The organism is Stieleria magnilauensis (genome assembly GCA_007753675.1).
In the GTDB taxonomy this organism is placed as follows: domain Bacteria; phylum Planctomycetota; class Planctomycetia; order Pirellulales; family Pirellulaceae; genus Stieleria; species Stieleria magnilauensis.
Genome location: CP036432.1, coordinates 6,933,247 through 6,990,728 on the forward strand (window position 1 = coordinate 6,933,247; position 57,482 = coordinate 6,990,728).

Genomic DNA, 57,482 nt, shown 5'->3' on the forward strand with positions numbered 1-57,482 from the left:
ACGACATTCGGCCCCGGCCGTTCTAACGACTGGTTGCCCGTCACGGGTGATTGGGATGGCGATGGGTTCGATACCATCGGTTTGTATCACAGCCGGACCGGAGAGTTCCATTTGAAGAACTCGGTCGCCCCAGGGGATGCGGATCACGTCTTCGCCTTCGGCCCAGCCGGCAAGGCGGGTTGGATCCCGCTTTCGGGCGATTGGGATGGTGACGGCGTGGACACCGTGGGTCTTTATCAGCCGGGCGAGTCACGCTTTCATTTGATTGATTCGTTGCGCGGCGGTGCGGCGGACCACTTTTTTTCCTTCGGACCCAGTGGTGAAACGGGCTGGAAACCACTCGCCGGCGATTGGAACGGCGATGCCATCGATACCGTCGGATTGTTCCAGCAAGACGGCTCTCAATTCCATCTCAAGAACGATCTCTCCGGTGGCGCCGCTGACCACTATTTCACCTTCGGCCCTGCGAATTCCGATTGGCAGCCCCTGGTCGGCGATTGGTACAAAACGGGAATCGACAAGATCGGGTTGTACCAGCCCGATGCGTCCTTGTTTCACTTGAAAGGTTCATTTTCCGGTGGAGCCGCTGACCACTACGTCCAGTACGGCCAGCCGAGTCACTACGGCGAATGGATCCCGCTCTCGGGAGAGTGGAATGGGCGTCATAACTCCGGTTCGCGCTATCCCCTCATCTGCTTTTGCGTCACGACCGGTCCGATTCAAACTCCCAACATCATACTCATTTATGATGGGGCTCCCTTCATCCAGGAGACGACGCCCGCAACCGTCCATCCGCCGAGCGGCAATTCCGATGTGATGTCGTCTCAAACGTTCGGCAGCGATCACACGTCGCCATCGGCGCGGGCCGAGTTTTGGGAAACGGAATCGACTGTCCGTGCCGAAGCTGAGCAAGATAGCCTCGGACACGAAGGGGTGGTGGATCGACTTCTCACGGAGTGGGATCCAAGCCCTTAGCGACGAAAGGTCGATGACCGGCTCATCTTGCGTAGCTGCCGTCACCAGACGGCGGTCTCGGCGCATCTTGCGTAGCGGCCGGAACATCATTCTGCCCCGGATCGATCTGCCACTTCAAAATCCTTTGCTGCTCAATCTGACAGTGCGATGACCCAGGCGATCGACACGATCACGATCGTGGCCACTCCGGCCAACCATTGGACTTTTTCGTCGGCCAGCCAGTGCGTCGGCAGGCGACTGCTGATGGCACCGATCAGCAATCCGGATAGGAAACCGGTCACGTGAGCGGTGACATCGGTCCGCTCGCCCCCGACGCCGACCAAGCCGAGTAGCATCAGGCCGCCGACCAACGGTCGCCAGCGACGCAGCAAACTTTCGTGGCTGGACACTCTCGGCCGCAAGGCATTGGCCACCAGCAATCCGAGCGCGGCGAAGACGGCGGTCGAAGCGCCCACCGAAGTGTGTTCGGGTTGCTGGACGAGCGCGTTGAGCAGATTGCCAAGGGCTCCCGCCGACACGATCGTGAGCCAGGCGATGCCGCCACCGACGGCACGGCCGGCGAGGATTCCGAACAGGATCCCGAACAGCAGGTTCGACGCAACGTGTCCCTCGTCGACGTGCAGGGTCAGCGCCGTCACCGTCCGCCATCCGTCTCCCGCCAGCACCTTCCCGGCCTGCATTTCACCCGGCGTGAAAAGATCCAGCCCCAACCCCCAAGGCAGCGTCGCCAGGGCGATCAGCGTGACCAACGCCGCATACGCGATCACTCCCGCGGTCGCGCCGTCATAGACCGGCGCCACCGGGATCGCTGCCGTGGACCGCGACTCGTTTTCACGGCGGTACGCGTCCAGTTCCGCTTCCGCCTCGGCCAGATCCCCAGCCCCGACGATCAGCAACCATTGCCCGTGCTGTACCTCCACTCGGGCCGCTATTCCCGCGGCCTCGAGCACGAATCGCAGTTCCATGCACTCGGCGCGATCCGCCGATTGGAACACCACCCTCGGGTCTCGATGTAATCCATTCACGCTATTGTCGGCATCCCGTTCCAGTCGACCATCGGCTTGTCATTTCTGCTTCATTTCGTAGGTCAAGACGAAGGACTTCACCCAATCATTCGTCTGGTCATCCTTCTTGTACATCGTCATCGTCGAGGGCTCGCCAGGAGCATCCGAGATAACAGACTTCATCTTTTCCGGCTTGTTGGTTTGCGGGTCGATGTCATCGAAGAACATCGTCAATTCGTGCTTCGCTTCATCGTACGTTCCCTCCATCACCGCCAGATAGGGCGACATGTTGTTCGCCCACGTTCCAATGTATTTTTTCTTGAGGGGATCGTACCCATTCATCCCATGTCCTTTGTATGGCCCCGCCTGAAATTCGGTTTCCACCCAGTTGCCACCGAGAACCACGGTGTTGGTTTCGCTGAACGGGAATTCCATCGCGTCGCTGGTAGGCCCCTGCGGCCAAACTTTCATCGTGCCGCTTCGTGTGCCGGCAATTTTCGCCAAGTAAGCGTGCTCCTTCGAGGGAGTCGGCGCCTCATCCTGGGCCTGCACTGTCGGGCTCACCACACAAATCAATACCATCAAAAAAAGAGTTCTCATCACTCGCTCCGGGGCTGGTTGAGGGGGGCAATCACGTACCTGATCGATCTGTGTTATCACAAAATGTTCCGCAGATCGATCACGACGAGGCAAAAATTTGGAAAAGTCCGAATGGGATCCCAAAAATGCCGTTCGCCGATCCGGCTAGTTTCTTGGCATCGTCTCGGTTGTCGCTCATGAAAACACCAAGGATTGACAGCGTCCATCGAATCCCCGATCAATACGATTTCCCCGCCCCGGGAACGGTCATCACCCGCGGCGTTCTTTCCCCCGCATGCCAGAACGGTTCAGCTTGATTGCCTTCCTGCAGGATCACAAGGTTGCGATGGCCTGGATCGCCTCGGTCTCTGCCGTGCTATTCTTCGGCTGCTTGCTGATTGCACCGTGGCTGGTTTTAAAAATCCCCGCGGACTACTTCGTCGGTGACCACCGGCCACGAACGCTTTTTGCCGATCGGCATCCCGTCTTGCGTTGGACGGGATTGCTGGCCAAGAACCTGATCGGTGGGATCCTGATTTTCGCGGGGCTGCTGATGCTGGTCCTTCCCGGGCAGGGACTATTGACCATTCTGGTCGGCATCTTGATGCTCAACTTTCCCGGCAAGCATCATCTGGAAAAAAAACTGGCCGGCTTCCCCCCCGTTTTCAAATCGATCAACTGGATCCGACGTCGCTGGAACGTTGCCCCAATCAAATTGACGCGACACCCGCCGGACGCTGAAACATCCCGTGATTGATGAGGGTTTCAAGTTTCAAGTTTGCTGACTCTCACGTTTTCGATGTATCGCATTTTGCCGGATAGGCGAAGTCCTTCAGGCCCGGAGGGCCGACAGAGTGGATGGCGGTGGCGTGACAGCCTGTCGATTTAGTGAGCCGACGGCGCTAGCCCAATGCAACTTACTTTGGCACTGAGGGAGGTAGCGGAACGGCGCGAGCGGCCTGTCGATTTAGTTCCTGGGGACGGTTGATTCGATTTTGGTTCCGGACGAGGCTTTTATGGTGCTATGCGGGGCATCCAGAGTCGTTGGTAAGCGTGTTGACGGGATCGTGGCGTTCGCTTGTGGCGGATTTCGTTCGAAATGCCCCCTATCTCCCCTAGTTTGCTGTTCCGAGCGATTGTGTCGCCGCGGCGGCGCGCAGCTTCGCCAAGTAACTCATGATTTTCTTCAGATTGAATCCGGTCGCCGCCCAGCGCCATTCTTGATTCACACCTGCGATACCTCGAAGCAGGAATCGCCGCATATCAAGCGTGCTCTTGATCACGGCGAAAGGCGTTTCACCGAAATGCTGACGACGAGAGTAAGCCTCTTTGGCTGCAGGCGTTTCCATTCGCGCACGCTGCCGACGTCGCGCTCCTTCATGCTCATCATGCATCGTCTCGCGACCACGTGGCGGGCCAGGCTTGCGACCACGTCGCTTGCCCGCTCGCTTGTCCGACGAGGTCGCTTCGCTGGACTCCTGGGACGATGCCTCGCTGCTGCTTGCCTCGTCTTTTGGCTTCACGTTCTTGCGACAACGCCCAGCCAGCGTGCAGCCCTCGCATTCAAAACAGGTGTAAACCTTTCGCTGCACCGGAGAGCCGTCGCCATGCGTCGTGTTCTCGGTCGTCCGATGTGAAAGCACTTTGCCTGCCGGGCAGTAATAGCAGTCGTTCGCTTCGTCGTACACAAACGCTGCTTTGTCAAATCGTTTGGTTTGTGGATTAACCGGCAACTGATCAATCTGATCGGCGGCAACGGGCTCAGTCAAATCCGAACGCTCGGCAGGGTTGTTCTCGCGATTGGTTTCGGCAAGCGGGCCAATCAGTTCGATCTGTTTTTCCTCAGCCGCAGTGAGGTTTTTGCCCGTCGTGTAAGCCGAGTCAGCCATGACTCGCTTAATGTCAATTCCAAAGTCGTTGGCCACACAGTCGACGATGGTGGCAAATTCGTGGTGTTCGACGTTGCCGATCAAGACGTCCGCCGCAACGATCAGGCCGCTCTGCGTTTCGGTCGTCGCCATCGGAGTAAAGTTGGCTGCGTAACCACCCTCCTTATTGGGAAGAATGCGACTGTCCGTGTCAGTCTTGGGTAACTGGGCGGGGCCCTTCGTCCCATTTTTCCTGCGGACTTCGTCCATCGCATTGACCGTCTCCAGATGAGCGGCCAGTTGTGAGCGGCGTGACTTCAAGTTGGCGACGGCGGCGGGGAGGCGGTCCGCCGAAACGTCCTGGCCGATGAGATCTTCGTCGCATGCGTCGTTGACTTCGAAGGTTTCCAGGGCCTCATCAATTTGCGCGTCAAGTTCTTCGAGTGCTTTGGCTAATCGTTTGGCCGTCCAAGTCTTGTATTTGTTGGCGTCAGCCAGGATGCGTGTGCCGTCGATGCACAGTTCCGAGAGATTGGCGATCCCCAGGTTGATCGCCAGCTTGACCATTTGTTTGAAGATGCCTTTGACTGCATCACTATTGTTTCGGCGGAAGTCGCTGATCGTGCTGTGATCGATGCGGCGACCGCTGCTAAGCCAGATAAAATCGATCGAATGCTTGAGTTCGTATTCAATGTTCCGGCTGGATCGGATTCGCCGAATCATGGCAAACAGCAGGATCTTTGCCATTACGCTGGGATGGATCGGCGGCTGACCGAATCCGCCGTTGTAGGCCGCCTCCCAATCAGTCCAGTCCATCTGATCGAGAATCTCGTCGACCAAGCGAACGGGATGATCCTGAGGGATGAGTTCCTCCAGGGCGGTGGGAATGAGGACCAGTTGCCCGCGTGGTGTAGGAGCTTCCTGCCAATAGCTGGTCTTGGGTTGTCTCTGGCTCACTGGGCAAGCCTCCCTGCGTGAGAAGTGAATCGCGACGACGATCCGCCAAGAATAGCAAACATCGTGACGATGCCTACTAAGCCACCTCCCCTCGTTTTGTGGATACACTAAACCGACAGGCCGCGAGCCGTCCGGTTTGACCTTGAAAGACCGGAGGGCTCGCGCCCTGCCGCTAACAAAAGCCCCCGTTTGACGCCAAAGTAAGTGGCATGGGACGCTAGCCGCGGGCTTAGTGGTGACGGCGTTTCCCTTGGAGGCCCGTGGCTGGCGCCATCGGCTCACCATTGTTTCGGTCGCGATCAAATCAACAGGCCTGGCAGGAGGGTCGAGCGAGGGGAGGGCTTTCCGCCGTCGATGATCCACCGCTGCCTCCCAATTTGCACCGCCAAAATCCCATCCCCCTGCTGCAGGCAAACTCAGTTCGTTTCCAGTTCTTGCAATCCGTTGCCGTGAACGAGAACTTTGGTGCAATCCCCTTCCTGCCGCACCGCTTCGCCGGCCAGCCCAGAGAACAGGTTGCCGGAAATTACCACGGCCGTGCAGTCCTCCAACAGAATGCCCGCCGCTTCGTTCGGGTTTGGTTCCGTCTTGCTGGGCACGGGATCGCGTTTCCTGAGCGGCTTGCCGTTCTCATCGTTGCCGACCCAAGTGTCGCTGAAATTGTTGGCGCTGATCGTGATGCTGCCGGATTCCTTGCGAACCGCCACGCCCACCTGTTTGACAATGGTGAAGGTGTTGGCCGAGATCGCGCACCCGTGTGCGTCACGCAAATCGATTCCGCCGGTGAACTCGTGCGCGATCACGTTGGCGGACAGGGTGATTCCGTAACAATCTCGGTCCAGTACGATTGCCCAACCCTGGCACTCTTCGATCATGTTGCTGGCGACGACGGAACCGTAGGTGTTTTCAATCACGACTCCGTCCCCGAGATGGTCGTCCAGGTTGTTGCCGCTCATCGTCAAATTGAATGAATCGATGCAATGCAAACCGTCTTGGTTCTCTTCGAATTGATTGGCCGAGACGATGATGTCGTGGCAACCTTCGATCGACACACCGCAACGTTTGTTGTAGGTAAACAGACAATCGCTGACGCGCGGGTCCTCGTAACAGAAGTGCAACCGCAATCCGTCGCCGCCGTGATAACTGCTGCTGACACCCTGCACCAAAATCTCTTCGATGTAACGGGCCTCGATTCCGGCACCGCTGTGTTCGTTTCCGGTCACCCGAAAATTGGCCAGGTTGACCCGCCACAGCCGATCTGCAGAAGGGACTTTTTTCCCGACCCAATCCGGATGTTCGATCAAGATCGCCGGTTTCCCCTCCTCGTTCTTGTTGACCAGATGGGTCGCCGTCCCGGAACCCTCGATGCGAGTGTCTCCGGTTTTGATGTGAAGCGGTTCACTGAGTTCATACGTCCCGGGCGGAATTTTCAGCACGCCCCCGGATTGCGGAATCGCGTCGGCGGCCTGCTGCAGCGTCGCAAACGCGGCGGCATCGATGATCGCGTCTCCGCCGCGGGTTTGCTCAATGGCACCCAGCCAGCAAGAAAGCAGGATAGTTAGAAAACAGGTGCGTCGAATCATGGCGGCGTGGTTGTCGTGGAAGGAAGATGCGACGGCCGGTGGGCCACTCACCGAGCCTGGTCGTGATTGCCCTCGGGCAAGGCATCATGATAACTCCAACGGAGCCCCCGACAAACTGCGCGAGTGGCATCGTCTCGCAAACGCGACGCACCTGACGTGATCGCGTTGAATTTGGAAGATCGATGAAATCGACAGGCCGTTTAAGCGTCGGCAGCCAGAGTTTGTCGACTCGGCGTTTTCGCGACCAACCCTTGTAGTTCGCTCATGGTAATCGGCTTGGTCATGCAGCCGTCCATGCCGGCGGCAAGGCAGGCGTCCTGCTCTTCGAGCATCGCGTTGCCGGTTAACGCCATCACCGGCCAGCGAGGCCATCCCTTCGCTGCTTCCCGCTGACGCAATGGAGCTGTCGTCTTCAAGCCGTCCAGCACCGGCACCTGGACGTCCATCAGGATCAAGTCAAAGGCGGTCGGGTCGGTTAACAAGTCCAGTGCGACTTGCCCATTTTCAGCAATCGTGACCTCGTGGCCTTCGTTGGTCAAAAACGAGCGGCAGGGCGCAAGCCCTCCGGTCCCTCATCGTTCCCGAAACACCGGAGGGCTCGCGCCCTACCGCTAAAAAATGCTTCACAGCGTTGGCTGTCAGGGACGTTCGTCGGGCGGGGCGCCTTCGTCGCACTTCTTGCAGTTGAGTTCATCGCCGATGTGTGATCGTCTGCCGCCTTCAGTCGTGACCCACGTTCGGTGCATCCACGGCGGGTCGTGGCGAACGTGCTGGTTGTGGCCGCACGCGAGCTGGGCAACCCAATGGCCTTCGTCGTCGAGATGGTAGCCGGTGATAGGCCGTTTCATCTGGCTCACTCGTCGAGGGGTGGCGGTCGATGGCTTTCCGCTTGGGCAACACCGGTCCGGGCTCAACGCGCCGATTCCGCGGTCTGGGGAAGCACCTCTCCTGCTCGGTTTTCTTTGTGACGTTTTTCCGCAACGCCGGCTGCAAATCGTCGTCGGTGGCGCCGCACATGGGAAATTGCGGGGCGTCCGCATGGACGCGGGTGAAACCCTGGACGCCTTCTACCATGAAATTTGGCTGGACAACAACCTACACGTTGACGTGAACCCTCCACCATATACCCTTTGGTGTAGGTTTAGAGATTCGCAGCTTCCTGCCCCAATTCCCTGTGGAAATCAACGACATGCTGAGCGAAAAGACCGTCCGAATCGTCAAGGAAAACACGCCTTTGGTCGCCGCAAAACACAGCCTGTCCGATCGAGTCGGCGAGCCGCACTTCCGCATCCGCGTCAAACGCGAAGGAAAACTTGCCGAAGATGCACCCGAAGGTTTGATATCGAGTCACTTGCACGATGCAGTTGAAGAAGGGCATCACGTGCAGGTCGGACCGCCCTGTGGCGAGTTCACGATCAACCCTGAAAACGCCGACGGCCGACCAGTTGTCTTATGCCGGCGGGATCGGAGTGACGCCGCTGCCGCTCGACGGCGATGTCGAAAACAAGAGGTGTGACGACGTCGGGTTTGTCACCACCGAGTTGCTTCGCCGGTGGACTCCGTTTGCGGACGCAGAGTTTTACTTCTGTGGCCCCAAAGAAGAATTACAACCGGCATAGAACCATGATTGCACCCAAATCCTTCGCCACGCGACCTTCGCCTCAACGGCTGCGTCAGTCGTTTGACCACAGCCCGATGCTGGGCTTCTACAAATTGACTCAGGCCTGTGAACTGGTCTGTTTGCACTGCTGAATGACGACAACAGTGTCGACGCCGACGCGATGAGCCTGACGGAGCTGGCCGATCACATCGAAACCACGCACCACGCGTACTTGAGGGAAGAGTTGCCGCGTTTGGACTTCATGACCGAGAAAGTCGCCCGCGTTCACGGCGACAAGGAGCCACGGCTGCTGAAGACTCGCGAAGCCGTTGTGGCTCTCAAGGCGGAACTCGAACCGCACATGATGAAGGAGGAGAAGATCCTGTTTCCGATGGTGCGTCAGTTAGAAGCAGCCACCGAACGTCCGGAATCTCACTGCGGCAGCGTCGGCAATCCCATCCGACAAATGGAACACGAGCACGATCAAGCCGGAAACGCGTTGGCGATCCTCAATGATTCCACCGACGGTTACACGCCGCCCGAGTGGGCCTGCAACACCTACCGCGCCATGCTCGATTCACTGGCGCAACTTGAACGAGACATGCACCAACACATTCACAAAGAGAACAACGTGCTGTTCCCCAAAGCCATTCAGCTCGAACAACGCGCTTAGGAAGCTGTTTTGCTGCATGTCATCGTCCGAGGAAAAAAAGGAAAAACGGCAGACCCGACCAATTGCAACTGCGCATCGTCGGCGCAAAAAATGATTGCGTTGAACCGGTCTACGGCACTCGCGATTTGGTGGACTTGGCTACAATCGTAGCTTTGGGTTTGCCATTTTTGCTGGCCGGCTCTTACGCTTCGCCGTCGTAGGTTCGCCAGGCAATTGAATCGGGGGCGACGGTCGTGCAAGTCGTTCTAAAACAACAGCCGAGTGAAACATGATCCCGGATAACCTTGACCCAGTGACGGCCAGCTACCATCGCTGTATGCACGGTGGCGAGTTCGTGGATTCGTTTTACGAAACGTTCATGGCGAGTTCGCCGGAAGTGGCATCCAAATTTCGTCATACGGATTTTCCGCATCAGAAGTTGATGCTGCGTGAATCCTTGCTGGTCATGATCATGTTCAGCCAAGGTCAATCGCGAGTTCGTGAGGAAGTTGAACAATTAGCCGTTCGTCATGATCGTGATCATTTAGACATCCCGCCCCCGATGTACGAACTGTGGATCGACGCACTGTGTAGTGCCGTCGAGCAGCATGATCCAAAATTCACCCCGGAAGTTGAGCAACAATGGCGGGATGCGATGCAGCCGGGAATCGACTTGATGAAGTCGCACTATTAAAAAGGGGTCAGGCCTCTTTGATGTCCCGGGCAGATCCCGCAACAAAGAGGCCTGACCCCTTTGTTTTACTTGACCCCTTTGTTTTACTGCGGGTCTTCGTTTGAGTTGTAGAGCCAACTGACCGGCATGCGTGTGACCTGAAGCGAATTCAGTCCGGGAAATTCACAGTGGGCCAGCAGCACATGGTCGTCGACAAACTCGATCGCGGTGTAGCAGTACCAGCCCTGCGGATCGGTACCGATGTTTTGAACATGCCGCCAAGTGGCCCCTTCATCTTTGGAAATGGCAACGCTGAACGGACGACGGCCGACCGGCTTGATGGCTGCCAGCGGGTCGTTGCCGTTGTTCCACACAAGCAGCAAATCTCCCGTCTCAGGAATTCGCTCGATCGAAGCGGGCGACGTAGTGGGCTGGGCGATCGTGGATCGCGTTAGCGGCGACCACGTGTCGCCGCCATCTTCGCTGTGTGCGACCAACTGACAATCGCGACTGCGGCAAAACATCAGTAGCTTTCCGTCGGTCAATTCCACCACGCCCGGTTCCTGAGCCAGCAAGTCTGATTTCAGCGTGCTGGTGCTGGCCCGCCACGACTTGCCTTGATCATCGGACAAATAGCAAACCATGTCAGCGGAACTTTGAAACCCCGGCCAACCCGGCAGATAGTGAACGGCAAGCGGCACGACCAAACGACCGCTCTTGAGTTGAATCACGCGGTCGTTGTTCAGCACGCGATAGCCAGGCTGGTTTTCCGGCACGACGTACGTCGGTTCGGACCAGGTCTGACCTTCGTCGGTGCTGGTCCGCATTAGGATCTGATCGAGATACGGATACTTCGAGCCATCCGGGCTGTCGTACTTTCGAACGTAGAACAGTGCAATTCGGCCATCGGCTAATCGCAGCAGCGAGACGGACATCAGATTCGCGTCTCGATCGGTGCGAGCGATGATCGGTACATCATCGCTACTCCATGTCTTGCCGCCGTCGGACGAGTATCGCCCCACGAGTTCGGCGGGCGCGTGGTCGCCGGTACCGATGAATTTCGAGTACACCAACAGAAGACGTCCGTCCTTGAGCTGGATGAAATCGCCTTCGCTGTTGCGGCCGTTGCCAGGCCGAGGAGCGATCAGGAGTGGCTTTTCGATTCCGGGCGTGACGCCTTGCGGTGGCCTCTGTTCAGTCACGGCCACAGTGGACACTTCCACAAGTCCTCGGTTCGCATCCGGACGCGCCAGATGCAGCGACCCCAAGTGGCGGCCGGCGGCATTCCGTGGGCCTTTGGCAAACATCAACCGGCCTGGACCGACTCCGATGATTCCCAGCGAGCAATTGAACTCGTGGCGTCCGATTAAATTAAAGTCGGCATCGGTCGTCAACAGAATCGCCGGTGATCCGTAGCAACCGAACCACCAGGTTCCGTCGTGAAACGTGGCGGTTTGGATGCCCAGGTGTGTCCACTTACTTTGGATGGTGTGCTTTTTCACAAACTGAAATTGAGCGTCGTATTCGTAGACGTAGTTTTCCTCAACACCGTCGGGCAGTCCACCCACCACATAGAAGTGGCCATTCGTCGTGCCGATCCCGCCCGCACCGTGAAACACTTCCTGTGTTTCGTGCTTGGCCACGAGATCCAGCGAATCGGCATCGTAGACATACACCCACGAGTCCGCGTTGCCTTTGGGATCGTTGAATCGTCCGAGATTCACCGCGACATAAATCTTTCCATCCTTGAAACACAGGTCGCCATGGTGGTTCGCGACAGGGATTGATTTTTGGACTCGGCCCTGTCGATCGGTCTTCACCAGTTCGGTGGTGAAGGACCAGAAGACCGCCGCCGCGTCGTCGGTACAAACGCCTTGTAAATGATGTTGATAGTCACCGTCGCATTTCACCGCATTCAATCCGAGTTCCCCGCCTCCGCCATCCTGAGACAACGCGGGTGAAACCGAGAGCGAAAGCGTCAATCCGAATACGAGTGACGTGACGAAGTAGCATCGATGGAACATGAAGCGAAAGACCTATGATGATGTTGAAGTCTAAGCGGTGGGCCACTGGCTCGTGGCCGACTCTGTTTCAATTCGAACGTAAAACGGGCAAGGCTAACTCGACAACACGAAGCGGTACAGCAGCGCTGCCAACACCGCTCCCAGCAATGGCCCCATCACGGGGACCCACGCATAGCCCCAATCGCTATTGCGTTTGTCCTTGATGGGTAGCAGGGCGTGCACCAGACGCGGCCCCAGGTCACGAGCCGGGTTGATCGCATAGCCGGTGGTTCCGCCGAGCGACAAACCGATTCCGAAAACGAGCAGCCCAACGGGCAGCAATCCGAGTGAACCAAGCCCCAACACCGGGTCGGAATCGGACGGTGCTTCGCCTTGAATCAGACTCGGTTTCGCCATCAGAAAAATGGGCAGGATCAATGCGAAAGTGCCGACAACTTCGCAAAAGAACGCTTGTCCTGACTTGCGAATGTTCGGGGCGGTACAAAAGCACGCCAGTTTCGAATCAGCGTCTTCGGTGACGTTAAAGTGTTCGCGATAGAACAAATAGACCAGTGCCGCTCCCAGCATCGCACCAATGAACTGAGCCACGACGTAATAACCAGCGTCAACAATGCTCAGTTTTCCGGCTGCGGCCATCGCGACACTCACTGCCGGGTTGAGGTGTGCCCCGCTGAACTCACTGGCACAGAATGCCCCGATGAACACAGCGATGCCCCAACCGGCGGCAATCACAATCCAGCCGCCATCGTTACCCTTGGTGCGGGCGAGCACAACGTTCGCCACCACGCCGTTGCCGAACAGGATCAGCATCATGGTTCCAATCACTTCGGCAGTATAGGCAGACATCAGAAGACTCCATATTGAGGCGGGCAGTGCGCGGTCACCGGTTCAAAACTCGCGTGTTGTTCTCGACACCAGGATGCATTCTGGACCGACCCACACGTAGCGGACTGTATATTGCGACCACAATCGCTACTTCAAACTGGTTCGCCCCAACGCATGGATTGGATTCGTCGTTGATTCGTGCGACTAACATAACCCACATCGAAGACGACAACAGCATTTAGGACAAAAGGTGTCAGGACAAAAGGTGTCAGGACTCTTTTTTTCGGTCATTCAGATCTGTTAGGCTATCGCAATGGGACGACCAAAACGTGCTGACGAAGCCGGTGGCATTTATCACGCGCTGAACCGCGGGAACGCTCGCGCGGATATTTTTCATAAACCAGAGGACTACGACGCCTTTGAGCGGATCCTTGCCGACGGGCTGAGTCTTTACCCCTGTCAAATCCTTGCCTACCAATTGATGCCAAACCATTGGCACTTTGTGCTCAGCCCGACCCAGGATGGCGGAATGAGCAACTTCTTGCGGTGGGTTTCTCTGACACACACCATGCGCCTGCATGCGCATTATGGCAGTGCCGGTGAAGGACATATCTACCAGGGAAGATTCAAGAGCTTTCCGATGCAAGATGACGAACATTTCTTCACAGTCTGCAGGTATGTGGAGCGAAATGCTCTACGGGCGAACTTGGTCGATCGAGCAGAGGATTGGAAATGGGGATCACTCGCCCGTTGGCTCGCCAAGCGTGAGCCCGAACCAAAACTTCTGTCGCCCTGGCCGATTGCACGTTTGCCAAATTGGTCACAACGGGTCAACGAACCACTCACCGAGGACGAACTGAAAGCGATTCGGTGGAGCGTCAGACGCGGAAGCCCCTACGGCGATGAAACGTGGGTCGAGTCAATCGCGAGACGTCTTGACCTGGAGTCCACGCTGCGCCCCCGAGGACGGCCCCGGAAAAAGCAGCTAGCTAAGCAAAAGGCAGAAAAAGAGTCCTGACACCTTTGTTGCCTACACGATGGTTGTGTCGAACGCTCCGACCGATTGGTCGTTATCACAATCGTCCGGTCGATCAATTCGGCAAACGATGACTGAGATATTGTCCTCGCCTCCTGCACGGTTGGCCTCGTCGATCAAACGGCCAACGGCCTGCTCGCTGTTGTCAGCCGATGAAATGATCAGACGAATCGTTTCGTCATTCAACATCCCTGTCAGGCCATCGCTGCACAAAACCAGCACGTCATCGTGTTGCAGGCGGCATCGAACCGCTTCCGGACGAACCTGTTTTTCACTCCCGCCAACGCAATTCCAAAGCACATGTCGCCAGTTCTTGACAGCCTCATCGTCGGGTGACATGCCGCCGGAATCAATCAACTGTTGGGCGATGGTATGGTCCGTTGTCAGCTGTTGAAACTGACCATTGCGGAGCAGATAGCACCGACTGTCACCGGCATGAACGACGAACATCCGCGGCCACAACAGATAGGCCATCGTCACGGTGGTCCCCATGCGTCGCCCGCCGGGTCCACCCGCGGACCAAATTTTCTTTTGCACCGACTTCAAACAATCCGACAATTCGTCGAGAAACTCTTGCTCGTCGTCGGCCGAGAGTTTCAGGAACCAATGCATCATATCGAGCACGTATTTTGCCGATGCTTCGATTGCCGTATGGCTCGCTTGTTCGCCGCTCTGATGCCCCCCCATGCCGTCGGCGACGACCATGATGCTTCCTTGCTGACACCCGAACAGTTCCGCGTTTTGCTTTTCCGGAATGTCCGTTTGCCGAACGGTAAGCTGACGCCGTAAATCGGCAACCATGAAATGATCTTGATTTTCCTCACGTTTTTTGCCGATGTCGCTGGCACCGAAAATATCAAACCCATCCGTTCTCATCGGACATCCCTCGTTCACTTACGTTCGCTTAAATCGTTTCCCTGACTGCTTGCCTTCACATTTCGCGGCAACGTCTTCATGTCGCGCGACTCCAAATGCGGCCGCCGCTGAATGATCGCCGTTTTCACCCGATCCCAAGGATCCTCGGACCACGTCGGTTCGGCTGACTGTTTTTCAACCACGGTGACACTGTTTTCAAGTTTCACGGTGGCACTCCTATGCTCATTTTTTTCGATAAGCCGCGTCTGCCAGGGGTGGCGGATCGATTCGCTTCATCGATGCGAGGCTCATACGCAAACGATGTGCCATTGACAAACCTGACGCGACAATCCGAGGGGAATCAGGAGACGCGAGATTTGCAACGTTTGATGGAGCTGCGTTTTCGCATGAACAGATGGCGGTCATTGCCGTGCGGATTGAAGCCAAAATACAACATCGAGCAGTCCATTGACAACGTATCTAAGCAAGACGACGTCGAAATGAAGGGAAGAGAGAACACGACGAACGAAGCAACGTGCGACGGGGACGTGCGACGCGGACACGGCCCCGGTCGACACGCATCTTGTGCGGTCCATCGAGACACCGGACGTCGAGAAGCTAATCTCCCGCAGTCGGTGCCGGAAGCACTGATACCAAGACTGCCGTGTCAGAAGCCTCGCCAGAGTAAAAGGCGAGGTAGTGGGTGTCCCCGATCGCGGTGGCGTTCACGTTACCCGCGTCGAAGGTGATCCGGCTGCCCGTGGCGACGGCTTCCGAATCGGGCCATTTGAGCGGATTGTCGAACACGTCGTCTGGATCGACGACTCGACGACGAAGGATCCCTCGCCCACGCTGGTAGTAGTAGTTGCTCAGCAAACCGGTTTCGGCGTCGAGGATCAGGCTGGGCGTCGAAGCGAGGACCTCGCCGATGTTTGTTTGCGTCCGCGTCCACGTGGCACCAAAATCAGTCGAGACCATTTGGAATTGAGATCGCGCCGTCGAAATGCCTCCCTGTTCGGTCCGTGCAACTGCCAGAATCCTTCCGTCGCCAAGATAGACAGCAGAGGGCTCGGTCGGCCACTGCGGTTTGGTCAGCCCGGATTCGATGGTGGTCTGTGCCCAAGTTGCGCCATCGTCTCTGCTGGTCAGCGTGCCCCACGAGTGACTCGGGCCATTATCACCGTAATTCCCTGCAAACCACAGTGCCATGAGCCCGACGGTGGGGACGTTGAAGATGTCGGTGATCTGGATGGGCATCACGTCGAGCTTCGGGGTTGCCACGAGCGAGAACGTCACGCCATCGGTGCTGCGGTAAAGGTCGTGGTTCCACTCCGATCCGATTCGACGCACCCAGAGGAACATCGCCCCTGTGGAATCCAGGCCCTTCCCGATGGCGACCTCGCCGCCGTTGGGCGTGTCGGCGACAACTGTTTCCGCCGTCCACGTTTTTCCGTTGTCCATGGACGTGCGGGCGTAAACAGCGCGCGCATCTTCGGCGATCGTATGCCCCGAGCCTCGGCTATACACGCAGACCAGCTTCTCTCCGATGGCCTGAATCATCGGCCATGAGTTATAGCCGCTGACGTCCTGCACGACCCGCGGCTTTGGCAGAGCGTTCAGCGGCGTCACCTTGACCATTGCCAGGCCAGTGGGGTGGGTGAACGAGTCGGCGGGATCGCCCGGCTCCCGCTGAATGCGCACCCACAGGGGCGCGTTCGGATCCACCGGATAGTAGGACTCCAAGACGATCGTCCGCGTGTACAGCGGTGCGGACGGCAGTGCCGTTCGCACGGGCGTTCCCAGCACATACCGGGACGTGAAGGCGGCATCCTCCACCATCTGCGAGAGGTGGCATCGATAGACATCACCATGGATCGGGCTCGTCGACTCATCCGTCGTGGTCACAACGATCTCAACCTTCACGGCGGCGCAACCGCTCGGTAAGCCCGACACGAGTCCGGCGACCGACTGCCCCACCGTGGAACCCGACAATGACCATACCGGGATGTGCGTGGAGCCGCTCGACATGAGCACTTGCGAAGGTTGGCCCGTGGCGATCGACAGGTCGGTTGCGCTCAGGCAGATCGGAGGCCCCGCTGAGCCGCCGGGTAATCGCTGTTCACTCCCTCGCCCACCATCCCCGGCAAACGCTTGTTCTTTTTCACCGGGAGATTTGGCCGGATTGTCCACCCCGACGCTGGTGGCAGTCGAGGCGAGTATCGCCATGGACAGGAGGATCATTCGCATGACAGGCTGAGCGGAAACGGAGTAGGAGTTGGCCAATACGGCATCGAAAAGTTGTAACCGGACAGGCTGGGGGAACGGCACGGTGTGGTTCTCGATATTTGGTGGGTAAGTTTTGGTGTTCATTGTCAGAGGTAAATGGTCGCATGTACTGAGTCCTCATTCGGCGTTGTACGAATGCCGCGAGAACGAAGTCACGTCATTTGAAGAAATTGTAACCCGACGCGAGTCGCGACAGCGGATGTGCGACGACTCGGGGCGGAGTATGATGAAGCGCCGAAGTCTTTTCGAATACACTTGCATTTTGCCGAAGCGATTTAGGTCTCATTTCTGAGACCACGCCTCAAGGGAATCTGAATATGAAACTGCTCGCCGTCGCCACCTGCCTTTTACTCAGCATCACAGTCGCACAAGCTCAGGAGACTGAGGAGAAACACAAGGCTCCCGTCACCGAGATGCGCCAGTCCGCGGTTGCCTTTCTCGAAGGGCTCAGTCCGGAACTGCGAAAGCAGGCCATGTTCCCGCTCGACGATAAAGAACGTCGAGCATGGAGCAATCTCCCGGCAACTTCGTTTAAACGGGAAGGGGTCAGCTTCAAGGAGATGTCACCGGAACAACGGACGCTCGCACATCAATTGCTGCAAAGCACCCTCAGTAGTCAGGGCTATCTGAAAACAACAGGGATCATGCATCTTGATGAGATCCTCAAGAGCCTGGCTGAGCAGCGTCGCCCCAACAATACACCGATGTTTGGGCATGACCTTTACTGGATCGGCATCTTCGGCGATCCCGCGAAGGACGATTCGTGGGGGTGGCAACTCGACGGGCATCACCTCGCGCTCAACATCACGGTCGTTGGCGATGAGGTTTCAGTCCGACCGGCATTCATGGGCTCGGATCCTGCCAGGCTGCCCGAGGGCACGTACTCGGGCTGGATGGTTCAAAACGCGGAAGACGAGAAAGGGAAACGGCTTTTCGAGTCGCTGACCGAAAAACAGCGAGCCAAAGCAATCATTGACACTGTGGCCCCCCGTGACGTGATCACCGGCCCGACCCGCGGGGATCAGTTAAAGACGCCAACGGGTTTGCCGGCGTCGGAGCTGAATGCCGCCCAGCGACGCCTGTTGATGTCTCTGATTGACGAATACGTTCATAACTACGAGCACAACATCGCTCATCTCCAATTGGATCGAATCTTGAAATCCGGCTTGGACAAGATTCATTTTGCTTGGGCCGGCACGGCCGAGGGCAAGCCCTATTACTACCGAATCCACGGCCCCACGGTGATCATCGAGTTTGACAACCACTATCCTCCAGGACGCAACTCCGGCCCCGTCAACCACATTCACACCGTGTTTCGCGAACCAGGCAACGACTACGGTGACGATCTGTTGAAGAAGCACTTACTGGAAAGCCCGCACCACCAGAACGAACGGTAACTCGCCGCACCAAGCTGGTGCGCTATGACGACGACTGGACCGAGACAGGCGAGTGGTCGTTCAGCGAATCGGTGATTCAACGTTTTCTGCCCAATAGCAATTCCGGTGGCGCGTTCGGCCCAGATGGACGACTGTTCGTGACCGGACATGACCACGCGGAACTCTACGTCCTGGACGTGCCGGCCGACGATCGCGAACTCAAACATGTCGCGACGGTTCCAGCACCGATTGCGGGCCAGGGGATCGCCTGGGACCACGATGATTCGGGTATCTTGTTGGGAATCGTTCGTGCCCGTCATGAAGTCGTCTTCATGCGAGTTTTACATTCAAACCGAAGTATCCCATGAATCACCGAGCGTTTGTTGCCTTGCTGGCAGTCGCTTGCCTTTCGGGGGCATCTCATCGATGCCGAGCCGATGAACCGCTGGTCGTTGTCGCCGATTTCGAAGGAGCTTCGGTTCGTGACGTCGAAATCGACGAACGAGAGCGAAGTGTAAGTTTCGCGCCGGGGGGAGATCCCGAACGGGGTTGGCCCTGTTGGTGGTATTTCCGGATTGACGGGATCGAAGTCGACGAAGAGATCACGTTGCGGTTGCGCGGATCGAGTGCTGCGATCGCAAAGCAAAAACCGTTGGCAGCTTCGTGGGCGATGCCGGCTCAGGCGACCTATTCGATCGATGGGGAGTCTTGGCAACACACGGCCCCGGGCGAACGTCAGGGCGAGTGGATGATCTACACGCTCAAACCGAATGCGGCGTCACTGTATGTCGCCTGGGGTCCGCCCTACACACCCAAGACCGCCGAGAAGTTCGTGCGAGACGTCGGCGAACGTTCATCTCATGCAACTGCCACGGTGCTCTGTCGTTCCCGCGCCGGACGCCCGGTTCCAATGCTTCATGTGCGAGAGGGCCAGCGGGAGTCGAAAGATCGGTTCGGCGTCTGGGTCCAGGCTCGTCAACATGCCTGGGAGAGCGGTTCAAGCTGGGTGGCTCAGGGGTTCGCAGAATGGATCACCGGTGACGATCAGAATGCAGCATGGCTCCGGCAGCATGCCGACATCTATGTCATCCCCATCATGGACGTGGACAACACCGCGACCGGCAACGGCGGCAAGAACGCACTTCCGCACGACCACAATCGCGACTGGTCACCCAAGCCACATTGGAACGAGACCCGGGCGGCGCAGCGAATGGTCACGGACTTGATTGCAGAAGACCGCATGGATGTCTTTCTAGACCTGCACAATCCCGCTCCCGGCGACCCCAGTTTTTTCTACATCCTGCCGCGAGAGCTCATCGACGAACCGATGATCCGTCTACGCGACCGGTTCATTGATCTTGCCTATGCAAAGATTAGCAAGATCAAGCCCATGATCCCGATGAGTCGTCACCCCAAAGTGACCGGCTCGAGTTATCACCCGCTTTGGCGACAGATCAGCGCCAATTGGGTCAGCATGAATGGAAACGCGGACACCGTGAGTTTGTGCTTGGAAACGATTTGGAACTCACCGAAGAGCACGACAACGGGTTACCGGGCGGTCGGTGCGAGCCTTGCCGCCGCGGTGCAGGAGTATCTCGCCGAGCGAACGGTGTCACCACCAAAGTTACCACAGCGGTAAGCGGGCGAACGATCAAAAACAATACCCACCGATGGCAGCGCGAACCCACGGATGACAGGGTGCCAAAAATCCGTGGATTCGCGCTGCCATCGGTGGGCTCACTGGTCAATTCATCGCTCCGTCAGTCACAACCTGTCCCGCTTCTTCGCGGCTTCCTCAATCTGAGAGTTGAGGGAGCACTAGATCCAGGTTGGTTCCCAGCCTTTTCGATAAGGCTTGGTGACCCACTCTTGCGCCTGAGCATGGTTGGTGATCGTGAGAGCGTCGGCATCCCACGCAAGCTCTTGCCCCGGGAATCGAATGCCGATGGTTCCCAACAACACGGTCTCGGTCAGCGGTCCGGCGTAGTCGAAGTGGGAGGTCGTTTTCCCGTTGCCCATGCAGGCATCGGCCCACTGCGTGTAGTGGTCGACTCCATCGATGACAGGTAATTCCTTCGCAGGAAATTTCTCTTCGGGAAAAATCGTGGGCATCGCCACGTGCGGAATGACCAACGAACCTTTTTCGCCGACAAGAACCGAGCCTGCCTTGGGGAGCTGATAGTTCGCGGGGACATCCCCCAGCTTCTCTCGCGGCGGCAACACACCCGCCGCGTCGTACCACGTGACGCGCAGCGTGGGTTCGGCCGTATACTCGGTGCCTGGGAACTCGTAATAAACCGTCGCGCGATCGGTCCATGACTCTGCAAGCAGTGTCGGCGCCTCCACCGTGAGCTTGGTGGGTGACGTCAGCTTGAGCGATTTGAAAACGGGATCCAAAATGTGGCATCCGAAATCGCCGAGTTGTCCGGTCCCGTAAGCTTGCCAACCACGCCAATTGAACGGGTGATACATTTCAAGCTTGAAGGGACGCTCTGATGCAACACCCTGCCAAAGGTCCCAGCGGACATGCTCGGGTACGGGATCGCTGCCCTTTGGTCTGGGGATGTTCCTGGGCCAGGACGGTTGCCCTCCTTGCCACGAATGGACTTCCTTGACCTTTCCGATCATACCCGTGTGCACCATGTGCACCGCCGTGCGATACGCGGAATGGGATTGAATCTGATTGCACATTTGCGTCGTGACGTTGAACTTCGCGGCGGCCTTTCGCATCTGCCTCGCTTCGTGGACGGTGTGCGTCAGAGGTTTCTGGCAGAATACGTGTTTTCCGAGGTGCATGGCGGCCAACGAAATCGGCGCATGCATGAAATCGGGTGTCGACACCAGCACACCGTGGATGTCACTTGAATCATCAAGAAGCTTTCGCCAGTCGTCGTATTGTCGTGCGGATCGGTACTTCTGTGCCGCTTGGCCAAGATGCTTGGCGGAGCTGTCGATGTCGCACAGCGCGATGACGTCGACATCAGGACTAGCGGCCACACCGTTCAAGTCGCTCCAGCCCTTGCCGCCGGTTCCGACACTGGCGATCCCCAGTCGTCGGTTCGCACCGTAGACACGCGAATAGTGAAGGGCGTTCAAGCCGATTGCTGTGCTACCTGCGGCAGCTGACTTCAGGAACGAGCGGCGGGTGGGAAAGGAGGGCATGGCCATTTTCCGAGGTGGGTTGGATGGGGAGGGGATTACCTGGCGAAGGTGGGAGGCAGCACGTCTTCAGCACACCGCTTTGCAGAGGCACTTCAGTCGCGCAGCCCACATCCTACCTTGCCCACGCACGCGTCACAACAAAATGGACGCTTTCTTGGTGGGTGCAACAACGGAGGTATGCGCGTTTCGCTTTCAATCCCGCCGACCGACGCCAGTCGCGCCGTGAGAAACTCATTCGTGCTATTCGTGGACAAATTCTTCTCCGCTGGTTCCGTGAATGTCCAGCGACTGAAAACCCTGCTGCGATGGATGTGCTCAATGGACGCCCTCTGCTGGAATTTCTATTTACGGTCCACTGGGTTCAACAACCTCGGCATCAAACGGCACTTCGGGCAACATCCAAAACTTGGCCAAGAATAGCAAAGTGGTGATGATGCCCCAACTGAGCCCGATAATGACACCGAAATCCAAAATGCCTCGCCAGGGCTGTGGAATAAACTGAAAGCAGACAACGATTGACGCAATCAGAATCAACAGCACGAAGACCGTGATCCTGCGTTTGCGTGGTGCGTGAAAGAAACCCATGCAGAACAACGGTGCCAGCAGCAACCGCGACAGGGTCGAACGCCGGCGCAAATACAAGGCGCGGGCCGCGACACGCGGTGAATAGCCCCGTTGAAAACCCCGATAACCTTCGCTGTATGCCATGAACACGGCCCACGAGACCAGCACCAAATAGTGCCAAAGACTCCATGGGGTCATGAATGCGTCTCTCGTATGCCCAACCATTCGGACCACCGCGTACGCCAAGATCGCGATGGCACCACCGGCTCCCCAGATTGCAGCAATCGTGCCCAATATTCGATTTAAATGCATCGGAGTCGCTTGTGTGTCTGGCGGCCAGCTAACAAAATTTCAGTCCTGTGAGTGAGAGGGCTAGACGTCCGTCGATTTTAGTGATGGCGAGCCACGACACAATGCAGGGGCGGTCCCGGTCACGTCGTGCTTGAGGGTGCCGATCAACCACCTGCCACCGGCTACGACTTGATCGCCTTGACCGCGTGTCGGCGCGGTGACAAAGCGGCGGCAGGCGGTCTGGTCCGTACGCCTGCTTGAAGCGGACCGTCAACGCAGGAACAAACGATAGACCGGATTCTGGGTTTCTTCGGCGCAGCGGTAACCGAGGTTGCTGATGAAGTCTTTGAACGCATCGCGGTCGTTCTTGGGAACCTGGATGCCGACCAGAATGCGGCCGTAATCAGCGCCTTGATTGCGATAGTGAAAAAGGCTGATATTCCAATTGGGGTGCATGTGGGACAGAAATCGCATCAGCGCACCGGGGCGCTCAGGGAATTCGAATCGGTACAACTGCTCGTCTTCGCTGTGGTGACTCCGCCCGCCGACCATATAACGGACGTGCTGCTTGGCAAGTTCATCGTCGACCAAATTGATGGATGCGAATCCTTGGTCGGTGAGATCCGAGCGGATCGCTTCGGCTTCTTTCCGGTCGGTGGTTGCCAGCCCCACCAGCACGTGAGCTTGTTCTGCATTGTCCATGCGGTAACTGAATTCCGTCACGCTGCGATGTCCGATCACTTCGCACAGTCGTTTGAAGCTGCCGCGTTCTTCCGGGATCGTGACGACAAACAGAGCTTCCCGTTCTTCACCGACCTCCGCTCGCTCGGCGACGAACCGCAAACGATCAAAGTTCATGTTTGCACCACAGGTGATGGCGACAACCGTTTCGTCGGTCAATTGATGCTGAGCGACGTACTTTTTCATGCCGGCAATTCCCATCGCCCCGGCGGGCTCCAAGATGCTGCGTGTATCCTCAAACGCGTCCTTGATCGCCGCACAGACCGAATCGCTATCGACGGTGACAAAGTCATCGACCAACTCTCGGGTCAGCCGAAACGTTTCTTCACCGACGTGCTTCACCGCGGTGCCGTCGGAAAACAGTCCGACGTCGTCCAGCTTGATTCGCTTGCCCTCGCGAACCGAGCGAATCATCGCATCGGAGTCCTCCATTTGAACGCCGACGACGTTGATTTCGGGCCGAACGGCTTTGATGTACGCCGCGACACCCGAAATCAGTCCGCCACCCCCGATGGCAACAAACACCGAGTGGATCGGATGTTGATGCTGACGCAAAATCTCCATCCCGATCGTTCCCTGCCCGGCGATCACGTCGGGATCGTCGAACGGATGAACGAACACCAATTGCTGACTCTCGGCCAATTCGAGTGCGTGGTCATGGGCATCAGAATAGCTCTCTCCGTACAGCACCACGTTGCCGCCGAGTGCTCTCACCGCATCCGATTTCAGCTTCGGTGTCGTGACAGGCATCACGATCACAGTGCGGCACCCGAGTCGCCGGGCGCTGAACGCGACGCCTTGTGCGTGGTTGCCTGCGGAGGCACACACGACGCCTCGTTCTAGCTCCTCGGACGACAGGCGTGCCATTTTGTTGTAGGCGCCGCGCAGCTTGAAACTGAACACAGGCTGCGTGTCCTCTCGTTTCAGCCAGACGTGGTTGGACAGCCGCGCGGACAGTTTTGCGGCACGCTCGAGCGGCGACTCCACCGCCACATCATAAACACGGGCGTTGAGAATACGTTGCAAGTAGTCGCGTAGAGTTTTCTGCATGACGCTGTTGATCGCGTTGGCCGGAAATCCGCTCGCTGGTCGTGCCAACACGCGAAATCGAATGGATGAATCAGACTATACTGAAACACGGTCGCCAAACAACCAACCGTTCCACCGCCCCGCATCGGGCGCGTGTCAGAATTGAACGAAACGACAGATGATCGCGTGCTACCCGCGTCGGCAACGCTGTGAAGCATTGTTTTCATGTGTTTTGCCAGGTTTCAGCGGCAGGGCGCAAGCCCTCCGGTCTTTCAAGGACAAACCGGACGGCTCGCGGGCTGTCGGTTTAGTCGATGTGCCGAAATCAACGCGATGACGTTAGCCCGACGCGTGAGCGAGGGGCGCCGCGTGGCCTTGCTAACGCATGCGGGCTTAAATCAACAGGCCGCTCGCGGCCTGTCGGTTTAGTGTATCCACAAAACGAGGGGAGGTGGCTTAGTAGGCATCGTCACGATGTTTGCTATTCTTGGCGGATCGTCGTCGCGATTCACTTCTCACGCAGGGAGGCTTGCCCAGTGAGCCAGAGACAACCCAAGACCAGCTATTGGCAGGAAGCTCCTACACCACGCGGGCAACTGGTCCTCATTCCCACCGCCCTGGAGGAACTCATCCCTCAGGATCATCCCGTTCGCTTGGTCGACGAGATTCTCGATCAGATGGACTGGACTGATTGGGAGGCGGCCTACAACGGCGGATTCGGTCAGCCGCCGATCCATCCCAGCGTAATGGCAAAGATCCTGCTGTTTGCCATGATTCGGCGAATCCGATCCAGCCGGAACATTGAATACGAACTCAAGCATTCGATCGATTTTATCTGGCTTAGCAGCGGTCGCCGCATCGATCACAGCACGATCAGCGACTTCCGCCGAAACAATAGTGATGCAGTCAAAGGCATCTTCAAACAAATGGTCAAGCTGGCGATCAACCTGGGGATCGCCAATCTCTCGGAACTGTGCATCGACGGCACACGCATCCTGGCTGACGCCAACAAATACAAGACTTGGACGGCCAAACGATTAGCCAAAGCACTCGAAGAACTTGACGCGCAAATTGATGAGGCCCTGGAAACCTTCGAAGTCAACGACGCATGCGACGAAGATCTCATCGGCCAGGACGTTTCGGCGGACCGCCTCCCCGCCGCCGTCGCCAACTTGAAGTCACGCCGCTCACAACTGGCCGCTCATCTGGAGACGGTCAATGCGATGGACGAAGTCCGCAGGAAAAATGGGACGAAGGGCCCCGCCCAGTTACCCAAGACTGACACGGACAGTCGCATTCTTCCCAATAAGGAGGGTGGTTACGCAGCCAACTTTACTCCGATGGCGACGACCGAAACGCAGAGCGGCCTGATCGTTGCGGCGGACGTCTTGATCGGCAACGTCGAACACCACGAATTTGCCACCATCGTCGACTGTGTGGCCAACGACTTTGGAATTGACATTAAGCGAGTCATGGCTGACTCGGCTTACACGACGGGCAAAAACCTCACTGCGGCTGAGGAAAAACAGATCGAACTGATTGGCCCGCTTGCCGAAACCAATCGCGAGAACAACCCTGCCGAGCGTTCGGATTTGACTGAGCCCGTTGCCGCCGATCAGATTGATCAGTTGCCGGTTAATCCACAAACCAAACGATTTGACAAAGCAGCGTTTGTGTACGACGAAGCGAACGACTGCTATTACTGCCCGGCAGGCAAAGTGCTTTCACATCGGACGACCGAGAACACGACGCATGGCGACGGCTCTCCGGTGCAGCGAAAGGTTTACACCTGTTTTGAATGCGAGGGCTGCACGCTGGCTGGGCGTTGTCGCAAGAACGTGAAGCCAAAAGACGAGGCAAGCAGCAGCGAGGCATCGTCCCAGGAGTCCAGCGAAGCGACCTCGTCGGACAAGCGAGCGGGCAAGCGACGTGGTCGCAAGCCTGGCCCGCCACGTGGTCGCGAGACGATGCATGATGAGCATGAAGGAGCGCGACGTCGGCAGCGTGCGCGAATGGAAACGCCTGCAGCCAAAGAGGCTTACTCTCGTCGTCAGCATTTCGGTGAAACGCCTTTCGCCGTGATCAAGAGCACGCTTGATATGCGGCGATTCCTGCTTCGAGGTATCGCAGGTGTGAATCAAGAATGGCGCTGGGCGGCGACCGGATTCAATCTGAAGAAAATCATGAGTTACTTGGCGAAGCTGCGCGCCGCCGCGGCGACACAATCGCTCGGAACAGCAAACTAGGGGAGATAGGGGGCATTTCGAACGAAATCCGCCACAAGCGAACGCCACGATCCCGTCAACACGCTTACCAACGACTCTGGATGCCCCGCATAGCACCATAAAAGCCTCGTCCGGAACCAAAATCGAATCAACCGTCCCCAGGAACTAAATCGACAGGCCGCTCGCGCCGTTCCGCTAAAACGGTCGCTTATTTGAAGGCGGTCCCTAACGCATTTCGTGGTCCTCGTTTGCCGAATCCGCGAGCGGTGATTCATCGACAACCGTGCCGCTCCATTTCGGAACGTTTTGCTGGTGGGCGGCGCGTCCGATCATGTGGGCGGCCACCGGCGTCGTCAAGAAGATGAATCCGATGACGAGAATGGCGACGGTCGTCGTTTCCATGTCTGCGAATTGAACAGCGGCGGCAAGAATCGTGCACCCGACGCCCAGAGTGGCACTCTTGGTCGCACCGTGCATGCGTGTGTACAGGTCTGGCATTCGCACCACCGCAACCGACGCCAGCAAAGCAAAGGCGGTGCCGGTGATCAGCAACACGATCGTCACCACGTCGTTCATTGCCCTGTCCCTCGTTGCAGATACCAACAAAAACCGATCGTCCCGACAAAGTTGAACAACGCCACCACCATCGCCACCCGCAGAAAAATCACGTCACCGGTTTCCACCGCACTGACGGCAATCAGCCCGACCAGCAGCGACGCGACCAGATCAAGTGCAACGACGCGATCGGGAAGCGATGGCCCTAGCACCAGACGCAGAAACGAAAGGCCGAGAGCGATCACCAGCACCACCAGCGAAATTTGAGCGGTGAGGTTCACCCCTGCCGCCGATGCCAATACCGAGGAGGCCGCGGCACCAGGATTTGCAGACCAGTTCAGCATCATCGGATCAACTCCAATAAACGTCGTTCGAAACCGTTCTTGATGCTGTCCCGGACACTGTCGGGGCTATCCACAAACATCGCATGCACATACAGCGTGCGGCGATCCTCGGACAAATCAAGACTCAGCGTCCCCGGTGTCAGCGTGATCAGATTCGCCAGCAAGGTGATTTCCCGATCGGTCGTCGCGTCCAGCGGCACCGCAACAATCCCCGGCCGCATGTACAAATGAGGTGTGATGACGTCATAGGCCACGCGGAGATTGGAAAGCAGCAATTGCCAGATGAAGAAACCCAAGAACCGAATGGCGATTGGCAGTTTCTGGAAGTATCGAGACGGCTCCATCAACGGTTGTGCAAACCACAAGACACCGTACCCCAGGACGAACCCGATCGTCAGGCTGAGCAGAGAGATCCGCCCGCTGGCCAGTGCCCAGACCAACGCCAGAAAGACATTGAAAAAGAAGTGCTTCATGGACTTGTCCTTTCGCGAGAGACGGCAGGCACCTGACCGGTCGGACCGTCCGGTAACACGGCTTGGATGTAAGCGTTTTGATCGAGTAGTTGTTCGGCGGTCGCCATCGAAGCATTCATCACCGGACCCGCCATGACGCCGATCCCTACAGTGACCGACGCCAGCAGAATCGCCGGTCCGTAAAGGCAAGCTCGACCTGCTCTCGAACGTCTTGGGAAATTCACATTCGTCATCGCATCCCCCGGCACCGGTTTCCAAAACGCCTCGGTCCAAATCTTTGTCATCGAAAACAACGTCAACAGACTCACCACCAGCGCAGCCACAACGATGGCGTAACGTTCCGCTTCCAACCCGCCTCGGATCAACGTCAGTTTGGCGAAGAAGCCCGACAGGGGCGGAATTCCGGCCAGCGACATCGCAGACAGAAAGAACACGGTTGCCAGCACCGGGGCCGAACGATAGAGCCCACCGATCCGATCCAGACGTCCAGTTCTAAACCGCTGCTCAACAATCCCACCAATCAGAAACAGATTTGTTTTCACAACGATGTGGTGAATGATGTAGAACACGGTACCGGCCAGTGCCAGCGGCGTGAACAATGCCAGCCCCATCACCATGTAGCCGATCTGGCTGACGATATGAAACGACAGGATGCGACGGACTTCGTTCTGCGCCATCGCTCCCAACACGCCCGTCACCATCGTCAGTCCGGCGATCAGCAGCAGCAGGTTGTGCGTGAATTCCAGATCCGTCACAAAGAGCAGCGTGAACGCTCGAATCAGCGAATACACGCCGACCTTCGTCAGCAATCCGGCGAAGATCGCGGACACGGCGACCGGCGGAGTGTGGTAAGACGCAGGCAGCCAGAAGAACAGCGGGAACACAGCGGCCTTGGTTCCGAACGCGATGAGAAACAGCATCGACAGCACGGACACGGTGCCTTCGTCAGGAAAGCTACGAAGTTTCAGAGCAAGGTCTGCCATGTTCAGCGTTCCGGTCGCAGCGTAGATCACCCCGATGGCCGCCAGAAACACGGCAGATGAAATCAGGTTCAACGTGACGTACTTGATCGCCCCTTCCAGCTGCCTTCGCTCGCCACCGAGCGTTAGCAGCACGAACGAAGCGATCAGCATGACTTCAAACCACACATACAGATTGAACAAATCGCCGGTCAGAAACGCGCCGCAAACGCCCATCAGCAACAGCTGAATCAGCGGATGAAATCCAAAACTCACGCGTCTGTCATTGACCGATGCGAGCGAATACACCGACACTGCGAAAACCATCAGGCCTGCCAACAACACCATGATCGAACTCAACCGATCAGCAACCAGCGTGATACCGAACGGCGCCGGCCAGTTCCCCGCTTGCAACACAAGAATCCCATCACGGTCCACCAACCACGCCAGCGTGGCGGCGGACAGCAGCAGCCCCGTCGAGCCGACCACGCCGATGACTTTTTGCGCAGGGATGGATTTTAACGACAGCAGCAGCATCACCATCGTGGCCAGGGGCAAAGCGATCGGCAGAATCACGACAGCCTGAGCATTCATGTGTCGGTCGCCTTCAGTTCGTCTAAATCTTCAGTCCCCAGCGTTTGGTAGGTGCGGTAGATCAGCACGAGAGCGAACGCCAGCACCGCGAAACTGATCACAATGGCAGTCAGGATCAGGGCTTGGGGCAACGGATCGGCGACGATCACCAGCGGCCGCGTTTCCCCGTCTGGAATCACCGGGACACGACCACGAACCAGTCCACCCGCTGTGAAGAGCAGCAGGTTGGCGGCGTGGCTGAGCAGGCCGAGCCCGATCAGCAGCTTGACCACATTTCGGCGCAGCATCATGTAAATGCCTGCCGCATACAGTCCGCCCACGGTGATCGCTAAGAGAATGTCCATGCCGGTTATTCTTCAAGGAGTGAAAAAACGAAGACGAGCGTGACTCCCGTTACCACGCAATAAACGCCGAGGTCGAACAACAGCGGCGTTCCGATGTGCAATTTCCCCAGCCCCTCGGTCGTGATCGTGGTCCACAACCCTGTCAGAAACGGTCGGCCAAAGAACAACGGTGCCACTCCACTGACCAATGCAAACAGCAGCCCCGCACCAATCAGAAAGCGAGGCGGCACCCGAACGACCTGCCGTGCGGCAGCCGCACTGTGTGTCATTGCATAAAGCGCAATGGCACCGCTGGCCAACAGACCGCCCACGAAACCGCCTCCCGGTTCGTTGTGACCGCGAAGAAACAGAAACACGGACGCCAACAACAGCAGCGGCAACAGGAATCGAATGGCGGTCTTCAGAATGACGGAATCCATCGTTCAAACTCCCTCCGCGTCAACGGCGCGACCGGCTGTGCTGTCCAACTGCGTCCCAGCAGCGTCTTTCCTCGAGCACTCTTCGGTCCCTTCCGCAGCATCGTCCTCTCCGTCAGCCTGTTTGGGCGGCCGCAGTGTCAACAGCGAATAGACACCGATCGCCGCAATCGCCAGCACGGTGATTTCGCCGAGTGTATCGAGCGCTCGAAAGTCCACCAAAATCACGTTCACCACATTGCGACCATGTGCTTCGGAGACGCTGTGCGCGAGGTAATAATCCGAGATGGGATGATTGGAACGCACGGTCATGGCAAACAGCAATAACACCGTGATCGTCGCGCCGGCCACCACGGCGATCAAGGCGTCTCGGCCACGCGTGGCAGAAGTTGACAGACGGCGAAATTCGGGCAACCGTGAAAACGCCATCACAAACAGAACCACCGTCAACGTTTCGATCACGAACTGAGTCATCGCCAGATCCGGGGCACCAAACAACACAAAGACCCCCGCGACGCAGTAACCCACGACTCCAAGTGCCCCGACCGCGAGCAACCAGGTCTTCGCCCGAACCGCCACGACCGCTGCGGCCAGAATCAGGCAGGCCAACAAGACTTCATGGCCGCGAACATCCAGTGGCATCGGTTCCAGATGCGATCGCAATTCGTCCCCCAACGCCATCCACACACTGGCAACGGTGAGGCCGACCATCGTGAACAAGTAGAATCGCAAGTAGCCGTTCTGCAGCAGCGCTGTTTGACCGCGTGCGAACTGATTGACGGTACGCAGAAGCCAATGATAGACCCGCGATGGCCCGTACTGAATGACACCCTCGAAAAAGTAGAAGTACGGTTTCAGCCGATGCAATTGCCCTCGACGCAGGATCCAGTACAGCGTGATCCCTCCCGCCAACGTCAGCAACGACAACAGCAGCGTCACGTTGACTCCGTGCCACAGCGCTAAATGCACGGACACCGTTCGCCCCGCGATGGCACCACTTCCGGTGGCCAACAGTTCGCTGATGCGTGTCGGCAACAACCCCAACGCCAATCCAGCGATCCCAAGCACGACCGGTGGCCCCCACATCGCCGGACCACCCTCGTGCGCATGCTGGGTGCTTTCGGTTCGCCCTCCGAAAAACGGTTTGACACAAACGAACCCCACGGCCGCGACCAATCCTATGTTGGACAAGATCGACGCAGCCAGAAACCCGTTGCCGGCAATATGGCCGACCGATTCGTACCACGTTTCCTTGGCAATAAAGCCGAACGTCGGCAAGACGCCCGCCATTGAACATCCCGCCAAACCGGCCGCAGCGAACGTGGCAGGCATTGCTATCCTGAGTCCGCCGAGTTCACGAACATCGCGCTGATGCACGGAGTGATCGATCGCACCGGCCACCATGAACAAGCCGCCTTTGTAAAACGCATGAGCCACCAGAACCGCCAAGGCGGCAACCAAAGTGGCTTCTGTTCCGATGCCCAGCAACAGGGTCAGCGTTCCCAGCACGCTGATGGTGGCATAGGCCAGGATTTGCTTCAGGTCAGTTGCCCGTAGCGCCAGCACCGCTCCGAGCACCATCGTGATCGCGCCGACCGAAGCAATCATCCAAAACCATTCCGCCGTGCCGCCCAAAATCGGATGCAACCGCGCGATCAGATAGACACCCGCCTTGACCATCGTTGCCGAATGCAAGTAGGCGCTGATCGGCGTTGGAGCTGCCATCGCATTCGGCAGCCAGAAATGAAACGGAAACTGAGCCGACTTCGTGAACGCTCCGACCAGAATCAGAACCAGCATCGGCAGATAGAACGAGTGCTCACGGATTGGCTCGGCACTGGTCAGCAGCATCGAGATCTCAAAGGAGTTGCCTGCCAAACCCAATAAGATCAAACCGGGAAGCAGCACCAATCCACCACCGCCCGTGACCAGCAGCGCCTGCAATGCGGATGCTCGCGATTCGGGACGGTCGCTATTGAAACCGATCAGCAGGTACGACGTGATGCTGGTCAGTTCCCAGAAGATGAACAGCGTCAGTAGGTTGTCGGCCAGAACCAGCCCCAGCATGGCGGCCATGAACAACAGCAACAGCATCCACAAGTGCCCCAGACGATCGTCGCCTTTCAAATAGGCTCCCGCATACACCAGGATCAGCGCACCAATCCCGGTGACCATCAGGCCGAACAGCAGACTCAGACCGTCCAACCGCAGCGACACGGCAAGGTTAAGTGCCGGAACCCAATCCACAAAAACCGACACATCCTGTTGGTTCACAACCGACGGCCACAGTGTCAGCAGCGCGATGAACACGCCCGCCGGGACGACGGCCAGAACCCATCCGCCCAATGAACCTCTGCCCAATGAACCAACGCCCCGGTGCACCGTCGGCGCGACAGCAGCAGCAATCAGAATGGCCAACAACCACAAGAGCATCAGTTCGCCTCGTGGGGCGACTTCGCTGGCGTTTCCAGTGGTCGGGCTTTCGTGTCGATGTTCTTCAAATGCACGGAGTGGCTCATGAGCACGATTCTACAGAGAAACGAAGCTGCACCGATGGTCCATCCCCTCACCACGATGCCGGCTTCGGACGACGACGCAAAGCCTAATCCGGACAGCAGGAACGCGACACCGCCCGTCGTCCCCGGCCACCAGAGTTCGGTTCGTCGAGCGATCGGGCGAGTCACTGGAGTGTCGAACATTGGTGTCGCAACGTAACGTTTGTACCTTTTGAGGTTTGTACCTTCGTATCCGATCCACAGCCCCACCGCACGCAAATTTCGGACCAAACCTTCCGGATTAGCCGATCCGTTTTGGAAAGATCCATCGCGAAATCTTGATTCGCGTGCTATCGGCACGTGACGTAATTTCGGGTTCGCATGCCAAATGCCGTACCACGTCATCCGAACGAGAGCGTTGGAGGATGTCGAAAACCAGCCACCGTGAGCAGTACGCTATCATCAACTTCACCGACACAATCACACGGGACAGTGGCAACCGATGAAAACAAAACGTCATCCCAACGCAGTTCGTCGCATTGCCTGCTCGGCTGCGATCCTCGGGGCAATATTCGTTGCTGGCGTGTTTGGCCCCGTGCTTGGACCTGAGCGTTCCGCCGTCGGCCAGGAGCGTCCCCCACAGATGCTGAAGGTGCGGATCTCCGATGACGGTCATTCGTTCGTACTGGGAGACTCGGGCAAGCCCTTCGTTCCATGGGGTTTCAACTATCTCGGCGAATACGGCAAGCTGGTCGAGGAGTCGTGGGACAGCGATTGGGAACGCGTCGAACGAGACTTTCGCGGCATGCGAAATCTCGGCGCCAACGTCGTTCGCATTCATCTGCAGTTTGGCACCTACATGACAGGGCCGGATCAGTTCGACCAGGCACAACTCGACCGGCTGAAGCAGATGCTCGACCTCGCCAGCCAAGTCGGTTTGTACCTCGACGTCACCGGGCTGAGCTGTTACCGCTTGAACCGCATTCCCGCCTGGTACGACGCGCTGGACGAGTCGGAGCGGTGGGCTGTTCAGGCACGTTGGTGGAAGAGGATTGCCAAAACATGCAGTGGCCATCCCGCCGTCTTTTGCTACGACCTGATGAACGAACCGATCGTTGGCGGGACGCCCAAGGAGGGCGAACCACGTTGGGTCGGCGGCGAAATCGACGGTCTCTACTTTGTGCAGCGGATTTCACTGGAACCAGGCACGCGGCCTGTCGATGCAAGCCCACACGCGTCAGCAAGGGGCCACGCGGCGCCCCTCGCTGACGCGTCGGGCTGGCGTGATCGCATTGAATTCAAAAGATCGACCAAATCGACAGGCCGCACGCGAACGCGCAGCGAAATCGCCGAAGCGTGGGTCACGATGTTGACAGCAGCGATTCGAGAACAGGATGCACAGACGCCCATCACCGTCGGTGTGATCCCCTGGGCGATGGTCTGGCCCAATGCCAAGCCGTTCTTCTACTCCCCCGAAATCGCCAAGCACTTTGACTTCGTGAGCATTCACGCCTACCCCGGCAAGGACAAATTCGATCAGGACATCGCCGCGCTGGCGGTGTACGACATCGGCAAGCCGCTCGTCATTGAAGAGACGTTCCCGCTGAGTTGCTCAATCGATGACATGGATCGCTTCATCGAGGGCGGTAAAGATCACGTCGACGGTTGGATCAGTCATTACTTTGGCTATTCGATCCAAGAGCATGCCGCAGGAGCCGAGCCACATGGTGTCGCGCCCGAATCACCATTCGGCGTCACGGTCGCAGATTTCCTTCAGTACTGGAGCCAAAAGGGTCAGTCGATTTCGACGACGCTGCCCCCAGCGATTAATCATGGCCGGGACTAACCCAGTGGCACGCGACATCCACGCCACCACACTCGCTTGATCTCCTCGTCGTTGGCCCGCAGCAATCACTGCAATCGTGAGAATTCGGCAAGCAGTTGCCAACAAACGAACTGCATCCGGGGCAGATGGAAGGGGCCTTTCCAGAGGTTGCCTTTCAAGGTCGAGCTGATGGAACCGTCACGGTGCAGATAGCCGAACCATTCGCCGTGATCCGCGTCGGGGAAGTGCGAGTAGGTCCAGTCGTGAATCATCCGATGCCAGCGCTCGTACTTGGGGTCGGACGTAAGCAGAGAGGCAAACAGCGTGGCGATGATCGCTTCGTTCTGAGGCCACCAAAATTTCATGTCGTGCCAGTATTCCTGAACCGGCAGGCCATTCACGTCGACGAAGTAGAGTATGCCGCCGGTCTGCGGGTCCCAGCCCCGCTGCCACATCCAGTCCAGCATCTGACAGCCGGTGCGAATCAGTTCGCCATCCCCCCGTCGCTTGCCTTCCAGCATGATGAACCAGGCGCCTTCGATCGCGTGCCCCGGATTCAGCGTGCGGCCGTCGAAATGGTCGATGATCTCGCCGTTGGGGCCGACCGTCTCCATCACACACTGAATGTCCTCTTTGAGATGGAATCGCCGAATGTCATTGACACTGCGGTCGATCCACTCGTTGGCCTCGGGTAAGTCGATCGACTCACGTAGCTCTTGGGCGGTCGCGATCGTGATCATCGGAAATCCGAGTCCACGCAGGGGACGTGTGTCGGTGAATTTGGGATCGATGCCCTGTGGATCCAGGTTGTGGTCAATGAAACGTTGAAACGTCCGTTTCGCCTTTTCGGCATATCGTTGGTCGCCAGTCGCTTTGGCCAATTCCCCGAACGCGATCGCGGCAAAACTTTCTGAGAATGCGTAGCGTCGCTTACGAATCGGTTTGCCATCGCGGGTGACATGAAACCACATCCGACCGTCACGGGGATCAAAGCAATGATCGTCGAGAAACTGTGCACCGTGCTTGGCCAGTTCGAGCCATTCCGGCCGTTGCTCGACGTTGTTGTAAAGTTCCCCCAGCAGCCAAGTGAAGCGTCCCTGCTGCCAAACGCCCTTGTCGGTGTCGATGACGGTGCCGTCACGATCAAGCGACATCATGAAACCGCCATGCTCTCGATCGACACAGTGCTTTATCCAAAACGGCAGCGTGTCGTCGAGCAAGCCGTCACGGTACGTCGAAATCAACTCCTTTCGGCGAATCTTATCCATCGACCTTGACTCCAACATTCCGTATTCGGTTGAACCATCACATACCCGGCAAGTTAGTCGACCTTGTAATCCATTGGAAATACCAATCAGTCGCAATGAACGTCGCCCATCCATGTCGGCAATGCACCGTGATGGCGAAGCGAAGTCGGGCCCATCAAATCGAGGTGCGGAACCGGGTTCGGTATTCTCGCGGCGTCATCTGTCGAAGCTGCCGGAACCGGCGGTTGAAGTTGGACAGATTGGAAAATCCGGCCTGATGGCAAATCGAAACAACGGCAGCGTTGCTGTCGCAGAGCAGTCGACAGGCGAGCCCGATGCGCAACTCGTTGATGTAGGCAGAGACCGTGCGGCCAGTTGACTGCTTGAAAAAGCGGCTGAACGCGGACGGATTCATGTCAGCCAAGTCCGCTAATTCATGATGGCTGAGATCAGGATCGGAAAGATTGCCGGCGATGTGATCACAAATCGTCTGGATGCGTGTTTCCATGGCATCGTTTGCAACGCCGACAGCAAGGTATCGGTAGTGCTCACTCGCCAGCGTCTTGGCCGCGTTGCAGCGAGACAACCGGTCCAGGATCGATAGCAGTCCGATCAATCGCGAAGGTCCCACCGCAGTGATCAGTGCTTCCATGCGGCGACCCACTTCGACGGCGACGTCGTCAGGAAACCAAAGCCCTCGCTTGGCTCGCTCCAGAAGCCTCGCAATCACTTCCATTTCGACGCAGGAAAAGAAATCGGGTCCAAGAAAATCCGGATGAAACTGGAGCACAATCGCCGCGTGTCGATCATAGGGCTGGCCACGATACTCGTCCGACGCCCAAGTGTGAGGAAGCTGCGAACCACTGAGTACCAGGTCGTGATCGCCGTAGCTGCCAATGTGGTCGCCGACGATCCGAGAACCCGAGCCTTTGGCGATGTAGGTCAGCTCGACTTCGGGATGGCGGTGCCACTTCACCGGCGAACGCAGCGCAGATCGGTCGAAGCACCGAAACGATTCGCCCGACGACGGGACCAGTTTTTCGTAGGAGGGCTTCATGGGAACACTCTGGCATGCGTTTGGGATGCGCACAGAAAGTACGCATTCGTGCAAAGATGCGCCTACAAACGAAAATAAAAAACATCCATGCGCACAAATTGTATCAGATCATGCGAATGGAGAGGAGGAAACCGTTGGCAAAAAATGGATCATTGAACCACTGAAACAACCCGTTCCCAACGAGGCTCGCTTCGTGCCCCCTACCAACGACCAACCGGATCGCAGAGTTGCGTTAGCACTGATGGCGCATCCCGACGATGCCGAAATCACTTGTGCCGGCACCTTGATCCGACTTGCTGAATCCGGCTGGGACGTTCACATCGCCACCACCACGGCCGGTGATTGCGGGGCACTGGAGGGATCGCCCGAAGAAATTGCAAAAATACGGATCGCCGAAGGGACTCGTGCCGCCGAGTCCGTGGGGCTGAGCTTTCATTGCCTGGGACAACCCGACGGTCGAGTTGTTTATGACCGCGATTCGTTGCAGCAAACGATCGATCTGTTTCGTCAGATCGCGCCGACGCTTGTGATCACGATGCCGTTGTCCGACTACCACGCCGACCATGAGGTCACCGGCCAGCTTGGACGGGCAGCGAGTTTCGTCTACGCGGCGCCGAACGCATCGGCGGTTCCATTGAAGAAAGGCTCTACCGTTCCGTACCTGTACTACTGCGACGGACATGGCGGTGTGGATCGGATGGGCAATCCGATCGAGCCGACGGTCTGCGTGGACATCACTGAACAGCTTGACCGCAAGACCGAAATGTTGGCCTGTCACGCGAGTCAACGCGAATGGTTGAAGGCACACAACGGCATTGACGAGTACCTGTCGATGATGCGCGATTATTGCGCCGATCGAGGCCGCCAGTTCGGAACCGAAGCCGCCGAGGCCTTTGTGCAGCATCGCGGGCATGGGCATCCCCGTGAAGACCTTTTGGCAGAACGCTTTCCGCTGCGTTCGTTGAGTGACCACTAACCCTTTCGGATCCCACGTTCCATACCTTGGACAAAAATGAATATGCACCAATCCAATCCGAGTTCATCGACGCCGAATCGCCGTACCGCTTTACTGAGCGGGAGTGCCTTGTCGGCGGCAATCATAACGAACACCACGACGAAAGGCCTGCACGCATCCGATGGCGAAAGTCGTGATCCCAAGCGAGTCGTCAAGATCGCACTGATCGGTTCGGGAGGACGCGGTACCGGGGCGATCAACGATTCATTGACCATCAACGAAAACGTACAGCTGATCGCGCTGGCTGATATAGACCGCGATCATTGCGAACGAACACTGGCCGCCATGTCTCGACGACACGGCGACAAAGTCGATGTCAAACCGGAACGAATCCACATCGGACTCGATGCCTACAAACAGGTACTGTCGGACCCCGATGTCGACCTGGTGCTCATCGCATCGCCGCCCGGGTTCCATCCCCTGCACGCAAGTGAAGCGGTCAAAGCGGGCAAACACGTCTTCTGTGAAAAACCATCCTGCGTCGACGCCGCAGGCTATCAAACCTGCCTGGCAACCCACGACGAAGCCGTCAAGAACGGAACCGCGATCGTGACCGGCACGCAGTACCGCAGACAAGTCAACTACATGGGAGCCGTCGAACAAATCCGCGAAGGGTTGATCGGCGACATCATCAGCGCCACCAGTCGGTACTGCTCCAACGGAATTTGGTTCAAGAACCGCAAGGACGGCATGACCGACACGCAGTACCAAATCTACAACTGGATGCACTTCAACTGGCTGGCCGGAGATCAAATCTGCGAACAAGCGGTCCACAACATCGACGCAATGAACTGGGTGATGGGGTCTGCTCCCGAAACCGCGTACGGCTGCGGCGGCCGGTTCACTCGGCCCGAAGGCAGCGAGATGTGGGACAGCATGTCGATCGATTACACCTACCCTGGCAACCGCACGCTGTCGTTTACCTGTCGCCAAATCCCTGGGACTCAGGGCGACAACGGCAACGTGATCTACGGCAGCAAAGGCATTGCCACGATCGATGCGGGCAGTGGTGGATCACGCATCACCGACCGCGACGGAAAAGAGCTGTGGTCGATGAAGGGAAGCATTGCCGACGCCTACAAACAAGAACACAAAGACCTGGTCGATTCCATCCGATCCGGCGAGCCGATTGTCGAATTCAGGCAGACCGCCGAAAGTTCGCTGACCGCTGTGATGGGGCGGATGGCCGCCTACACCGGACAAAAAGTCACTTGGGATTTCATGAGCAAAGAATCGACGCTCGACCTTTTCCCGGCACACTTGGATTGGAACGGCGAACTCCCCGAGCCCGCTCACGCCATTCCTGGTAAAGTGAAGTTGACTTGAAGTTTGTCCGCTGCCACGTTCAATGCGTGGAACAGGCGACGTATCCTTTTTCAATGGCGGTTGCTTCTCCAATCGCCTTCCTACCCAACCTGCTTGCCTGGGCGTAGGCAGATTGTTGATCCATCAATGTCGCCGATGTGTCGACCTTTTCTCTTTTTCGATCAACCAGGACGCCGACGCGCATCGTCGCGTCGAAGACGGTGTTGATCGTGGAACGGTCGCGGTGGTGAATTCTGTTTGAGAGGACGGGGTAATGGTGGCCGCGAGATTACAACGCATGATGATCGAAGCAGCAGTGTTTGACATGGACGGGTTGATGATCGACTCGCAGCCTTTTTGGCAAGAAGCCCAACTTGAGATCTTTGCCCAGATCGGCGTCGCCATCACCCGACAGGACACGATCGACACGACGGGAATGCGGGTCGACGAGATTGTCCAACGGTGCTATGAACAGACGCCTTGGGAATCGGTCAGTCGCGAAGACGTTTGCAGCCGAATCGTCGACCGGGTGATCGAACTGGTGCAAACGCACAAGCCCGCGATGCCCGGATTGAACCAGGCCATTGGCGTTTGCCAACAGGCAGGATTGAAACTCGCACTCGCGTCATCGTCACCGATGACGTTGATTCAGGCGACGATCGACGCGCTCGATCTGCATGGCGTTTTCCAAGCGATCGTGTCGGGTGCGGAGTTGCGGTACTCAAAGCCTCATCCGGAAGTCTACCTCAACGCCTGCGATGCGCTGGGTGTCCAGCCTTTCCGGTGTCTCGCCTTGGAGGACTCGTTCATCGGGCTACTGGCCGCCAAAGCAGCTCAGATGAAAACCATTGTCATTCCCGAAGCGGCCGCCGCCGATCAAAAACACTTTGTCATCGCCGATCGACAGCTTCCCTCGCTGCACGATTTGTCTGCCGATCTGCTCGGTGCGCTCTAAGCACGGCAAAATGAATCTGGCAGAATCACGACCTGCAGCTGTCCGGATTCTCGGTTCGGTCGCGGCGAGAGCCCAAGCGATTGGATTCATTTGCCGGTAGACTCCGGTCAGCTCTTCCACTGGTCATCACCGTCGAAGAGCCGCCCCCTGACCTGTTTTTGCCTTCGCTACGCGGTATCGATGTCACGGCGTTCGGGCGCGCGTCTAGAATGCTGATTACGACATCGGAAATGCAATGAAATCGTTCACGACACTGTATCTGCATTTTATGCGCAACCGCGCAAGCCGCCGCAACTTGCGGGTGCTGACGCAGTTCGCGGTTACGATGCTCATCATGATCTCCGTCTACAGCGTGGTCTTCCATCACCTGATGGCGTGGGAGGGTCGGCGTTACAGCTGGATCACCGGCATCTACTGGACACTGACGGTGATGTCGACGCTGGGATTCGGCGACATTACGTTTCACACCGATCTGGGCCGGCTGTTCTCGATGCTGGTTTTGATGAGCGGAACTTTGTTTATGCTGATCCTGCTGCCCTTCACGTTCATTCAATTCTTCTACGCGCCGTGGATGCAGGCTCAGGAGGCCGCTCGGGCACCGCGCGAACTGCCCGCCAATACCGAGGGTCACGTGATCGTGACGCACTACGGCCCGGTCGAGGCTGCCTTGATCAAGAAGCTGACGCAGTTCAAATACCCGTACGTGATCCTTGTTTCGGAAGTCACCGAGGCGTTGCGACTTCATGACCAGGACTTGAAAGTCGTCGTGGGTGAATTGGACGATCCAGAGACCTATCGGCTGTTGCGCACTGAATCGGCCGCACTTGTGGCCACCATCGGCACCGACGTCATCAATACGAATGTCGCTTTCACGGCACGTGAAGTCTCCGAGACAGTCCCGATCGTCGCCACCGCCGCCAACGTTGCTTCGGTTGATATTCTGGAGCTTGCCGGTTGCACACGGGTGCTGCAGCTCGCTGAAATGATGGGCCGGTCGCTGGCCAGACGCGTGATCGGGCGGGATGCGAAATCGCACGTCATTGGGCAGTTCGATGATTTGTTGATCGCCGAGGCCAGCGCGGCGCGAACGCCGTTGGTCGGCAGAACGCTTCGCGAAATACGCCTCCGCGATCACGTCAATATCAGCGTGTCCGGTGTTTGGGAACGAGGCCGCTATCAAAACGCGGGTCCCGACACGTTGATCACAGAGAATACCGTTTTGGTTCTGGCCGGAACACGCGCTCAACTCGAAGAATACGATAGCCTGTTCTGTATTTATCACTTGAGCAACGTGCCGGTCGTGATTCTCGGGTTCGGCCGTGTCGGGTCCGCGACCGCTCGTGGCCTCGATCAACAAGGGATCGATTTTCGGATCGTGGAAAAAAACGAGAAACGAAAATTCGATGACCGACTGATCGTAGGCGATGCGGCCGACCTTGAGATCCTCAAGCAAGCCGGCATCATGGAAACGTCTGCGGTGGTGATTACGACCCACGACGACGCGTTGAATGTTTACCTGACGCTGTATTGTCGGCGGTTACGCGCGGATGTCCAGATCATCAGTCGCGCGACGCTCGAACGCAATGTCCACACCTTGCACCGCGCCGGTGCCGATTTCGTGATCTCCGAGGCATCGATGGGAGCCAACGTGCTCTTCAATCTCCTCCGTCGCAGCGACGTGTTGTTGCTCGCCGAAGGGCTGGACGTTTTCAAAGTGCGGGTGCCCCCGTCGCTTGCCGGCAAAACGCTTATTGAAGGCGCCGTGCGACAACGAACCGGCTGTAGCGTCATCGCCATTGACGGCAACGACGGATTGCAAGTCAATCCGGATCCCAACACGACGCTCCCCGCAAATGCAGAGATGTTCGTGATCGGTACCGAGGAATCGCAACAACGCTTCTTGGATCTGCACCTGGATCGATAACGACGCTCTGCAACTGCCGGATCGTTTTCCGGAACGTCACCAATCAATTCCTTAGACATCCGTCCCTCGATCCATTTCCTCCGATTTCAGACTCGCTGACGAAACTGGCTTTGGAGAGAACACTAGTCGTCGAGCTTGTCGTCGAGCTTGTCGTCGAGCTTATCGTCTGGGGGACGATGCTCCGAAAGCACAAACTTGGGACGCGGGTGGCTGTTGATGAACGCGGCAAGGTCCAGCGATTCCTGCGTGGTTAATGTCGCGTCATCGAGCGGCATCGCGACTTTCAACCAGGACGCCAGCTTCGCGACGCGGCTCAATCCGGCACCGTCGTTGTATGATTCGTCGCCCCACACCGGGGGGCCTTCCTCGTTGCCTTGCCCATTCTCGCCGTGACAGTCGGCACAGCGGTCGGCGTAGAGCATCGCGCCGCGCTGCACGTTTGCCTTCAGCCCATCCAGATTCAACGGTGGCGTATGGTGGGGACCGAGTGGATTGGCGGCATTCATTTTCAGCACGCTGCCCTGCGACAACCATGTAATGTAAGCCGCGATGGCGACGGACACTCGGCTTCCGTTTGGCGGTCGGATTCCGTTTTGGCTGCGCATGAAGCAATTCAGCACTCGGTCTTCCAGCGTGATGACGCGTTGCTCACGGGGTGACCAGGCGGGATAAGCGGCGGCTGTGCCGAGAAAACTCGCCGCCTTTTCGTGTCGCCCCGCATCGAGATGGCACGACGTGCAGTTCAACGTATTGCCGACGTAGGGTTTCGAGAGCGGATGTTCGGACGTTCTTCGAACGATGTCTTCGCCCAGCCGAACGATCTTCCCCAATTCACCCGGCGGATAGCCGTCTTGCACGGCACTCGCCGGCTCCTCCGATTGCCCGGCCGTTGCGAACAACGCACCGATGAGAACGCTTGACAGAAGGGACCATGCTGGCCAGTTGGACTTGAGAGTGGTCATTTCGATCATCAATTCCTGTGAATTCGCGGCGTCGGTGCGACAACGATTGGATCGCAAATAGTTTAGCAAGCCCACCGGCGTGTCTCGACAATTGTCAGTCCTGTTGGAGGGAACGGATCACGAAGACGCAGAGAACAAACGGGGATTACGGTCGATAAATCGCCGGATTCCGCGGTCGATGATCGAATCATTTCCACGCTTCATGTACAGATAGCCGGCGATGGTGACGACCAATGCACCCACGGCGTCGACGATCAAGTCGATCATGGTGTCCGTCAGGCCAGACGGATCACCGAGCATCGGCTTCTGCATGTTCATTCCGAAGAATCGGTCCATCCCAAATTCGAACATTTCCCAAACCGCGCCTGTGGCAAGAGCGAAACAGAACGCAAAGAAAGCCACGAACCCGGGCCGCATATGCAGTTCAACACGGGGCGTTTCGTTGAGCACGTACACCAGCAACAGACCGAGGACCCCCAACAGCACGCCGGAGGTCGTATGCAACGCGATGTCCCACCACCAGAATCTGCTGTAATACTGACGTGTTTCGCCGAGAAACAGCGAGGCGAAGATAAACGCGACGGTGATCACTTCGAATTCGGGTGGAATCTTCACCTTGATCCGGTTGGCGAATTGCGTCGGCACAAAGGTCAAGAGCAGAATTCCGGCTGCAACGGCTGCGTTCATCCAGAGGGATTGAATCAACTCCAAAACAATGCCAACTGTGATCGTCAATCGCAGAAAGACGACCAAGCATCGATGGAGGATATCGAACCAGTTCTTTTCACCTCGGTTCTTCATGGGCGTGCCGGACAAACAATCTCTCAAAACGAGTTCGCGCGGATGAAAACGCAACTGGCGTGCCAACTACGACTAGAACGACGCGGGGCAACCGGTAAACATGATAGACGATTGACAACGTGATCGACGGGTGTCAAATGCCGTCGGGTGCCTGGCCCCGCACCTACCGGAGGTCAGCCCTGAATGGTGAGCGACTGGAAACAAGCGACGGAGCCGCCATTAGCGATGAAGATTCGATCTACAGACTGCTGGCACGGCTGAGTTGATGTTGTTCGACCTTGTGTAGTCAACATACTTGGTAACATTCAAGTTGATTTCTGTGAATTCCCGTAGCGGCAACTGCACCAGTCGCGGAAGGTTACCTGAAATCGTCCGCGTCGATTCCGTGTCGTTTCAGCAGTTTGTTCAAACCTTGACGCGATAGACCGGCTTGTCGAGCCGCGCTCGCGATGACGCCGTTGTGTTTCTTCAGCACCGCTGAAAGATACGCCCGATCGGCATCATCGAGTGCTTCATCGCGTGAGATTTCCGACAGCGCCGCTGCATCGGAATTGCCAGCTTCCGGCGATTGCAATTGCCGCGGAAGGTCGGAGACCTCGATCGTGCTGCCGCGCGCAAGCGTGATGGTGCGTTCGATCACGTTTCGCAATTCCCGAATGTTGCCGGGCCAGCGGTAGGTGCGGAAGCAGTCAATCACGTCGTCGGAAAAGCCCACCACTTTGGATCCGCTCGGACGCAGACGCCTCAGAAAGTGATCGGCCAACGTCACCACATCGTCACCGCGGTCGCGAAGCGGTGGGAGTTCGATTGGAATGACGGCAAGCCGATAGTACAGGTCTTGTCGCAACCGGCCCGCGTCGACTTCGGCTTGCAAGTCTCGGTTGGTCGCACAGATGAATCGCGTGTCGACTGTGACCGGTTTGCTGTCGCCGACGGGTGTGAAGGTTTGCTCTTGGACCGCCCGCAGCAATTTCGCTTGAGAGGACGCAGGCAATTCTCCCGGTTCACTCGTCACGTCAATGGTTCCGTTCATCGCTTCCACAATCCCCCGGGTGACCGACAACCCGAGGCCCATTCCCTGGCCGACCGTCTCTGTCTTGGTGCTGAAGAATGGGTCAAAGATTCGTTCGATGTCTTCTTTCGCGATGCCGTGCCCATGATCCGTCACCGTCACAATGGTGTGTCTCGCATCCGCCCGAGCGTGGACGTTGACCTGAGCCCCCGCTTCGGAAGCTTAGATGGCGTTGTGGATCAAGTTCAACAGCACCTGTTTCAATTCGCCTTCACGCAAGACAACCTCGTCGGAACCAAGGCCCGCGTTTTTCCCCGACGCCCCGACCGCGACCGGTGAACCGAACGAGGCCGAAACCTTGACGTTCGCTTTTCGCGACAGGGGAAGCGCCAGCGTGATGGCCACGTCCACTGCCTGCTTGAGCGAGAACGTCGAGGCCCGCTGCTGACTGGGGCGGTAAAGCTGATACATCTGATGAATGATGCCGCTGATCCGTTCAATTTCGCCGTCGATCAAGTCAAGCTTGTCGTAGTGTTTGACGTCAGCGGGAATGTGTCGTTTCAATAATGCGAACGCGTTGCGAATGCCGGCCAGCGGATTGTTGATCTCATGCGCCACGCCTGCGGCCAGTTCGCCGAGCGCCGCGAGCTTCTCCATCTTCAGCCGATGCTGTTCCAACTCCGCCACCCGGGCCGCGCGTTCTTGCACGAGTTGTTCCAGATGCTCGTTGTGCAAACGCAACTGTTCTCGCATTTGCCGCTTTTCCGAAATGTCGCGCACACTCGCCCGAAAGCCCAATGATCGCCCGTCGGAGTCGGTCATCGGTTGCCAAGACACCGCCACCCAAGACGTCGACCCGTTGCGGTGCAGACACTCGAATTCGATGTTGTTTTCGGTGCTACCGCGACCGGCTTCGGCAAAGTATCGGGCAATCCTCTCGCGGTGCTCGGGCGTCATCAGCGGCAACGGGTAATCCTTCATCGCCAAACACTCCTCCGGCGAGTAGCCCGTGAATCGCTCAACGGCCCTGTTCACCCACAAGACTTCGCCCTCACACGACAGCCAACTTTCCCAGTCGACGGTGCAGTCGGCGATCGCGCGAAAAATATCGCCTGCAATGGGTTCGCTGCGTTTGGGAATGTCAGGTAATGGCCGACTCATTCCCTGATTCTAGCTGCGCCGTCCGCCAAGAAAATGCCGTCCATCCCCGGTGGCTGGCACCACCGGCAGACACTCTATCGGCCCTCCGGGCCTAAGACACGTCGCCACGCCAAACAAATGCGTTCCAACGATCCCGTTGCATTCAGCAATCACTTTACGGTCGTCATGAGAGACGCCGGTCCGTCTCACTCGGCCGAGTCGACCGCGCACCAATCGAACCTTGGCATCAAAAGCGAATACTACGAAACCGAGGTTTGATGAAATCCAGTGAACGCGTTTCAGTTGCACCAATCGCAGTCGGGAAGTCAGGCGTTGGGCATTCACGGCTCCAGCGGATCCTCAGACCGAAAGTGTTCCACCAGAATCTGTCCAACTGGGTCATTTGGAGTCCATTTCTGTCCAGTCCGACGAGGGCGACGAACAAGTTGTCCGCGATCCGAAAACGAAAAAAGCCCGTGAAACACGGGCTTTTCCGAATGCGGCCGAGAGGACTCGAACCTCCACGGGATTATCTCCCACTAGGCCCTCAACCTAGCGCGTCTGCCAGTTCCGCCACGGCCGCGTCAAACTGGGAGCGGCAGTTTCCGAGAATCTTCGTCCCTCGTCAAGCTCCCCCCGACGTTTCCTCGTGAACTTCCGTACTTACCGAAACGGCGGGTACCGATCATGCAGGTTTCATCGTCCCCCCGCCGCCCGGAGCGGTCGCCCGAAGGGGTGGGACGCCAAGCCGATTGCGATCCTGTTCTCAGTCGTGAAACTCGGACGGTCCCGCGGTCTGCGTTGACACGGAGGCCGGCGGCTTTCTACTGTCCGGCCAGCTGCGCCAACGTCATGCGCTTCTTGCCCCCCACCGCTTCGATTGACAGGATGTTGCTCGAACCCACGACCGCTCCGTTTGGCCGACCACGATCCGAATCCGATGCCGATGCGATCACGCGTCGCCCCGCATCGTGTCGTGCTGTATCGTGCGGTGCTGCGCCGGCTTCTGCGGGAGGGGAAATTGAACCTATGGTTGCGGTCGCGGCGACGTCGGCGATTTCGCAACGCGTTTGCCGACTGCGGATTGGGCAACTGGTCGGGCTGTTTCTGCTGCTGTGTCTTTCCGGCGGATGCTCGACCGCTCGGTATTTGACGGCTCGGTCGGTTCGCGACAACCCGTTGGCCGCCCAGCTGCGGCTGATGACCCGTCAAGGCCCGCAAATCAGCGAGCGGACGTGGAACACGTTGCGACGCTATGGACTTCGCGACGGCTACGATCAGGACGCCCACGTCTGTCTGAAAAAAATACAAACCACGTTGCGGGACAACCGTGACCCCGAGCTGATTCATGCACTCGCCGAATTGTCATACGTCGAAGGCAAGAAGGCGGAAACCAAGGGCGACCAGAGTGACGCCCTGGGCCACTTCGGTGTCGCGCTGACCAACAGCTACGACTATCTGTTCGACGAAGACCTGTCGGAAACACGAAACCAATACGACCCGCAGTTTCGCGCGACGTGTGATTTGTACAACGAATCGCTGGAAGACACGCTCCGCCTGCTGTGCGAAGAACATCACATCAAACCGGGCCAAACCTACCGGGTCAAAACACCCGACCGCGAGTTCGTCATCCAGACTCAACTGCGCGGAAACTGGAAGCCCGACGAGTTTGATCACTACGAATTTGTCAGCGATTACGAGATCGCAACGCTGCGGAGCAAGCACACGACGTTCGGATTAGGCGTGCCGATGATCGCGGTGCGGAAGAGCAACGAAAAAAACGATCCGCGTGAGAAATACTACCCCGACGAGCTCAGCTACAGCGTCACTGCGATGATGCGCTGTGCCAAACCGGAGCACGGTGAATACGGCGACGCCAACACTTGTGTCCTCGAATTTTTCGATCCGCTGACGGCCAACCAGGTCAAATTGGCCAACCACTGGGTGCCGCTGGAAACCGATCTGACCACGCCGCTGGCTTTCTTTCTCGACACGCCGCGATTTCGTGAGCGAAACCACGAAACCGAAGGCCTGCTGAACCCCGCCGATGCCGCCAAAAACCGCGGCTTGTACATGCTGGAACCGTATGATCCCAACCGGATCCCGGTGCTGATGGTGCACGGCCTGTGGTCCAGCCCCCGGACGTGGATGGACATGTTCAACGACCTCCGCAGTTTTCCGGAGATCCGCCAACGCTACCAGTTCTGGTTCTATCTGTATCCGTCCGGCCAGCCGTTTTGGTTGAGTGCGATGCAAATGCGGTCGGACCTCCACGATCTACGCCACACATTTGACCCGGCACACAACGATGCCCCGATGGATCAGATGGTCTTGGTCGGGCACAGCATGGGCGGACTGATCAGTCGCATGCAGACGATCGATAGCGGCGATGATTTCTGGAGAATCGTCAGCGACCAACCGCAAGAGAAACTGCGGGGAGCAGCCGAAGAGCGCAACAAGCTGGTCAGCACGCTGTTCTTCAAGCCCAATCAATCGGTCAGCCGGGTGATCACCATCGGAACGCCCCACCGCGGCAGCAAGTTCGCCAATGAATTGACCCGCTGGTTGGCCCGAAAGTTCATCAAGCTGCCGACGATGAACGTCACCATGGGCGAGAATCTGGTCAAGAATAATCCCAACCTGTTTCGTGATACCGAACTGTTGACGATGGCCAACGCGATCGATTCGCTGGCCCCCGACTCGCCGATCTTCCCCGTCATGCAGCGGGCGAAATACTCACCGTCGGTCAAGTACCACAACATCATCGGGATCCTGCAAGACCCGACGCTGCTGCAAAAGAAAGCCGGTCGCGGCGATGGCATTGTCGCCTATGAAAGCGCCACGATGGAAGACACCGAAAGCGAACTGATCGTCGATGCCGAGCACACCAAGATCCACATGACCGGTCAAGCGATCTTTGAAGTCCGCCGCATCCTGTTGGAACATCTTCGAGACATCGATTCGGCCGACCGTGTTGCGACGATGCCGAAAAACGCTGTCGAATCCGCAGCAGCGGGCGAATCAACTACGGTTCGGAAAGTTGGCTTTGAGCGGTAAGAGTTTCAAGTTTCAAGTCTCAAGTTTCAGGTTTCAAGTTTCAAGCTGGACAGCCGGGGCTGAAGGCGTCGCAGGGAAGGTGCCGCGAGTCCATTCGCGGAGAAGGGAGGTGTTGACCGGGAACACATATCGCTCCCGGCTTAGGACGCCGAAACGAAGCTGGCCAAGGGTGCCGGCTTGGCCTTTCGCGTCGGCGAATCGCCCCTCAATTCCACCTTGCCGCCGTCGGCGGTGACCGATCCGGTGAAGACCTGCGGTCGGACCGACGGACGCGTTTTGGCCGACTTGATGCGATCCGATGCGTTTTGGTGGGCGAAGGCGAATTCTCGCTCCGAAAGCTCGAATTCGACTTCTCCGTCGATCGACTGTTCGGCGTCCAATTCACCGCGAAGGATGCGGACGTCGCGGGGAGCGCTGATTCCGATTCGAACTCGGTTTCCTTCCACACGGACCACGGTCACCGTAATGTCGTCGCCAATCTTGATCTGCTGATCAACTTTTCGTGAGAGAACTAACATGGCAGTTTCCTTTGCCGATACCGGCGAGAGAGGGTGAGAAACTCGTCAAGGCTGTCACATCCTTGTACGCGGCAGGGGAGAGATGCAGGAATTGTGCCAATCGCCGGAGCAAAATCCGTCCTTTTCTCTTAACCTGTTCCCAGCCAATCGGTTACGTCGAACAGCGGGTTGCGACGCCGGATTCTGTCGTCCACCAAATTGGAAGACTTTACACCGATTTGAAAGATTGACGCGCAACGGAGAATCACTAAACTCCTCTGTTGTTGAGAATCACTTTCAACACCGCGCAGTTTTTTGACGTCCCTCCTTCGCCCGCGTCATCTATCCAGGTTTCTGATGAATTCGATGATTCTGAACGTCTTCCCAAGCGATTCTGGCGACCAGCGACTGGTGCTTGCACGCGAAAGCGATGGCGACGGTTCCAGCACCCTGGTGCTCCGCCAAGAAAGTCGCTCCCCGCACGTCGGCTGGTTCGTGCAAAGCCGAATCGCGATCGAGCCGAATCAGGTGGCGGCGTTGAAAATGACGCTGACCAGCAACCTGGTGAAGGAAGCGTTGCCGGCCGACGAGACGCCCGCGGTGTTGAGCTTCCGCTCCGCCATGGCGGGTTAGTGCTTCGGCCGGGTTTGAACCTTAGGGTTGCGTTTGTCGACCTGGAAATAGGGGGCAGACTGTACCTTAGCCGAGCGATGAAATGATCGCTGAGGAAATGATCGCGGAGCCCACGGATAGCAGCGCGAACCCACGGATCTTTGGCACACTGTCACTCGTGGGTTCGCGCTGCCATCTGTGGGTCTTCCTTGCGATTTAGTCGTCGAGTTGCGACTCGAGCTTTTGCAGTTGGTCGCGAAGTCGTTGAATCTCGGCTCGCACCGATTCCGATTCGCCTGACGGGTCAGCTTGCGTCTTACTTTCTGGCTGCGGCTGCGGCTTCTTTGCCGCGGGAAGCAATTCCGGCTCAGCGGCCTGTTTCGCCGTGTCGGCTTCCGGATCCGGCGTGTTGGAGGGTGTTTGCGATGGCGTGGCCGACTGGCCGAACATGCCGCCGAGCACCGAACCGAGGCCGCCGACCAATGAATCGCTGGCGGCCGGCGTGGGGTCGGTGGCGTCCGTCGCTTGGCCAGCGACCGTCGGTCCATCACCGGATCGCAGCGACAGTGTGGCATTGACGAGACGATTGTCTCGGATCAACTGCAAATCCACGGAATCGTCAGGCGAAGCGAGCGCCAGCAGGTCGAACAGACGCTGGGTGTCGGAAACCATTTTGCTGTCAATCGCGACGATGCGATCATCGGTTTTCAGGCCGGCCTTGTCCGCCGGCGATCCGGGCTGAATCTTCATCACTTGAACACCGCGTCGGCCGGGCACATCGCGAACCTCCGCGCCGATCTTCGGCCGTGCAGCAGTCTGTGCCGCAGCCGGGGTGGCGGCCTGGAGGGGCACGGCGATCGGATTTCGGCCCGATGCCGCTGGGTCAGTGGCCGACGTACCGCTGGCGACAGGCGATTTCGTCAGCTCGTTCGCCGGGGCCGCGTTGGTGCCGGGCTTGGCCACCAACGTGATGTCAAGATCACTGACTTGTCCGCCCCGCCCGATCCGCAAGCGAACCCGATCGCCGGGCTGACGGGCGGCAACTTGACCGACCAAGGCGGCAACCGATGGCGTGGGCACCCCGTCGATCGCAAAAATGAAGTCGCCGACGCGCAGCCCGTCTCGGTCGGCACGGGAATGGCTGGCGAATTCGGTGATTTGAACACCCGGGTAGCCCGGATCGGCGTCAATCGCCTTGATGCCGATCGATGCAGCGGTGCCGGCGGATGCTCCAGAGCCGGCAGCTGCCGGACCACCTTCGTCGTCGAAGTCGAGCGGGGAGAGAATCGAGCGACCGAACGATTGGGATCGCTGGGGAGCTGGAGAGTCGGCGTCGGCCTGGGACTGCGTCTCAGCCCCCGCCTGCCGGACGCCGCCGGGCCCGACGGCCGGCGTCGGACTGGCAGCCGGAGCTGGACTGACGGCCGGAATGCGACTGACGCCGCTGCCCGGACGAGCCAGGGGGCGATAGCGTGCCCGCGGATTCGCCTGATCGGTTCGGCCGGCGGCGGCGGGATTCTGAGCCGCTCCGTTTGCCGGATTGGCGGCGCCGGGCTGGTTAGCGGCACCGGGCTGGCTTCCCGCACGGGGCTGGCTTCCCGCACGCGGCAGCGGGCGAGCCGGCAGGGCGCTGTTGGCGGCTTCGCCGTCTTGCGGTTGCAGTTGATCTTGGATCAGCGGCACGATCCGACTTCGCAGCCGTTGCAGCAATCCTTGCCCACGGGCATCGTCGGCGAAACAGGTGGCGGAGACGATCAGCGTGGTGATGGTCAGCAGGGAAGTCAGTGAACGCATGGAAAGTTCGAATTTCTTGTGGGGCAGAGAGTGATGCAGTCAGAAACGCAGACATGCCAAAGACTCTAGGGCCATCATACGCCTGATTGACAAAAAATCGAGGCGTCCGAGGGGACGCGGCCCCCCGGCTTGTCGTTCTCGATGGCACTTTGCCGGCCAATCCGCCTTGCGACCACCGCCGAGAAAAGGCTATGCCGGTCCATTGTGGAGAACGACTTGAGTCATTCCGACGATTTTTCCCTGTTTTTGCTCAGGTGAAATCCATCGCCGGCGTCGATGACGTGTCGCATCCCGCGGGTCGTCAAAATCATTTGAACATTCGATAAATGCGGAGGCCACGATGGCCAAAGGATGGATGGAACCGGAACAGTGCAGGAACCTCTTGGTTCTTGTCGAGACTGTGACCGCACCGTTATTGATCCAACACCAAGCGCCGGTGTGCCTGGAATTGGACATCGACTTGGAAATCCCCATCCCCTGCGACCACCAACGCACGGCGGATCTGATCACGGCGCTCAGCAAGCAGGCGTTGGAGGCGATGCCTGACGGTGGCGATCTAATGATCACCGCTTGCCAGAGCGAATCGGGATTGGAGTTGGAGATCGCCGACAGCGGGACCGATGCGACCAAACGCGAGCGTCACCTGCCGATCGCCGCGGCCGCCATCAACGCAGAGCTGCAGTGGCAGAACTGCCCCCAGGGCGGCGTGGCTGTCACCATCGTGTTCCCATCGCAATCATCCAGTAGTCGATTGGCAGCCTAAGCGTGTTGCGTCAGCGGACCGAACGATTCAAATCCCATCTCGACACCGTCCCGCCGCTCTCCGGGGCGTCGGCTCTGTCACGAGCGGTCGCCTGTGCGATCGCAGGGCTGCTGATTGTCGGTGGAATCTATTACGTCACGCCCGCCGGCTCGACGGAAACGATGGAGCCGCTCTTTGGCGGAAAGGTGCTGCGGGAGATGGAACTCAGTCAAGTCGAGTTCGCGTTCAGCAAAGCGGGCTTGAGCGATTGGCGGCGCGAAGAGGGACGGATGTTGATCCCGCGTGAGACCCGGCACGAATACCTGGCGGCGCTCGAGCAAGCCTCCGCACATCCCTACGCCTTGCAAAGCAGCGTCGAAGAGGCGCTCGGTGAGGCACCGTATTTCGAATCGGAATCGGCCCGACGCACGCGTCACCAATATGCCAAGGCACGCGACCTGGGAAAAAAGATCGCGGCCTTTGACGACATCCTCTGGGCCAGCGTCGACTATGACGAGCAATCCGCCGGCGGGTTTGACGGCCGCACGATCCAATCCGCCAGCGTGCTGCTGGTCTCCGACAGTGGCAAGCCGATTGCGCCGGGACGGATCAGCATGATCCAGAACCTGGTCGCCGGTGCCTACGCCGGCATGGAAGCGGATCAAGTGACTGTCACGGACACGTCGGCGCGGAAAACGTACAACGGATCGGACGATCCCTTGACCCGCCAACAGCGTCAAGCGGAATACGAATTGGAACAACGCCTGACCGAATTATTGGGCGGTTATCGCGGGCTGCACATCGCCGCACGGTCGGTGTTCTGCGAGTCGGGCGACGGTAAACCGATCGCGCTGTCCAAGTCGATTCACAAAGAATCGACATCGGGCGAGTTTGAAATGCGTGTTTCCGTCGGAGTGCCCGAAAGCCAGTTCCACGCCCAATGGGTCAACGATTATCGATCGCAACATCCCGACGGTGCCTTGCCGCTGGCGCCCACCCAAGAACAACTTGACGGCGTGCGCGTCAAAGTCATGGACAATATTCGGGATGCGGTCAAACCGTTGGTGGCGAGTGATGCCGACAGCGACGAACAAACGGTGCGAGTCTGGAGCTTTCCGGATCCGGACAAGACGCCCAAGTATCCATCACCGGTCGATACGGTCGGTCGATGGGCCGGCGTGATCGGACCGCTTCAAGACAATCCGGTGCTGGCGATTTCGCTGGGAAGCCTGTTGTTGGTCGCCAGCGTATTTGCCATCGCCACCATGCGAATGCGATTGCGAAATCCTTCGATGACGGCGTCATCGGTCACCGAAGTGCCAAACAGCAAACCCTCACCGCGACACCCCGATCGGCCGGCCAAGCCCCAATCGAATGCCGCCGATACCACCATGCGAGACGACTTGGCCGAACTGGTCGAATCCAACCCCGAACTGGCCGCGCAGATCGTCCACAGCTGGATGGCCGACGCCGCCTGAGCGGGTTTGGCGTCTGCCGACGGTACCCGATCGTTCCAATGACCCGACCCATCTATCCCGTCCATGATCACCCCGACCGAAACACACTCCGGCACCCAAGCCGATCGCGGCGATTCGATCCGCCAGATCGCCATCTTGTTGCACACGCTGCCACGTCGGACCCACCGCGTCCTGCTAGGACAACTGGGCAACGATGACAAACAACGCATCGCCCAAGAGATGTCGGCGATGGGTGAAATCGATGCGATGGAGCAGGTCCATGTGATGAAGCGGATGCGCGACGAGCTGCAGACCGAAACCAGCCGCGTCGAAAAAGTGGAATCGGAGATTCAGGACGAGATTCAAATCGGCCGAGCCAGAGTCTCTCAAAAACGCTCCAAATCGATCTATCGAGGTACCGATTCGGTCGCCGACGCGACTGCGGATTTTCAACGTGAAAGCGGCCTTGGCCCAACACCACCGGCGGAATCGGCTGCGGTCGAGGTGCCGCCCACGGAGCACACGGAGCCCGCCAAAGCCACGGCCCCCGCAGAGCAATCCCGCGCCGATGCCTCGACTGCGGCCTCGCAGCCGCCGAACCGTGAAACGGTGGAACGCATGTTTGCTCAGTTTCACCAGACACAGGCCGCCGGCGTCTTGCCATCGGCGCTGCGGCAAAACGAAAGCAGTCTGTCCCGACAATCGCAAGACGACGCGTCGGACCAGGGTCCCGTTGTGTTGCCAATCAATGAAAGCCGGTACGCGGTGGACGACCAACCCGCCAACGAAGCAGACGCCTACGCCGACGAAACGCTGTGTCATCCGGCGGAATTGGCCGAACGAGTCGATCGATTCTTGACGCAACTACCGCCCCAGGATCTTTGCCGTGCCCTCGGCATGGTGTCGACCAAACAAGCGTTCTTGGTTTTGTGCGGTTTGCCCAACGAGACCGCCGAAACCGTTCTCGACATGCTGCCGCGACGGCAATCACGCAAAGTCCGCAGCGACATGCGGCGGATGGGACAACTGCAGCTTTCCGATATCGACGCCGCAAAACAAATCGTCGCGCAAATCGCCCTTCGATTCACACAACCGTCGACCTCGTTTGCGGCATAAAAGTGGGGTAAGCTTCCAGCTTGCCATTGGTAAGCTGGAAGCTTACACCACTGTTGGTCGCAAGCTGGAAGCTTACACCACTGGTGATCGCAAGCTGGAAGCGTACGCCACTGGTGGTCGCAAGCTGGAAGCGTACGCCACTTGTTCGAAGGAGATTTGGGTTTGAAACGCGACGCGTCACAGTTCGGGAGACGAATCATCGTCTCGACGTTGACGTTGGCCCTTTCGGTCTGCTTGGGTTGGTACCAATACCGCGGGCCAGCACCGTTGGCGGCAGATGCCCCGGTCGATCAGCCGTCGGCGGCGCGAATGCGTGCGACTCTGGTTGAATTGTTGGGCGATCCCCCGCAGAAACACACGACGGGCACGGCGGCCGGCGAAGCATTTTTAGAGCGACTGGAACAAAAGCTTGACAGCTACGGGGTCTCAACTCGGCGGATCGAAATCCCGTTCGATCCCGAGCGTCAGGATCGGCATCCCAAAGGACGTATCGATCTGTTGCCGCCCGACACGGTGTTGAAGAACTTGTGGGTCACCATCGAAGGCTCGGACCCATCGCTGGCACCGATTCTGGTGGCCACCCACCATGACTCCTGCCGCTGGGGTCCCGGCGCCGGCGACGCGGGATCGGCGGTCGTCGCCTTGGTCGAACACATACGTGTGCTGGCGAACTCACCACCGGTCCACACCACCCATTACCTGTTCACCGATGGAGAAGAATTCGGGTTGTTGGGTGCCTACGCGATCGCGGCCCAAGACTCACTGCCGTTCCCCACACCGATGTTCGTCTTGAACTTCGATGCCAGGGGCAGCAGCGGCGGCATCCCGATGTTCGAAACGCATTCCGGCAATCACGCTTGGGTCAGCGTGTTGATTGACGATCTGGCGCCGCCCAAGATCACGTCCTCGCTGGCCGTCACTGTCTATCGGATGCTCCCCAACGCGACCGACTTTAACGCTTGGCATGGCAAGCTCGGTCTGCCCGGATTCAACTACGCGGTCATCGGGGGCGCTCATCGGTATCACCAGATGGACGATACGCCGGACAACCTGAGCGATCGAACACTGCAACACATGGGGGCGCACCTGTTCTCGATGCACCGCGCCGTCGATCGATTACCCGCCGACGTCGTGCAACGCGTGCAGCAGGCATCCACGCAGCCGGATGCCGACAACGCCGTGTTCTTTGATCTGTACGGTCTGACCGTGATCCAATTCAGCGAGCGTGTGCAGCAGGTGTTGGCGCTGATCGCGGTTGTCTTGATCGGTGTGGTTTGTCTGCGTCTGCGGCACCCTTGGCGACGTCTGCCACGGCATGTGCTGAACACGCTGTGGGCGATCCTGATCGGTCTGGCGGTCGGTCTGGCAATCCGATTCGCATTGTTGACCACACCATGGAACGCGGTGAAATACACGCCGATTGATTTGCCGGCAGGGCTGTTCACGATCGCCGCGTCCTTTCTGGCCGCCACGTTCCTGCTGGAGTGGCTGGTATCGCGAGCATCCGCGGAAGAATTCAAACTGGTCAGCGATTGGATCTGGCTGGTGACCGCCGCGTTGGGCACCGTGCTGGCTTTCTTGCTACCCGGCGGCGGCTACTTGCTGGTCTTGCCCAGTCTCGCGTACGGCTTGGTTCGTAGCGTGACGGCCAACATAAATCTCGCGGCCTGGTCGGGCTGGATCGTGGCCATTGTGCTCGATGGACCGTTGTTGGTGTTGCTGGTCCAAGCACTGGGGCCATGGCGGCAACCGCTGTACGCCGTACTGGCCAGTTTGCTGGCGGTCCTGGCGATGACAACCTGGTCGACGCAGATACGAAAAAAGGCGAGGCCGATTCCGAAGAACCGACCCCGCCTCGCACGGGGGGACGCTTAATATCTCGTTGTTGTGCTTGCTGCGTGTCGCGTCCCTCGCACACCTAGACATTAGTCCGATTCCGGCGGGTTCAATACAAAAGCTTCAGGAAAAGTCTGCTTTTGACCTTTCCGATCCCGGAAACCCGTCCGGTTGTTTCGGACGCAACGGTCGTAACGTTTTTTGTCAGACGCCGAGTGCTTTGCGCATCCGATCTAAAGCCGCCGGAATGTGTTCGTAGGGGTTTTCGTCTTCGTATTCCAGGACCACGAACCCCTGGTAGCCGCTGTCGCGCAGAATCCCAGCGATCCGATCCATGTCGGCCGGATACTCCGTGCCATCGGGTTTCTTCATGTTGACTTTGACTTGAACGTTGACGGCGAAGGGCACGCATTTTTCCAGATCACCGTACGGATCGTCGCTGTAGAAATTGCCGGTGTCCAAGTTGATGCCGACCCAGGGATGGTCGACGGCATGAATGATCGGCAACAGTTGGTCGGGCCGGAGATTGCCGTGGTTTTCGATCCCCAGAAAAACGCCTCGCTCGCCCGCCCGCATGGCGCAGCGTTTCATCGCGGCAACCGCCTCGTTCATGCGTTCGGGATGATCATCCAGTTCCTTTCCT

The 57,482-nt window shown here is 58.0% G+C and carries 54 protein-coding genes and 1 tRNA gene (2 of these 55 only partly in view); 23 read left to right on the forward strand and 32 right to left on the reverse strand.

Annotated features, from left to right (window positions below):
• On the forward strand, nucleotides 1-975 hold the 3' portion of the coding sequence (locus tag TBK1r_RS24810; RefSeq protein ID WP_145216976.1) for a hypothetical protein. The gene continues 639 nt to the left of window position 1, outside the view; only the last 975 of its 1,614 coding nucleotides appear in the window; the start codon falls outside the window, past its left edge; its stop codon occupies nucleotides 973-975.
• Nucleotides 976-1,106: 131 nt separating this feature from the next.
• Here TBK1r_RS24810 and TBK1r_RS24815 read toward each other — a convergent pair whose 3' ends face one another.
• Nucleotides 1,107-2,000 (reverse strand): rhomboid family intramembrane serine protease, encoded by an 894-nt coding sequence (locus TBK1r_RS24815; protein ID WP_419580361.1) that lies wholly within the window; start codon nucleotides 1,998-2,000, stop codon nucleotides 1,107-1,109.
• 39 nt (nucleotides 2,001-2,039) lie between these two features.
• Entirely contained in the window at nucleotides 2,040-2,639 is a 600-nt protein-coding gene (locus TBK1r_RS24820) for a DUF1579 family protein (protein ID WP_145216979.1), read from the reverse strand.
• 214 nt (nucleotides 2,640-2,853) lie between these two features.
• On the opposite strand from TBK1r_RS24820, the gene TBK1r_RS24825 reads away from it, so the two are divergent.
• Nucleotides 2,854-3,315 (forward strand): PGPGW domain-containing protein, encoded by a 462-nt coding sequence (locus TBK1r_RS24825; RefSeq protein ID WP_145216981.1) that lies wholly within the window; start codon nucleotides 2,854-2,856, stop codon nucleotides 3,313-3,315.
• 358 nt (nucleotides 3,316-3,673) lie between these two features.
• Here TBK1r_RS24825 and TBK1r_RS24830 read toward each other — a convergent pair whose 3' ends face one another.
• The 4 genes from TBK1r_RS24830 to TBK1r_RS24845 all read right to left on the reverse strand — a co-directional run bounded on the left by TBK1r_RS24830 (nucleotide 3,674) and on the right by TBK1r_RS24845 (nucleotide 7,814).
• Complete coding sequence (locus tag TBK1r_RS24830) at nucleotides 3,674-5,383, reverse strand: IS1182 family transposase (RefSeq protein ID WP_419580133.1); 1,710 nt, start codon at nucleotides 5,381-5,383, stop codon at nucleotides 3,674-3,676.
• Between the two features lie 416 nt (nucleotides 5,384-5,799).
• Nucleotides 5,800-6,966 (reverse strand): right-handed parallel beta-helix repeat-containing protein, encoded by a 1,167-nt coding sequence (locus TBK1r_RS24835; protein WP_145216987.1) that lies wholly within the window; start codon nucleotides 6,964-6,966, stop codon nucleotides 5,800-5,802.
• 200 nt (nucleotides 6,967-7,166) lie between these two features.
• Entirely contained in the window at nucleotides 7,167-7,505 is a 339-nt protein-coding gene (locus TBK1r_RS24840; protein WP_145216990.1) for a response regulator, read from the reverse strand.
• A gap of 99 nt (nucleotides 7,506-7,604) precedes the next feature.
• Nucleotides 7,605-7,814 carry a DUF3565 domain-containing protein gene (locus TBK1r_RS24845; RefSeq protein WP_145216994.1) on the reverse strand — a complete coding sequence of 70 codons (210 nt, stop codon included), beginning with the start codon at nucleotides 7,812-7,814 and terminating at the stop codon, nucleotides 7,605-7,607.
• 552 nt (nucleotides 7,815-8,366) lie between these two features.
• On the opposite strand from TBK1r_RS24845, the gene TBK1r_RS39085 reads away from it, so the two are divergent.
• The 4 genes from TBK1r_RS39085 (at nucleotide 8,367) to TBK1r_RS24860 (ending at nucleotide 9,912) form a co-directional block, all read left to right on the forward strand.
• On the forward strand, nucleotides 8,367-8,585 hold the full coding sequence (locus tag TBK1r_RS39085) for a hypothetical protein (RefSeq protein ID WP_419580362.1): 219 nt from the start codon (nucleotides 8,367-8,369) through the stop codon (nucleotides 8,583-8,585).
• Nucleotides 8,586-8,589: 4 nt separating this feature from the next.
• Nucleotides 8,590-8,718 (forward strand): hypothetical protein, encoded by a 129-nt coding sequence (locus TBK1r_RS39090; RefSeq protein ID WP_419580363.1) that lies wholly within the window; start codon nucleotides 8,590-8,592, stop codon nucleotides 8,716-8,718.
• A gap of 29 nt (nucleotides 8,719-8,747) precedes the next feature.
• Nucleotides 8,748-9,239, forward strand: coding sequence for a hemerythrin domain-containing protein (locus TBK1r_RS24855; protein ID WP_419580364.1), 492 nt, complete (start codon nucleotides 8,748-8,750; stop codon nucleotides 9,237-9,239).
• A gap of 268 nt (nucleotides 9,240-9,507) precedes the next feature.
• A complete protein-coding gene (locus tag TBK1r_RS24860; RefSeq protein ID WP_145216997.1) occupies nucleotides 9,508-9,912 on the forward strand; it encodes a globin in 405 nt (134 codons plus the stop codon).
• Nucleotides 9,913-9,995: 83 nt separating this feature from the next.
• Here the strand turns inward: TBK1r_RS24860 and TBK1r_RS39095 are convergent, their stop codons facing one another.
• Both TBK1r_RS39095 and TBK1r_RS24870 read right to left on the reverse strand, forming a co-directional pair.
• A complete protein-coding gene (locus tag TBK1r_RS39095) occupies nucleotides 9,996-11,915 on the reverse strand; it encodes a sialidase family protein (protein ID WP_419580365.1) in 1,920 nt (639 codons plus the stop codon).
• 93 nt (nucleotides 11,916-12,008) lie between these two features.
• Nucleotides 12,009-12,761 (reverse strand): MIP/aquaporin family protein, encoded by a 753-nt coding sequence (locus TBK1r_RS24870; RefSeq protein WP_145217000.1) that lies wholly within the window; start codon nucleotides 12,759-12,761, stop codon nucleotides 12,009-12,011.
• A 292-nt stretch (nucleotides 12,762-13,053) separates the two neighbouring features.
• Between TBK1r_RS24870 and TBK1r_RS24875 the strand changes: the two genes are divergently transcribed.
• A complete protein-coding gene (locus tag TBK1r_RS24875; RefSeq protein ID WP_145217003.1) occupies nucleotides 13,054-13,758 on the forward strand; it encodes a transposase in 705 nt (234 codons plus the stop codon).
• A gap of 12 nt (nucleotides 13,759-13,770) precedes the next feature.
• Here the strand turns inward: TBK1r_RS24875 and TBK1r_RS24880 are convergent, their stop codons facing one another.
• From TBK1r_RS24880 to TBK1r_RS24890, 3 genes are all read right to left on the reverse strand, one after another.
• Entirely contained in the window at nucleotides 13,771-14,652 is an 882-nt protein-coding gene (locus TBK1r_RS24880) for a PP2C family protein-serine/threonine phosphatase (protein WP_145217006.1), read from the reverse strand.
• A 14-nt stretch (nucleotides 14,653-14,666) separates the two neighbouring features.
• The gene (locus TBK1r_RS24885; RefSeq protein WP_145217009.1) at nucleotides 14,667-14,858 is read right to left on the reverse strand and encodes a hypothetical protein; all 192 of its coding nucleotides are present in this window, start codon (nucleotides 14,856-14,858) and stop codon (nucleotides 14,667-14,669) included.
• Between the two features lie 391 nt (nucleotides 14,859-15,249).
• Complete coding sequence (locus TBK1r_RS24890) at nucleotides 15,250-17,001, reverse strand: sialidase family protein (RefSeq protein ID WP_419580366.1); 1,752 nt, start codon at nucleotides 16,999-17,001, stop codon at nucleotides 15,250-15,252.
• A 233-nt stretch (nucleotides 17,002-17,234) separates the two neighbouring features.
• Between TBK1r_RS24890 and TBK1r_RS24895 the strand changes: the two genes are divergently transcribed.
• From TBK1r_RS24895 to TBK1r_RS24905, 3 genes are read left to right on the forward strand one after another with little or no spacing between them, the layout of a single operon-like run.
• Nucleotides 17,235-18,314, forward strand: a complete 1,080-nt coding sequence (locus tag TBK1r_RS24895) for a DUF3500 domain-containing protein (RefSeq protein WP_145217011.1) — start codon at nucleotides 17,235-17,237, stop codon at nucleotides 18,312-18,314.
• 17 nt (nucleotides 18,315-18,331) lie between these two features.
• Complete coding sequence (locus TBK1r_RS24900) at nucleotides 18,332-18,661, forward strand: hypothetical protein (protein WP_419580367.1); 330 nt, start codon at nucleotides 18,332-18,334, stop codon at nucleotides 18,659-18,661.
• Nucleotides 18,658-19,932, forward strand: a complete 1,275-nt coding sequence (locus tag TBK1r_RS24905) for a M14-type cytosolic carboxypeptidase (protein WP_145217014.1) — start codon at nucleotides 18,658-18,660, stop codon at nucleotides 19,930-19,932. The genes TBK1r_RS24900 and TBK1r_RS24905 overlap by 4 nt, the downstream gene beginning before the upstream one ends.
• 179 nt (nucleotides 19,933-20,111) lie before the next feature.
• Here TBK1r_RS24905 and TBK1r_RS24910 read toward each other — a convergent pair whose 3' ends face one another.
• The 3 genes from TBK1r_RS24910 to ilvA form a co-directional block, all read right to left on the reverse strand.
• Nucleotides 20,112-21,461, reverse strand: coding sequence for a Gfo/Idh/MocA family protein (locus TBK1r_RS24910; RefSeq protein WP_419580368.1), 1,350 nt, complete (start codon nucleotides 21,459-21,461; stop codon nucleotides 20,112-20,114).
• A 339-nt stretch (nucleotides 21,462-21,800) separates the two neighbouring features.
• Nucleotides 21,801-22,217 carry a hypothetical protein gene (locus tag TBK1r_RS24915; RefSeq protein ID WP_145217021.1) on the reverse strand — a complete coding sequence of 139 codons (417 nt, stop codon included), beginning with the start codon at nucleotides 22,215-22,217 and terminating at the stop codon, nucleotides 21,801-21,803.
• Nucleotides 22,218-22,580: 363 nt separating this feature from the next.
• Nucleotides 22,581-24,149 (reverse strand): threonine ammonia-lyase, biosynthetic, encoded by a 1,569-nt coding sequence (ilvA, locus tag TBK1r_RS24920; protein ID WP_473772455.1) that lies wholly within the window; start codon nucleotides 24,147-24,149, stop codon nucleotides 22,581-22,583.
• Between the two features lie 467 nt (nucleotides 24,150-24,616).
• Between ilvA and TBK1r_RS24925 the strand changes: the two genes are divergently transcribed.
• The gene (locus TBK1r_RS24925) at nucleotides 24,617-26,326 is read left to right on the forward strand and encodes an IS1182 family transposase (protein ID WP_419580133.1); all 1,710 of its coding nucleotides are present in this window, start codon (nucleotides 24,617-24,619) and stop codon (nucleotides 26,324-26,326) included.
• A gap of 204 nt (nucleotides 26,327-26,530) precedes the next feature.
• Here TBK1r_RS24925 and mnhG read toward each other — a convergent pair whose 3' ends face one another.
• From mnhG to TBK1r_RS39100, 8 genes are read right to left on the reverse strand one after another with little or no spacing between them, the layout of a single operon-like run.
• A complete protein-coding gene (mnhG, locus tag TBK1r_RS24930) occupies nucleotides 26,531-26,881 on the reverse strand; it encodes a monovalent cation/H(+) antiporter subunit G (protein WP_145217027.1) in 351 nt (116 codons plus the stop codon).
• A complete protein-coding gene (locus tag TBK1r_RS24935; protein WP_419580369.1) occupies nucleotides 26,878-27,207 on the reverse strand; it encodes an MrpF/PhaF family protein in 330 nt (109 codons plus the stop codon). Before TBK1r_RS24935 ends, mnhG begins: the two co-directional genes overlap by 4 nt.
• Entirely contained in the window at nucleotides 27,204-27,677 is a 474-nt protein-coding gene (locus tag TBK1r_RS24940) for a Na+/H+ antiporter subunit E (RefSeq protein WP_145217030.1), read from the reverse strand. The genes TBK1r_RS24935 and TBK1r_RS24940 overlap by 4 nt, the downstream gene beginning before the upstream one ends.
• Nucleotides 27,674-29,230 (reverse strand): Na+/H+ antiporter subunit D, encoded by a 1,557-nt coding sequence (locus tag TBK1r_RS24945; protein ID WP_145217033.1) that lies wholly within the window; start codon nucleotides 29,228-29,230, stop codon nucleotides 27,674-27,676. The genes TBK1r_RS24940 and TBK1r_RS24945 overlap by 4 nt, the downstream gene beginning before the upstream one ends.
• Nucleotides 29,227-29,574: a Na+/H+ antiporter subunit C gene (locus TBK1r_RS24950; protein ID WP_145217036.1), complete on the reverse strand. Its 348-nt coding sequence runs from the start codon at nucleotides 29,572-29,574 to the stop codon at nucleotides 29,227-29,229. Before TBK1r_RS24950 ends, TBK1r_RS24945 begins: the two co-directional genes overlap by 4 nt.
• A 5-nt stretch (nucleotides 29,575-29,579) precedes the next feature.
• Entirely contained in the window at nucleotides 29,580-29,993 is a 414-nt protein-coding gene (locus TBK1r_RS24955; RefSeq protein ID WP_145217039.1) for a Na+/H+ antiporter subunit B, read from the reverse strand.
• 3 nt (nucleotides 29,994-29,996) lie between these two features.
• Nucleotides 29,997-32,423, reverse strand: coding sequence for a putative monovalent cation/H+ antiporter subunit A (locus TBK1r_RS24960; protein WP_145217041.1), 2,427 nt, complete (start codon nucleotides 32,421-32,423; stop codon nucleotides 29,997-29,999).
• A complete protein-coding gene (locus tag TBK1r_RS39100) occupies nucleotides 32,423-32,689 on the reverse strand; it encodes a hypothetical protein (RefSeq protein WP_419580370.1) in 267 nt (88 codons plus the stop codon). The genes TBK1r_RS24960 and TBK1r_RS39100 overlap by 1 nt, the downstream gene beginning before the upstream one ends.
• 298 nt (nucleotides 32,690-32,987) lie before the next feature.
• Between TBK1r_RS39100 and TBK1r_RS24965 the strand changes: the two genes are divergently transcribed.
• The gene (locus tag TBK1r_RS24965) at nucleotides 32,988-34,331 is read left to right on the forward strand and encodes a cellulase family glycosylhydrolase (RefSeq protein WP_145217044.1); all 1,344 of its coding nucleotides are present in this window, start codon (nucleotides 32,988-32,990) and stop codon (nucleotides 34,329-34,331) included.
• Between the two features lie 65 nt (nucleotides 34,332-34,396).
• On the opposite strand, the gene TBK1r_RS24970 is transcribed toward TBK1r_RS24965, so the two are convergent.
• Together TBK1r_RS24970 and TBK1r_RS24975 are read right to left on the reverse strand one after the other, a co-directional pair.
• The gene (locus TBK1r_RS24970; protein ID WP_145217047.1) at nucleotides 34,397-35,578 is read right to left on the reverse strand and encodes an AGE family epimerase/isomerase; all 1,182 of its coding nucleotides are present in this window, start codon (nucleotides 35,576-35,578) and stop codon (nucleotides 34,397-34,399) included.
• Nucleotides 35,579-35,732: 154 nt separating this feature from the next.
• Nucleotides 35,733-36,614: an AraC family transcriptional regulator gene (locus tag TBK1r_RS24975; RefSeq protein WP_145217050.1), complete on the reverse strand. Its 882-nt coding sequence runs from the start codon at nucleotides 36,612-36,614 to the stop codon at nucleotides 35,733-35,735.
• Nucleotides 36,615-36,807: 193 nt separating this feature from the next.
• On the opposite strand from TBK1r_RS24975, the gene TBK1r_RS24980 reads away from it, so the two are divergent.
• The 4 genes from TBK1r_RS24980 (at nucleotide 36,808) to TBK1r_RS24995 (ending at nucleotide 41,813) form a co-directional block, all read left to right on the forward strand.
• Nucleotides 36,808-37,590 (forward strand): PIG-L deacetylase family protein, encoded by a 783-nt coding sequence (locus TBK1r_RS24980; protein ID WP_419580371.1) that lies wholly within the window; start codon nucleotides 36,808-36,810, stop codon nucleotides 37,588-37,590.
• Nucleotides 37,591-37,626: 36 nt separating this feature from the next.
• A complete protein-coding gene (locus TBK1r_RS24985; protein WP_145217053.1) occupies nucleotides 37,627-38,955 on the forward strand; it encodes a Gfo/Idh/MocA family protein in 1,329 nt (442 codons plus the stop codon).
• Between the two features lie 277 nt (nucleotides 38,956-39,232).
• Nucleotides 39,233-39,889, forward strand: a complete 657-nt coding sequence (hxpB, locus tag TBK1r_RS24990; protein WP_473772456.1) for a hexitol phosphatase HxpB — start codon at nucleotides 39,233-39,235, stop codon at nucleotides 39,887-39,889.
• A gap of 235 nt (nucleotides 39,890-40,124) precedes the next feature.
• Entirely contained in the window at nucleotides 40,125-41,813 is a 1,689-nt protein-coding gene (locus tag TBK1r_RS24995; RefSeq protein WP_145217056.1) for a potassium channel family protein, read from the forward strand.
• Between the two features lie 122 nt (nucleotides 41,814-41,935).
• On the opposite strand, the gene TBK1r_RS25000 is transcribed toward TBK1r_RS24995, so the two are convergent.
• From TBK1r_RS25000 to TBK1r_RS25015, 4 genes are all read right to left on the reverse strand, one after another.
• On the reverse strand, nucleotides 41,936-42,775 hold the full coding sequence (locus tag TBK1r_RS25000) for a c-type cytochrome (protein ID WP_145217060.1): 840 nt from the start codon (nucleotides 42,773-42,775) through the stop codon (nucleotides 41,936-41,938).
• A 117-nt stretch (nucleotides 42,776-42,892) separates the two neighbouring features.
• Complete coding sequence (locus TBK1r_RS25005; protein ID WP_145217063.1) at nucleotides 42,893-43,576, reverse strand: DUF2238 domain-containing protein; 684 nt, start codon at nucleotides 43,574-43,576, stop codon at nucleotides 42,893-42,895.
• Between the two features lie 358 nt (nucleotides 43,577-43,934).
• Nucleotides 43,935-44,744, reverse strand: a complete 810-nt coding sequence (locus tag TBK1r_RS25010; RefSeq protein ID WP_473772457.1) for an AAA-type ATPase lid domain-containing protein — start codon at nucleotides 44,742-44,744, stop codon at nucleotides 43,935-43,937.
• 66 nt (nucleotides 44,745-44,810) lie between these two features.
• Complete coding sequence (locus TBK1r_RS25015; RefSeq protein WP_145217066.1) at nucleotides 44,811-45,749, reverse strand: PAS domain S-box protein; 939 nt, start codon at nucleotides 45,747-45,749, stop codon at nucleotides 44,811-44,813.
• 33 nt (nucleotides 45,750-45,782) lie between these two features.
• Between TBK1r_RS25015 and TBK1r_RS25020 the strand changes: the two genes are divergently transcribed.
• Nucleotides 45,783-46,007: a hypothetical protein gene (locus TBK1r_RS25020; protein ID WP_145217069.1), complete on the forward strand. Its 225-nt coding sequence runs from the start codon at nucleotides 45,783-45,785 to the stop codon at nucleotides 46,005-46,007.
• A gap of 219 nt (nucleotides 46,008-46,226) precedes the next feature.
• On the opposite strand, the gene TBK1r_RS25025 is transcribed toward TBK1r_RS25020, so the two are convergent.
• Nucleotides 46,227-46,311 (reverse strand) — tRNA-Leu (locus TBK1r_RS25025).
• Nucleotides 46,312-46,757: 446 nt separating this feature from the next.
• Here TBK1r_RS25025 and TBK1r_RS25030 point away from each other — a divergent pair.
• Entirely contained in the window at nucleotides 46,758-48,785 is a 2,028-nt protein-coding gene (locus tag TBK1r_RS25030; protein ID WP_145217072.1) for an esterase/lipase family protein, read from the forward strand.
• A gap of 140 nt (nucleotides 48,786-48,925) precedes the next feature.
• Here TBK1r_RS25030 and TBK1r_RS25035 read toward each other — a convergent pair whose 3' ends face one another.
• Nucleotides 48,926-49,303 (reverse strand): carbon storage regulator, encoded by a 378-nt coding sequence (locus tag TBK1r_RS25035; RefSeq protein WP_145217075.1) that lies wholly within the window; start codon nucleotides 49,301-49,303, stop codon nucleotides 48,926-48,928.
• A gap of 336 nt (nucleotides 49,304-49,639) precedes the next feature.
• On the opposite strand from TBK1r_RS25035, the gene TBK1r_RS25040 reads away from it, so the two are divergent.
• The gene (locus TBK1r_RS25040; protein WP_145217078.1) at nucleotides 49,640-49,915 is read left to right on the forward strand and encodes a hypothetical protein; all 276 of its coding nucleotides are present in this window, start codon (nucleotides 49,640-49,642) and stop codon (nucleotides 49,913-49,915) included.
• A 195-nt stretch (nucleotides 49,916-50,110) separates the two neighbouring features.
• Here TBK1r_RS25040 and TBK1r_RS25045 read toward each other — a convergent pair whose 3' ends face one another.
• Nucleotides 50,111-51,688 carry a PDZ domain-containing protein gene (locus TBK1r_RS25045; RefSeq protein WP_145217081.1) on the reverse strand — a complete coding sequence of 526 codons (1,578 nt, stop codon included), beginning with the start codon at nucleotides 51,686-51,688 and terminating at the stop codon, nucleotides 50,111-50,113.
• 340 nt (nucleotides 51,689-52,028) lie between these two features.
• Here TBK1r_RS25045 and TBK1r_RS25050 point away from each other — a divergent pair, with 340 nt between their 5' ends.
• The 4 genes from TBK1r_RS25050 (at nucleotide 52,029) to TBK1r_RS25065 (ending at nucleotide 56,878) form a co-directional block, all read left to right on the forward strand.
• Nucleotides 52,029-52,451, forward strand: a complete 423-nt coding sequence (locus tag TBK1r_RS25050) for an ATPase (protein ID WP_095738389.1) — start codon at nucleotides 52,029-52,031, stop codon at nucleotides 52,449-52,451.
• A gap of 5 nt (nucleotides 52,452-52,456) precedes the next feature.
• Complete coding sequence (locus TBK1r_RS25055; protein ID WP_419580372.1) at nucleotides 52,457-53,908, forward strand: hypothetical protein; 1,452 nt, start codon at nucleotides 52,457-52,459, stop codon at nucleotides 53,906-53,908.
• A gap of 63 nt (nucleotides 53,909-53,971) precedes the next feature.
• A complete protein-coding gene (locus TBK1r_RS25060; RefSeq protein ID WP_145217087.1) occupies nucleotides 53,972-55,003 on the forward strand; it encodes a FliG C-terminal domain-containing protein in 1,032 nt (343 codons plus the stop codon).
• 162 nt (nucleotides 55,004-55,165) lie between these two features.
• Entirely contained in the window at nucleotides 55,166-56,878 is a 1,713-nt protein-coding gene (locus tag TBK1r_RS25065; RefSeq protein ID WP_145217090.1) for a M28 family peptidase, read from the forward strand.
• A gap of 165 nt (nucleotides 56,879-57,043) precedes the next feature.
• On the opposite strand, the gene TBK1r_RS25070 is transcribed toward TBK1r_RS25065, so the two are convergent.
• A protein-coding gene (locus tag TBK1r_RS25070; protein WP_419580373.1) for a sugar phosphate isomerase/epimerase family protein crosses the window boundary here: on the reverse strand, nucleotides 57,044-57,482 show its 3' portion. 539 nt of this gene lie beyond the right edge of the window; only the last 439 of its 978 coding nucleotides appear in the window; its start codon lies beyond the right edge, outside the window; the stop codon is at nucleotides 57,044-57,046.

Bases quoted from the DNA above. Each gene is read 5' to 3' on its own strand.
- TBK1r_RS24825 (WP_145216981.1), top strand. From the start codon at position 2,854: ATGCCAGAACGGTTCAGCTTGATTGCCTTCCTGCAGGATCACAAGGTT.
- TBK1r_RS24835 (WP_145216987.1), bottom strand. From the start codon at position 6,966: ATGATTCGACGCACCTGTTTTCTAACTATCCTGCTTTCTTGCTGGCTG.
- TBK1r_RS24845 (WP_145216994.1), bottom strand. From the start codon at position 7,814: ATGAAACGGCCTATCACCGGCTACCATCTCGACGACGAAGGCCATTGG.
- TBK1r_RS39090 (WP_419580363.1), top strand. From the start codon at position 8,590: ATGATTGCACCCAAATCCTTCGCCACGCGACCTTCGCCTCAACGGCTG.
- TBK1r_RS24855 (WP_419580364.1), top strand. From the start codon at position 8,748: ATGAGCCTGACGGAGCTGGCCGATCACATCGAAACCACGCACCACGCG.
- TBK1r_RS24860 (WP_145216997.1), top strand. From the start codon at position 9,508: ATGATCCCGGATAACCTTGACCCAGTGACGGCCAGCTACCATCGCTGT.
- TBK1r_RS39095 (WP_419580365.1), bottom strand. From the start codon at position 11,915: ATGTTCCATCGATGCTACTTCGTCACGTCACTCGTATTCGGATTGACG.
- TBK1r_RS24870 (WP_145217000.1), bottom strand. From the start codon at position 12,761: ATGTCTGCCTATACTGCCGAAGTGATTGGAACCATGATGCTGATCCTG.
- TBK1r_RS24875 (WP_145217003.1), top strand. From the start codon at position 13,054: ATGGGACGACCAAAACGTGCTGACGAAGCCGGTGGCATTTATCACGCG.
- TBK1r_RS24880 (WP_145217006.1), bottom strand. From the start codon at position 14,652: ATGAGAACGGATGGGTTTGATATTTTCGGTGCCAGCGACATCGGCAAA.
- TBK1r_RS24890 (WP_419580366.1), bottom strand. From the start codon at position 17,001: ATGAACACCAAAACTTACCCACCAAATATCGAGAACCACACCGTGCCG.
- TBK1r_RS24895 (WP_145217011.1), top strand. From the start codon at position 17,235: ATGAAACTGCTCGCCGTCGCCACCTGCCTTTTACTCAGCATCACAGTC.
- TBK1r_RS24905 (WP_145217014.1), top strand. From the start codon at position 18,658: ATGAATCACCGAGCGTTTGTTGCCTTGCTGGCAGTCGCTTGCCTTTCG.
- TBK1r_RS24910 (WP_419580368.1), bottom strand. From the start codon at position 21,461: ATGGCCATGCCCTCCTTTCCCACCCGCCGCTCGTTCCTGAAGTCAGCT.
- TBK1r_RS24915 (WP_145217021.1), bottom strand. From the start codon at position 22,217: ATGACCCCATGGAGTCTTTGGCACTATTTGGTGCTGGTCTCGTGGGCC.
- mnhG (WP_145217027.1), bottom strand. From the start codon at position 26,881: ATGAACGACGTGGTGACGATCGTGTTGCTGATCACCGGCACCGCCTTT.
- TBK1r_RS24935 (WP_419580369.1), bottom strand. From the start codon at position 27,207: ATGATGCTGAACTGGTCTGCAAATCCTGGTGCCGCGGCCTCCTCGGTA.
- TBK1r_RS24940 (WP_145217030.1), bottom strand. From the start codon at position 27,677: ATGAAGCACTTCTTTTTCAATGTCTTTCTGGCGTTGGTCTGGGCACTG.
- TBK1r_RS24945 (WP_145217033.1), bottom strand. From the start codon at position 29,230: ATGAATGCTCAGGCTGTCGTGATTCTGCCGATCGCTTTGCCCCTGGCC.
- TBK1r_RS24950 (WP_145217036.1), bottom strand. From the start codon at position 29,574: ATGGACATTCTCTTAGCGATCACCGTGGGCGGACTGTATGCGGCAGGC.
- TBK1r_RS24955 (WP_145217039.1), bottom strand. From the start codon at position 29,993: ATGGATTCCGTCATTCTGAAGACCGCCATTCGATTCCTGTTGCCGCTG.
- TBK1r_RS24960 (WP_145217041.1), bottom strand. From the start codon at position 32,423: ATGCTCTTGTGGTTGTTGGCCATTCTGATTGCTGCTGCTGTCGCGCCG.
- TBK1r_RS39100 (WP_419580370.1), bottom strand. From the start codon at position 32,689: ATGTTCGACACTCCAGTGACTCGCCCGATCGCTCGACGAACCGAACTC.
- TBK1r_RS24965 (WP_145217044.1), top strand. From the start codon at position 32,988: ATGAAAACAAAACGTCATCCCAACGCAGTTCGTCGCATTGCCTGCTCG.
- TBK1r_RS24970 (WP_145217047.1), bottom strand. From the start codon at position 35,578: ATGGATAAGATTCGCCGAAAGGAGTTGATTTCGACGTACCGTGACGGC.
- TBK1r_RS24975 (WP_145217050.1), bottom strand. From the start codon at position 36,614: ATGAAGCCCTCCTACGAAAAACTGGTCCCGTCGTCGGGCGAATCGTTT.
- TBK1r_RS24985 (WP_145217053.1), top strand. From the start codon at position 37,627: ATGAATATGCACCAATCCAATCCGAGTTCATCGACGCCGAATCGCCGT.
- hxpB (WP_473772456.1), top strand. From the start codon at position 39,233: ATGATGATCGAAGCAGCAGTGTTTGACATGGACGGGTTGATGATCGAC.
- TBK1r_RS24995 (WP_145217056.1), top strand. From the start codon at position 40,125: ATGAAATCGTTCACGACACTGTATCTGCATTTTATGCGCAACCGCGCA.
- TBK1r_RS25000 (WP_145217060.1), bottom strand. From the start codon at position 42,775: ATGACCACTCTCAAGTCCAACTGGCCAGCATGGTCCCTTCTGTCAAGC.
- TBK1r_RS25005 (WP_145217063.1), bottom strand. From the start codon at position 43,576: ATGAAGAACCGAGGTGAAAAGAACTGGTTCGATATCCTCCATCGATGC.
- TBK1r_RS25015 (WP_145217066.1), bottom strand. From the start codon at position 45,749: ATGAGTCGGCCATTACCTGACATTCCCAAACGCAGCGAACCCATTGCA.
- TBK1r_RS25020 (WP_145217069.1), top strand. From the start codon at position 45,783: ATGCCGTCCATCCCCGGTGGCTGGCACCACCGGCAGACACTCTATCGG.
- TBK1r_RS25030 (WP_145217072.1), top strand. From the start codon at position 46,758: ATGGTTGCGGTCGCGGCGACGTCGGCGATTTCGCAACGCGTTTGCCGA.
- TBK1r_RS25035 (WP_145217075.1), bottom strand. From the start codon at position 49,303: ATGTTAGTTCTCTCACGAAAAGTTGATCAGCAGATCAAGATTGGCGAC.
- TBK1r_RS25040 (WP_145217078.1), top strand. From the start codon at position 49,640: ATGAATTCGATGATTCTGAACGTCTTCCCAAGCGATTCTGGCGACCAG.
- TBK1r_RS25045 (WP_145217081.1), bottom strand. From the start codon at position 51,688: ATGCGTTCACTGACTTCCCTGCTGACCATCACCACGCTGATCGTCTCC.
- TBK1r_RS25050 (WP_095738389.1), top strand. From the start codon at position 52,029: ATGGCCAAAGGATGGATGGAACCGGAACAGTGCAGGAACCTCTTGGTT.
- TBK1r_RS25060 (WP_145217087.1), top strand. From the start codon at position 53,972: ATGATCACCCCGACCGAAACACACTCCGGCACCCAAGCCGATCGCGGC.